Source organism: Streptomyces sp. NPDC020917 (genome assembly GCF_044333795.1).
Taxonomy (GTDB): Bacteria; Actinomycetota; Actinomycetes; order Streptomycetales; family Streptomycetaceae; genus Actinacidiphila.
Window position 1 is genome coordinate 403700 of record NZ_JBIRRR010000003.1, and the last position, 57671, is coordinate 461370.

The 57671-nt window shown below is 69.2% G+C and carries 34 protein-coding genes (2 of these 34 running past the window's edge); 9 read left to right on the forward strand and 25 right to left on the reverse strand.

Annotation, left to right across the window (positions count from 1 at the left end):
* Both ACH4TG_RS08875 and ACH4TG_RS08880 read left to right on the forward strand, forming a co-directional pair.
* A protein-coding gene (locus ACH4TG_RS08875) for a hypothetical protein (protein WP_398241476.1) crosses the window boundary here: on the forward strand, nt 1–442 show its 3' portion. It extends 296 nt beyond the left edge of the window; the window shows 442 of its 738 coding nt (coding positions 297–738); the start codon falls outside the window, past its left edge; its stop codon occupies nt 440–442.
* A gap of 106 nt (nt 443–548) precedes the next feature.
* Nucleotides 549–1508, forward strand: coding sequence for a LysR family transcriptional regulator (locus ACH4TG_RS08880; protein WP_398241687.1), 960 nt, complete (start codon nt 549–551; stop codon nt 1506–1508).
* 121 nt (nt 1509–1629) lie between these two features.
* Here ACH4TG_RS08880 and ACH4TG_RS08885 read toward each other — a convergent pair whose 3' ends face one another.
* A complete protein-coding gene (locus ACH4TG_RS08885; RefSeq protein WP_398241477.1) occupies nt 1630–3960 on the reverse strand; it encodes a M9 family metallopeptidase in 2331 nt (776 codons plus the stop codon).
* 279 nt (nt 3961–4239) lie between these two features.
* Between ACH4TG_RS08885 and ACH4TG_RS08890 the strand changes: the two genes are divergently transcribed.
* Together ACH4TG_RS08890 and ACH4TG_RS08895 are read left to right on the forward strand one after the other, a co-directional pair.
* Nucleotides 4240–4446, forward strand: a complete 207-nt coding sequence (locus ACH4TG_RS08890) for a hypothetical protein (RefSeq protein WP_398241478.1) — start codon at nt 4240–4242, stop codon at nt 4444–4446.
* 105 nt (nt 4447–4551) lie between these two features.
* Nucleotides 4552–5994, forward strand: a complete 1443-nt coding sequence (locus tag ACH4TG_RS08895; RefSeq protein ID WP_398241479.1) for an aminopeptidase P family protein — start codon at nt 4552–4554, stop codon at nt 5992–5994.
* A 59-nt stretch (nt 5995–6053) separates the two neighbouring features.
* Here ACH4TG_RS08895 and ACH4TG_RS08900 read toward each other — a convergent pair whose 3' ends face one another.
* The 3 genes from ACH4TG_RS08900 to ACH4TG_RS08910 form a co-directional block, all read right to left on the reverse strand.
* Nucleotides 6054–7412 (reverse strand): aminopeptidase P family protein, encoded by a 1359-nt coding sequence (locus ACH4TG_RS08900; RefSeq protein ID WP_398241688.1) that lies wholly within the window; start codon nt 7410–7412, stop codon nt 6054–6056.
* Nucleotides 7413–7791: 379 nt separating this feature from the next.
* On the reverse strand, nt 7792–8430 hold the full coding sequence (locus ACH4TG_RS08905) for a response regulator (RefSeq protein WP_398241480.1): 639 nt from the start codon (nt 8428–8430) through the stop codon (nt 7792–7794).
* Nucleotides 8427–9647, reverse strand: coding sequence for a sensor histidine kinase (locus ACH4TG_RS08910; protein WP_398241481.1), 1221 nt, complete (start codon nt 9645–9647; stop codon nt 8427–8429). Before ACH4TG_RS08910 ends, ACH4TG_RS08905 begins: the two co-directional genes overlap by 4 nt.
* Nucleotides 9648–9820: 173 nt before the next feature.
* On the opposite strand from ACH4TG_RS08910, the gene ACH4TG_RS08915 reads away from it, so the two are divergent.
* Nucleotides 9821–10909 carry an ABC transporter permease gene (locus ACH4TG_RS08915; protein WP_398241482.1) on the forward strand — a complete coding sequence of 363 codons (1089 nt, stop codon included), beginning with the start codon at nt 9821–9823 and terminating at the stop codon, nt 10907–10909.
* A complete protein-coding gene (locus ACH4TG_RS08920) occupies nt 10906–11589 on the forward strand; it encodes an ABC transporter ATP-binding protein (protein WP_398241483.1) in 684 nt (227 codons plus the stop codon). Before ACH4TG_RS08915 ends, ACH4TG_RS08920 begins: the two co-directional genes overlap by 4 nt.
* Before the next feature lie 113 nt (nt 11590–11702).
* On the opposite strand, the gene ACH4TG_RS08925 is transcribed toward ACH4TG_RS08920, so the two are convergent.
* The 11 genes from ACH4TG_RS08925 to ACH4TG_RS08975 form a co-directional block, all read right to left on the reverse strand.
* A complete protein-coding gene (locus tag ACH4TG_RS08925; protein WP_398241484.1) occupies nt 11703–12998 on the reverse strand; it encodes a glucarate dehydratase family protein in 1296 nt (431 codons plus the stop codon).
* Nucleotides 12999–13034: 36 nt separating this feature from the next.
* Nucleotides 13035–13766 carry a FadR/GntR family transcriptional regulator gene (locus tag ACH4TG_RS08930; RefSeq protein WP_398241485.1) on the reverse strand — a complete coding sequence of 244 codons (732 nt, stop codon included), beginning with the start codon at nt 13764–13766 and terminating at the stop codon, nt 13035–13037.
* Between the two features lie 53 nt (nt 13767–13819).
* A complete protein-coding gene (locus ACH4TG_RS08935) occupies nt 13820–14500 on the reverse strand; it encodes a GntR family transcriptional regulator (RefSeq protein ID WP_398241486.1) in 681 nt (226 codons plus the stop codon).
* A gap of 22 nt (nt 14501–14522) precedes the next feature.
* Nucleotides 14523–15374: an amidohydrolase family protein gene (locus ACH4TG_RS08940; protein ID WP_398241487.1), complete on the reverse strand. Its 852-nt coding sequence runs from the start codon at nt 15372–15374 to the stop codon at nt 14523–14525.
* On the reverse strand, nt 15371–16309 hold the full coding sequence (locus ACH4TG_RS08945) for an aldo/keto reductase (protein ID WP_398241488.1): 939 nt from the start codon (nt 16307–16309) through the stop codon (nt 15371–15373). Before ACH4TG_RS08945 ends, ACH4TG_RS08940 begins: the two co-directional genes overlap by 4 nt.
* On the reverse strand, nt 16306–17094 hold the full coding sequence (locus ACH4TG_RS08950) for a ribonuclease activity regulator RraA (protein ID WP_398241489.1): 789 nt from the start codon (nt 17092–17094) through the stop codon (nt 16306–16308). Before ACH4TG_RS08950 ends, ACH4TG_RS08945 begins: the two co-directional genes overlap by 4 nt.
* Nucleotides 17081–19033, reverse strand: coding sequence for a hypothetical protein (locus ACH4TG_RS08955; protein ID WP_398241689.1), 1953 nt, complete (start codon nt 19031–19033; stop codon nt 17081–17083). The genes ACH4TG_RS08950 and ACH4TG_RS08955 overlap by 14 nt, the downstream gene beginning before the upstream one ends.
* A 13-nt stretch (nt 19034–19046) precedes the next feature.
* A complete protein-coding gene (locus ACH4TG_RS08960) occupies nt 19047–19883 on the reverse strand; it encodes a carbohydrate ABC transporter permease (RefSeq protein WP_398241490.1) in 837 nt (278 codons plus the stop codon).
* Complete coding sequence (locus ACH4TG_RS08965) at nt 19880–20749, reverse strand: carbohydrate ABC transporter permease (RefSeq protein WP_398241491.1); 870 nt, start codon at nt 20747–20749, stop codon at nt 19880–19882. The genes ACH4TG_RS08960 and ACH4TG_RS08965 overlap by 4 nt, the downstream gene beginning before the upstream one ends.
* Before the next feature lie 100 nt (nt 20750–20849).
* Nucleotides 20850–22112 carry an ABC transporter substrate-binding protein gene (locus tag ACH4TG_RS08970; protein WP_398241492.1) on the reverse strand — a complete coding sequence of 421 codons (1263 nt, stop codon included), beginning with the start codon at nt 22110–22112 and terminating at the stop codon, nt 20850–20852.
* Nucleotides 22113–22610: 498 nt separating this feature from the next.
* Nucleotides 22611–23291: a GntR family transcriptional regulator gene (locus ACH4TG_RS08975; protein ID WP_398241493.1), complete on the reverse strand. Its 681-nt coding sequence runs from the start codon at nt 23289–23291 to the stop codon at nt 22611–22613.
* Between the two features lie 140 nt (nt 23292–23431).
* Between ACH4TG_RS08975 and ACH4TG_RS08980 the strand changes: the two genes are divergently transcribed.
* Nucleotides 23432–25591: a right-handed parallel beta-helix repeat-containing protein gene (locus ACH4TG_RS08980; RefSeq protein WP_398241494.1), complete on the forward strand. Its 2160-nt coding sequence runs from the start codon at nt 23432–23434 to the stop codon at nt 25589–25591.
* 105 nt (nt 25592–25696) lie between these two features.
* Here the strand turns inward: ACH4TG_RS08980 and ACH4TG_RS08985 are convergent, their stop codons facing one another.
* The 5 genes from ACH4TG_RS08985 to ACH4TG_RS09005 form a co-directional block, all read right to left on the reverse strand.
* On the reverse strand, nt 25697–28066 hold the full coding sequence (locus tag ACH4TG_RS08985; RefSeq protein ID WP_398241495.1) for a hypothetical protein: 2370 nt from the start codon (nt 28064–28066) through the stop codon (nt 25697–25699).
* A gap of 180 nt (nt 28067–28246) precedes the next feature.
* Entirely contained in the window at nt 28247–30697 is a 2451-nt protein-coding gene (locus ACH4TG_RS08990; protein WP_398241496.1) for an Ig domain-containing protein, read from the reverse strand.
* 58 nt (nt 30698–30755) lie between these two features.
* On the reverse strand, nt 30756–31583 hold the full coding sequence (locus ACH4TG_RS08995; protein ID WP_398241497.1) for a carbohydrate ABC transporter permease: 828 nt from the start codon (nt 31581–31583) through the stop codon (nt 30756–30758).
* Nucleotides 31580–32389, reverse strand: a complete 810-nt coding sequence (locus tag ACH4TG_RS09000; protein WP_398241690.1) for a carbohydrate ABC transporter permease — start codon at nt 32387–32389, stop codon at nt 31580–31582. Before ACH4TG_RS09000 ends, ACH4TG_RS08995 begins: the two co-directional genes overlap by 4 nt.
* Before the next feature lie 185 nt (nt 32390–32574).
* Nucleotides 32575–33861, reverse strand: coding sequence for an ABC transporter substrate-binding protein (locus tag ACH4TG_RS09005; protein ID WP_398241498.1), 1287 nt, complete (start codon nt 33859–33861; stop codon nt 32575–32577).
* A 118-nt stretch (nt 33862–33979) separates the two neighbouring features.
* Between ACH4TG_RS09005 and ACH4TG_RS09010 the strand changes: the two genes are divergently transcribed.
* Both ACH4TG_RS09010 and ACH4TG_RS09015 read left to right on the forward strand, forming a co-directional pair.
* Entirely contained in the window at nt 33980–35203 is a 1224-nt protein-coding gene (locus ACH4TG_RS09010) for an ROK family protein (RefSeq protein WP_398241499.1), read from the forward strand.
* A 33-nt stretch (nt 35204–35236) separates the two neighbouring features.
* A complete protein-coding gene (locus ACH4TG_RS09015; RefSeq protein WP_398241500.1) occupies nt 35237–37390 on the forward strand; it encodes an alpha-galactosidase in 2154 nt (717 codons plus the stop codon).
* Between the two features lie 172 nt (nt 37391–37562).
* Here the strand turns inward: ACH4TG_RS09015 and ACH4TG_RS09020 are convergent, their stop codons facing one another.
* The 5 genes from ACH4TG_RS09020 to ACH4TG_RS09040 all read right to left on the reverse strand — a co-directional run.
* Nucleotides 37563–41525: an endo-alpha-N-acetylgalactosaminidase family protein gene (locus ACH4TG_RS09020; protein ID WP_398241501.1), complete on the reverse strand. Its 3963-nt coding sequence runs from the start codon at nt 41523–41525 to the stop codon at nt 37563–37565.
* A gap of 829 nt (nt 41526–42354) precedes the next feature.
* Nucleotides 42355–46656: a polysaccharide lyase family protein gene (locus ACH4TG_RS09025; protein WP_398241502.1), complete on the reverse strand. Its 4302-nt coding sequence runs from the start codon at nt 46654–46656 to the stop codon at nt 42355–42357.
* Between the two features lie 258 nt (nt 46657–46914).
* Entirely contained in the window at nt 46915–51318 is a 4404-nt protein-coding gene (locus tag ACH4TG_RS09030; RefSeq protein WP_398241503.1) for a polysaccharide lyase family protein, read from the reverse strand.
* Between the two features lie 242 nt (nt 51319–51560).
* Nucleotides 51561–55550: a LamG domain-containing protein gene (locus ACH4TG_RS09035; RefSeq protein ID WP_398241504.1), complete on the reverse strand. Its 3990-nt coding sequence runs from the start codon at nt 55548–55550 to the stop codon at nt 51561–51563.
* A gap of 346 nt (nt 55551–55896) precedes the next feature.
* Nucleotides 55897–57671, reverse strand: partial view of a glycoside hydrolase domain-containing protein gene (locus ACH4TG_RS09040; RefSeq protein ID WP_398241505.1) — the 3' portion only. It continues 2095 nt past the right edge of the window; 1775 of the gene's 3870 nt are visible here — the last part of the coding sequence; the start codon falls outside the window, past its right edge — the gene reads right to left on this strand; it ends in the stop codon at nt 55897–55899.

The following is a 57671-nucleotide window of genomic DNA, read 5'->3' on the forward strand; positions in this document are numbered from 1 at the left end:
CGCCACGAAGGCTCCGACCCGGCGGAGGAAGACCAGCGTCGCGACGAGCACCGCCACCAAGGGCAGGTCTGCGAAGGGCGGTTCGGTGAAGGCCGGTTCGGTGAAGGCCGGTTCGGCGAAGGAGCTTTCAGCGAAGGCCGAACCCGCGAACACGGAGCCCGCGAAGGCCGAGTCCTCCCAGACCGGGTCTCCGAAGGCGGGATCTCCGAAGGCCGGCAAGTCCGCGAAGCCGACTCTCGTCTCCCTGGTCAGGGACTACCTCGCCACACAGTCCGAGCCCAAGTCCGCCACCGAGATCTCCGGCAACCTGGTGGCGAGCCACCCCGACCGGTCCATCAAGGCGACGGTGGTGCGCACCACCGTCGAGGCCCTCGTCGCCAAGGGTCACGCGTACCGGTCCAAGCAGGGCACGTCCGTCTTCTACGAGGCCGCCGGCGCCTGACGCGGTAGGCCGCGGGGCGCTGCCGAACGCCTGCGCCGGAACCTCCAAAAAGCCAAAGGCCGGACGTAACATGGGCACACTCCTGAAGGATCTGGGACGGGTGCGCATGGAACTCGAACTCCGGCATTTGCGGATGCTGTGCACGATCGCCGACACGATGAGCCTCGGCAGGACGGCCACGGTCCTGGGATGCTCGCAGCCGGCGGTGAGCAGCCAACTGAAGCGCATCGAGCGCTACATGGGTGAGGACCTGTTCGTCAGGGGCACCTCCGGCGTGACGCCGACCCGCTTCGGGGTCGAGGTGGTGGTGCAGGCGCGCGAGGTGGTGGCGCTGGCCAACGCGATCGGGCGCCGGTCGACCGCGGGTGGACGCGGCACCGGCCGGGTACTGCGGGTAGCCGCGACCAACACGCCCATTCTGCCGGGTCTCCTGCAACGGGCGCGCGCCGTCCTGCCGTTGCTCACCGCGCAGGTGAGCAGCGTGTACTCCTCGGCCGAGATCGTCGGGCTCCTGGAGGAGGACAAGCTGGACGCGGCCGTCGCCGTCGACTACCCGGGACGGGAGCTGAGGCACTCGTCGGCGGTGGTGCGCCGCGGCATCGTCACCGAGCCGAGCTTCGTGGCCATGCCCGCCGACCACCCGGCGAGCGGGCAGTTGGACGTACCACTGCTCGACCTGGCGGGTGATGCCTGGTTCCTGACGCCCGACGACGGTGCGGGCTGGCCCGGGGTCTGCTACGACGCCTTCCGGGCGGCGGGTTTCACCCCCGCCACGGTGCACGAATTCCTCGGTGACCGGGACCAGTTGCAGCGGATGATCGCGGACGGGCTGGGGATCTCCGTCGTCCAGGCCACCTGCAAGCCGAACCCCGGGGTGGTCGTCAAACCCTTGGCGGGCACTCCTTTGTGGTGCCGCTACGTGCTGGTGTGGCATAGCGAGCGCGTGTCCGGCGAGGTCGCGGAGACCCTCTTCGGTGCGGCGCTGTCCGCCTACGAGGAACTCATCGCCCGGGCCCCGCACTTCCAGTCGTGGGCCGCCCGTCACTACCGCACGCCGCGCACCTAGGCACGTGGCCGGGCGCGGCGGCGCCCGGCCGGCGGGTGCATGCCGACGGCCGCGGCACGGTCGACCGGAGTCGACCGTGCCGCGGCCGCGGTTCAGACAGGGACTGCCAGTGAGGGAGACCTCAGTAAGAGGTGGTGACAGTGACCCCGCTGAAGTCGGTCACCGCGTACAGGCTGATGTACCGGTAACCCGCTTCGGTGTTGGTGACGGTGATGCTCTCGGTGTTGTCGGAGTTGGTGGACTTCGCGGTGTAGGTGGACGGGGTCGCCCACGTCGTCGGGTCGTAGTAGAGGTCGGCGTTGCCGCTGCCGCCGCTGGTCGTGATCTTCAAGGTGGTGGTGCCGGCCGGCAGGTAGATCCAGAAGTAGTCGGTGTCGCCGGCGACCCGGGACTGGTCGGAGCGGAAGCAGTTCTGGTCCATGGCCTGCGTGTTGGTGTTCGTGCACGCCGTGGCCGAGCCGTTGCCGCCGCCACCGTTGCTGCCGCCCAGGGTGTCGAGCCAGGCGTCGAAGTCGGCGTCGTAGCCGGTGCCGATGCTGTTGTAGACGTCGTAGGCGCCCTGGTAGTCCCCGGTCCGCATCCTGGCCAGCATGGACTGGATGACGTCCGGGTGCTTCTCGGTCATGTAGCGGACGGCCAGGTAGCCCCACGGGTAGGTGCGGGTCTCGTCGTCGATGGCGTACGTGTTCTGGAAGAGCTGGCTGAGCTTGTAGGTGTGCTTGGCCGCCTCGGTGAGCGCGCCGTCGTCGGTGAGGTTGCGGTAGGTGTAGGAGACGTACTCGGCCTGGCCCTCGATCCACCACACGTCGGGGACGGTGATCTGGGTGCCGAAGTCGCCCTTCATGTCGTAGATGGACTGCTGGACGTGCGCGAACTCGTGGTTGAGGTTCCACGCGTTGGCCGTGAAGCCGTTGTCGGTCGGCCACTGGTAGAGGATGGAGTAGGCGATGTTGTTCGGGTCGGTCGGCGTGCCGGTCAGCGTCTCGCCGCCGTTGTTCGTGTCGTTGCCGAAGATCGCCCACGAGTAGGTGACGTAGTCGGCCCTGCTGCCGAAGATGACCATCTTCAGGTGGAAGTACTCGCCGGGGATCGGCGTGGTCGTCTTCACCTGGTTCTGGTAGAAGGCGACCTCGTTCGTCAGGCTCGTGCAGACGTCGGTCTGCTCGGTGGAGGTGAGCGCCTGCGCCATGATGGTGAAGTTGCTGCAGGAGTTGTTGATCGGCAGCGCTGCGGCGGTGAGCTGCTTGGCCAGGTCGCAGACGCCGTAGTAGGAGCACTGGGCCGCGTCGTCGACGCTGGCCTGGTAGGCGACGTGCACCCACAGGTTGTCGGTGGCGCCGGTGATGGACGAGCCGTCCAGCAGACCCTTGACGAGCGGGCGGACCTTGCTCTGCAGGGCGGGTATCTGGAGGAAGTTGGCGAGGTCGTTGCCCGCGTTGGAGTCGAGGACGTCGTTGTCCCCGCCGAGCAGGTCGCGGTGGTTGAGGGTGAAGGTGGAGAGGGTGTCGGCGATGCCGGGGTCGGCGGTGATCGCGGTGACGAAGTCCGTCATCCACGGGCCGCGCCACAGTGGCGTGTAGATGGCGTTGAGCGCCCGGTCCATCTCCGGGACGGCGTCCCAGGTGCTGCTGCTGTAAGCGTTGAGGTACCGGGAGTAGACGTTCAGGTAGTCGGCCTGCACCTGCGCGCTGTCGGTGAGGACGAACGCCTCCGCCAGCACGTTGCCGTTGCCCGCGCTGACGTCGCCGGCGTGGGTACTGGCGAACAGGGCGTTGAACCCGCTCTCGATCGCGCTGCGCAGCGAGGAGTCGTATGTGCCGACGTCCTGGGGGTCGCCGTACTGCACGTAGTAGCCGGCTTGCATGAAGTACATCAGCTCGAACAGGCCGGCGGAGTCGTCCCCGGTGTAGGAGCCTGCCTCGCTCGCGACGCCGTTCGCGACAGCGAGCATCTGGTTCTGGTTGAACACCGCGTGCGCGTCCGAGCCGGTCAGGCTGAACAGCGGGTTGATGCAGGAACTCCAGTCCACCGTCTTGATGTACGACACCAGATCACTGCCGGACCGGCCCGAGAAGTCGGACGTGGTGCACGACGTGACGGCGGCCGGCTGGGCGGCACCGGCGGCGTTCCGCGCCGCCTTTCCTGACCGGTGGGGCTTGGCCGGCTCGGCCGAGCCCAGGGCGACGGGCTCGCCGCGCAGTTTCGCGGGCACCGGCTTGGCGCTGGTGGCCGTGGCTTGGGACCGGCCGGTCTCGGGCCCGGACGGCGTCGCCTTTCCGTGCTGCCTGGCGGCCTGGACGGCCGCGACGGTTGCTGACACGGCCGGCGGTGAGGTGTGCCGCGTGGTGGTGCTGGACGCCGCTACGGCCTGGGTGGTCATCAGGCCGGCGACGAGCCCTCCGGCCGCCAGCCCGGCGGCCAGGATTCTGGGCAGGAGTGATCGAGAGTGCATCGCATCTCCAGTGGGGGGAGCGAGAGGGGAGCCGCCCGAGGAGGCGGGCAGCGGTATGTAACATTGCACTGAGGTGAAGTCATGGGCAATGCCCAGGGACCCAGCACCGTTTCCGCTCGACCCATAACACCGGCCCCGAGGCGTCGAGTTCACCCGGAGGTGACTGGTGGTCAGATGCGGACGACCACGACATAGCCGATCCAGACGATCGACTGGCACACCGGCGGCGAGCCGTTCCGGAGCGTCACGGACAGCCCGGTGAAAGGTGACGGGTGACGGGTGACGGGCTGGACCGTCGTCGAGCGCCGGATGGCCGCGATCGGCGGCGAGGAAGCGCAGTGGGTGCGGGCGCTGGTGCGCGGCGAGCCGCGCGGCCGTTCCGGGATGTACGGTGCGGCCGCCTGGTACGGCGGCGGAAAGTCGCACCTCCGGGATGGGCCGACAGAACCGGTGGTCGCCGTCGCGGTGTACCGGCAGCTGGCGTAGCCGCGGCGCGAGCGCCCGCATCGGCACCCCGGCCGACACCCTGGCTACGTACTATGTGAAATGGTACCGTCGCCCGCAAAGTTTTCCCGACGGACGGAGCGTACGGTGGGGCGAGACGAGATACTGCCGCACGAGGGTGCGAGCCACGACCGCGCGGCGCCGCCGACACTGGCGGAGTGCTTCACGCAGGGGTGGGCCGAGTCGGCCCGGCCGGCGCCGGTACTGCCCGGAGCGGCATACGCGGCCAAGCGCCGCGCGCTGCTGTCGGCGCGCTTCCCCGGCGAGCGGATCGTGGTCCCGGCCGGCGGCCTGAAGGTCCGGAGCAACGACTTCGACTACGCCTTCCGGCCGCACTCCGCGTTCCTCCACCTCACCGCGGACGAGGGCGCGAGCGCCGTCCCGGACAGCGTCCTCGTCCTCGAACCGACGGGCACCGGCCACGAGGCCACCGTGTTCACCCGGCCGCGCTCCCCGCGCGACGGCGGCCCGAACGGCACCGAGTTCTACCGCGACCGCCGCTACGGCGAGTTCTGGGTCGGCCGGCGCCGCACCCTCGCGGAGACCTCCGACGCCCTCGGTCTCGCGGCCCACCCCCGCGACGACCTCGCACGCGCCCTCGCTCCGCACGTGCCGACCCGGGTGGTGCGCGGGCAGGACCCGGTGGTCGACGCGGCGGCGCCGCCCACCGCCGAGGCCGAGTCCGAACTCCTCGCGTTCCTGTCGGAGTTGCGGCTGGTCAAGGACGCGTGGGAGGTCGAGCAGATGCGCGCGGCCGTGGGGCACACCGTGGCCGCCTTCCACGACGTCGCGTGCGAGCTGCCGGCGGCGACGCGGCTGGCGCGCGGCGAACGCTGGATCGAGGGCACGTTCAACCGGCGGGCCCGGCTGGAGGGTTACGGCCTCGGATTCGAGACGATCGCGGCGGCCGGCGCGCACGCGTGCGTCCTGCACTGGATGCGCAACGACGGTCCCGTCCGCGACGGCGAACTCCTGCTGCTGGACGCCGGGGTGGAGACCGACGCCTGCTACACCGGCGACGTCACCCGCACCCTGCCGGTCGGCGGGCGTTTCAGCGACGCGCAACGGCAGGTGTACGACCTGGTGTACGCGGCCCAGTCCGCGGGCATCGCCGCGCTGCGGCCCGGCGCGCGGTTCGGCGACTTCCACGACGCCGCGACGCGGGTCATCGCCGAGGGCCTGGACGCCTGGGGCCTGCGCCCGGCCGGCACCGGCCCCCACGACCCTTCCCTGTACGGCCGTTACACCGTCTGCGGCACCGGGCACATGCTCGGCCTGGACTGCCACGACTGCGCGGACGCCCGCAGCAGCGCCTACCATGACGGCGTCCTGGAGCCGGGCCACGTCCTGACCGTCGAGCCCGGCCTGTACTTCCAGCCGGACGACCTGACCGTCCCCGCGCACATGCGCGGCATCGGCGTGCGCATCGAGGACGACTTCCTCGTCACCGCCGACGGCGCCGAATGCCTGTCGTCGGCCCTGCCGCGCGCCGCCGACGACGTCGAGGCGTGGGTGACCGCCGCCCGCTGACCTCACCCGACCCGGGACAGCAGGGGTGGGGCCGCCGGCGGCGGCCCCACCCCGTCGCGTCAGCCGCGCAGGCCGGCCATCCACGCCTCCACCTCGGCGGCCGACCGGGGCAGGCCGGCCGACAGGTTCGCGTTGCCGTCCGCCGTGACCAGGATGTCGTCCTCGATCCGCACACCGATGCCGCGGTACTCCGGCGGGACCGTCAGGTCGTCGGACTGGAAGTACAGGCCGGGCTCCACGGTCAGCACCATCCCCGTCTCCAGCGTGCCGTCCACGTACGCCTCGGTGGGGGCGAGCGCGCAGTCGTGGACGTCGAGGCCGAGCATGTGGCCGGTGCCGGCGAGCGTCCAGCGCCGGTGCAGGCCGAGGGCGAAGACCTCCTCCACCGGCCGGTCGCCGAGCAGGCCCCATGCCACCAGGTGCTCCGCCAGCGTGCGCTGGGCGGCGACATGGAAGTCCACGAACCTCGCCCCGGGCCTGACCGCCGCGATGCCGGCCTCCTGCGCCGCGAACACCGCGTCGTAGACCTTGCGCTGGATCGCGGTGAAGCGGCCGCTGACCGGCAGCGTGCGGGTGACGTCCGCGGTGTAGAGGTGCGTGGTCTCCACCCCGGCGTCCAGCAGGAGCAGGTCGCCGGGCTCGGCGTAGCCGGTGTTGCGAACCCAGTGCAGGGTGGTGGCGTGGTCGCCCGCCGCGCAGATCGACCTGTAGCCGACGTCGTTGCCCTCGATCCGCGCCCTCATGAAGAACGTGCCCTCGACGACGCGTTCCGCCGTGGCCGTGTCGGGGGCCAGCGTGCGCACCACGTCCTCGAAGCCGCGGGCGGTGGCCGCGCAGGCGAGGCGCAGCTCGTCGATCTCGAACTCGTCCTTGACCAGCCGCAGTTCGGCGAGGAAGACACGCAGCTCCTCGTCCCGCGCGGGGTCGGTCCTGCCGTGCAGGGCTGCCTCGACCCCGGCGTCGTGGCCGCGCAGCACCCGGATGCGTCCCGCGGCCTCCTCCAGGTGCGCGGGCAGGGTGCGCCGGTCCCGGCACTCCAGGCCGAGCAGCCGGTGGTTCTCCGCCAGGCTGTTGCGCCGCCCGTCCCACAGCTCGCCGTGCAGGTCGAGCCAGAACTCCCCACTGCTGCGGTCGGACCGGGGGCGCAGGTACGCGACGGCCCGGTGCCCCCCGCCTGCCCGGGGCTCCATCACGAGTGCGGCGTCCTCGGACTGGTCGCCGGACAGGTGGACGTACTCCGAGGAGGGGCGGAAGGGGTAGTCGCTGTCGTTGGAGCGCACCTTCGGGTTCCCGGCGGGGACGACCAGCAGTTCGCCCGGGTAGCGGGCGGACAGCGCGGCACGGCGGCGCGCGCAGTACGGGGCCTGCCCGATCGGCTCCAGGTCCCGGCGTTCGGTGTCGGCCCAGCCCTGGGCCATGTGCGCGGCGAGTTCGGGACCGGGGGCGGGCAGCAGGCCGTTCTTCCGCCTGGTGCGCTCGCTCGTGACCGCCCGGTCGGTGCCGGGGCTGGCGTGGGTCGGCTGGGTCACGACTGTCTCCTGACGGTGAGGGGTCGGGGGTGGGTGCTGCCCGGACGCCGGTTCGCGGTCGCTCTCGCCGTTCCGCTACCCCCACACCCGGTGGCATGTGACATATTACGTGCCGCTTCGGTCCACCACCCTCCTCTTGAAGGGACCTTTGGACGCCCGCTTCGAACTGCTCGCCGGCCTCCCGGTCAGCCGCCTCTCCGGGACCACGAGTTGACGGTCACGCGCACCGGCGCGCGGGTATGCGGCGGGCCGGCTCTTGGAGCGGCCGTCAGCGCCGGATGAGCCCGAGGTCGGTGGCGGTCGCGACAGCGGACGTCCGCGAGTCGACGCCGAGCTTGGTGTAGATGCGGGCGAGGTGGGACTTGACCGTTCCCTTGGTGAGGTGGAGACGGTGGCCGATGGCCTGATTGGACAGGCCGTCGGCGACCAGGGTGAGGACTTCGGTCTCGCGGCGGGTCAGGGCGGAGCCCGGCGTGCGCAGCCGGTTCATCAGCCGCTCGGCGACTGTGGGCGCGAGCGTGGTGTGGCCGGCGGCAGCGGTGCGCACGGCGGCGGCCAGCTCTTCGGGGGGAGCGTCCTTGAGGAGGTAGCCGGTGGCGCCGGCTTCGATGGCGGGAAGGGTGTCGGCGTCGGAGGCGTAGGTGGTGACGATCAGAACGCGGGGGGCCTGAGGCCGGGCCGTGATCCGGACGGTGGCTTCGGCGCCGCCCATGCCCTTGCCGAACTGCAGGTCCATGAGGACGACGTCGATGCCGCCCTCGGCGGCGCGGGTGACGGCGTCCTCGGCGGTGGCCGCCTCGGCCACGACGACGATGCCGGGCTCGGTCTCCAGTACGGCGCGCAGTCCGGCGCGGACGACGGGGTGGTCGTCGGCCAGGAGGAGGCGGATGGGGGTGTCGTGGGTCACGGGCGGACCTCGGGCGTGGTGTCGGCGGGCAGGGCGAGAGGGAGTCTGACGGCCACGGCGGTGCCGCGGGCGTCCGCGGAATCGATGGTCAGGGTGCCACCGAGTGCCGTGACGCGGGCCCGCATGGCCGCGAGGCCGAAGCCGCCGTTCTCGGGGTCGGAGGCGGGCAGCCGTCCGGGATCGAATCCGGTGCCGTCGTCGACGATGTCGAGAGTGACGTCGTCGGCGAGGTAGCCGAGGGTGACGTCGGCGGTTGCGGCCTGGGCGTGCCGGACGGTGTTGCCCAGCGCTGACTGGGCGATGCGCAGGAGGGCGACTTCGTGCGCGACGGCCAGCGGGACAGGGTCCCCGGTGAGGTGGAATCGCGCGGAGATCCGGTGGCGGGCGGTGGTGGTGCCGCACAGCCGTTCCAGAGCGCCGGCCAGGGTGGTGCCGTCCAGGGCCGGTGGGCTCAGGGCGGCGACGAAGCGGCGGGCCTCGGCCAGGTTGTCGACCGCGGCCTGCCGGGCCGCCTCCACGTGTCCGGCGGCGGCGACGGGCCGGTCGGGCAGGGCGCGTTCAGCGGCGCGCAGCAGCAATTGGATGCTGGACAGGCCCTGCGCGAGGGTGTCGTGGATCTCGCGTGCGAGGCGTTCGCGTTCGGTCAGGACCCCGGCGGCGTGCTGGGCCTCGGCCAGGTCGGCGCGGGTGGCGGTGAGCTCCTCGATCAGGCGCCTGCGCTGTTCGCTCTCGCGGTACAGGGCCTGATAGCCCCGGACCACCGCGACCGCCACGGCGGCGCCGAGAGCGGGGCCGATCACCATCGCCGCGCTGAAGGAGTCCTGATGGGCGGCGAAGCCGGCGATGGCCGCCGCCGCGGTGGCGGCCACGGCGATGAGCCCGGCGCGGCGCGGCAGCAGGTGGAGCTGGAGGAAGTACAGCGGGAACGCCAGCCAGACGGCGTCGGCGGACAGGGCCAGCAGCGCCAGCCACACGACTCCCTCAGCGGCCAGCCAGAGTGCGGCGCCCCGCCGGGAACCGCGGACGCCGGGTAGAAGCGGTCCGGCCGCGTAGACCGCGGCGCACGCCAGGGCGCAGGCCACGATCGCCCCGGCATGAGGGTCGCGGCCGGCCACCGCCCGCCCGGCGGCCAGGGCCAGCAGGCCGATGACCAGCAGGTGCAGGCACCAGGCAAGAGCCCGGGTGGTCGGCGTCAGGGTAGGGGCATCGGCGTTCACAGTGCCTCCAAGGCTACGAAACCCTGCGGCCCGGACGCCTCCATCGAAAGTGAGAACCCGCGTGGCGCCTTTCGGCCCGCGAGGTGCCGTCGTGCGCCAGACGCGCGCATGGGGGGCCGGAGGCGAGGGTGGGGGCATACCGCTTCTGCCACCGGAAAGGACAGGTCAAGGCCGTGTTCGTCGCCTGGAGAGACCTGAAGTTCGCCAAAGGGCGCTTCGCCCTGGTGGGGACCGTCATCGTGCTGATCACCCTGCTGGTCGGGCTGCTGTCCGGGCTGACGGCCGGACTGGGCCGGCAGAACATCTCCGCGATCACGGGACTGCCTGCCGGCAAGATCGCCTTCCAGGCTCCCGGCGGCGGCCAGGACCTGTCGTACTCCAACTCCACGGTCACCCGGCAGCAGTGGCAGCGGTGGGCCGAGGCTCCTGGCGTCGAAAGCGCCGAGCCGCTGGGCATCACCACCACCAAGGCCGCCGCCGGCGACCACAGCACCGCCGTCTCCGTCTTCGGCGTGCAGCCGGGCTCTCCCCTTGCCCCTGACAGCAGCAGGATCGACGACGTGTCGGTGGTGCTGTCCGCAGCGGCGGCCGACGATCTCGCGGCGAAAGCCGGCGACCGCCTCACCCTGGCCGGACAGCGGCTGACGGTGGCCGCGGTGCGGGGCGACGCCTATTTCAGCCACACCCCGGTCGTCTGGACCAGCCTGGCCACCTGGCAGAGGGCCGCGCCGCCCACCGGCGCCGGTGCCGGGCCGACGGCCACGGTCATCGCATTGAACACCACCCCGGAGGCGGATGTGGCGGCCACCGACCGGCAGGCCGGCACCAGGACGGTCTCCACCGGCGCCTCACTCTCCGCGATCGGTTCCTACACCTCCGAGAACGGCTCCCTGCAGCTGATGCGCGGCTTCCTGTTCGCCATCTCGGCCCTGGTCGTCGGCGCCTTCTTCACGGTGTGGACCATCCAGCGCAGCGGCGACATCGCCGTCCTGAAGGCCCTGGGGGCCTCCACGGCCGACCTGCTCAAGGACGCCCTCGGCCAGGCAGCCGTGCTGCTCACCGGCGGCACCCTGGTCGGTACGGGCATCGCCGCCGGCCTGGGCGAACTCGTCGCCGGCTCGGCCGTACCGTTCCTGCTCACTCCGGCCACCATGCTGGTCCCGGCCGCGGTGATGATCCTCCTCGGCGCCCTCGGGGCCGCCCTGTCCCTCCGCCGTATCACCTCCGTCGACCCGCTGACCGCCCTGGGGAGCGCCCGATGAGCCTGAACCTGACGGACGTCACCCTCACCTACCCCGACGGCGACAACCGCCTGACCGCCCTCGACAAGGTCGGTCTGGACGTGGCCAAGGGCAGCCTGACCGCGGTGGTCGGCCCCTCGGGCTCCGGGAAGTCCAGCCTGCTGGCCGTCGCCGCCACCCTCATCACGCCGGACGCCGGCACCGTCACCGTCGACGGGACCGTCACCACCGGCCTGAGCCGGGGCGAGCTGACCGAGCTGCGCCGCCACAAGATCGGCATCGTCTTTCAGCAGCCCAACCTGCTGCCCTCCCTGACCGCCGCCGAACAGCTCCAGGTCATGGCGAAGATCGCCGGCGGGCCTCCCCGCAAGGCCCGTGGCCGGGCCATGGAGCTCCTGGACGCGGTCGGGCTCGCGGACCAGGCCGGCCGGCGGCCCCACCAGCTGTCCGGCGGACAGCGCCAGCGCGTGAACATCGCGCGGGCCCTGATGAACGACCCCACCGTCCTCCTGGTCGACGAGCCCACGAGCGCCCTCGACCACGAACGCGGCGCCGCCGTGATCGAGTTGATCACTCGCCTCACCCGCCAGCGGGCCACCGCCACCATCCTGGTCACCCACGACCGCACCCATCTCACCGCCGTCGACCAGATCGCCGAAGTCCACGACGGACGGCTCGCCCTCGTGGCAGCCGCCCGCTGATGATCACTCCGGGTGAAGGGGAGCTCGACGGTGCCGGCCTGGGCGGCCAGCCCGCGCCTTCATGCCGATGCGGTCCGCACGTGGGCAGCGGGCAGACGGCGCGCCGACCCCGATCACCACCGCGGCTTGGTCGGATCGAAGTCGGGGTGGAAGCGGCGCATGTATCCCGAGTCGTCGCGCCCGACGATGCCCTGCCGCAGGTAGTTCTCGTGCAGTCGCGCCAGCGCATCACGGTCGAGTCGGACCCCCAGCCCGGGTGACATCGGCACCGGGACAGCGCCGTCGACGAAAGTCAGCGGGTGCTCGACCACGTCGACTCCCAACTGCCACGGAGTGTGCGTGTCAGCGGCGTAGGTCAACTGCGGGAGTGCCGCGCCGAGATGGGTCATCGCGGCGAGACTGATACCGAGATGGCTGTTGGAATGCATCGACAGGCCCAGGCCCCACGTCTCACAGATGCCCGCCAGGCGCACCGACTGCCGCAGCCCGCCCCAGTAGTGGTGATCGGAGAGGATGACCTGGACCGAACCGCGCTCGACGGCCTCGGGGATGTGGTCGAAGGAGACCACGCACATGTTCGTGGCCAGGGGCATTCCCGCGGTCTCCGCGACGGCGGCCATGCCGGCCAGGCCCTCCGTCGGGTCCTCGAGATACTCCAGCAGCCCCTGTGTCTCGGCGGCGACCCTGCGCGAAGTCTCCACGCTCCACGCGGCGTTGGGATCTATCCGCAGCGGCAGCGCGGGGAACTCATCGCGCAGCGCGCGCACTGCGGCAATCTCCTCGTCCGGGTGGAAGACGCCGCCCTTCACCTTGATCGACTGGAATCCGTACGTCCGCACCATCGTCCGGGCCTGCTCCACGATCCCGGCGGGGTCCAGCGCTGCGCCGAAGGGGTCTTCGCGTCCGTCCGGATGCTGGGCCCACTTGTAGAACAGGTACGCCGAGAACGGCACCGCGTCGCGTACCCGCCCACCGAGCAGGTCGTGGACCGGCCGGCCGATCACCTGTCCCTGCACGTCCAGGCAGGCCACCTCGAACGCGGAGAACACCCGCAACGCCGCCATCTCCCGGCTGATCCCACCTCCCGGGCCAAGCTTCGGCGACGGCTCCTCCGTGGCGCCGAGGACGCCCTCCACCACCGACTTGAGGTATTCGGTCTGGAACGGGTCCAGCCCGATCAGCAGCGGCGCGACCGCGCGCAGCACCGCCAGGTGCGGGGCGTCGCCGTAGGTCTCACCGAGCCCGACGAGGCCGTCCCCGCAGTCCACCTCGATGATCGCGCGCAGTGCCCATGGCTCGTGACAGCCCACGGCGTTGAGCAGCGGCGGATCGGGGAAGGCGATCGGCGTCACCCGGACATCGTTGATCGTGACGGCTCCGCTCGGCCGTTGCATACGGTGGTTACTCATGGTGTGCGTCCTCCACTCGGCGGACATGTCTCCACATCAGTAGTGAGTCATCATCGGGTGGGCCTGCTCGCCGCGAGCATGCGGCTTCACAGCGTCGTGGCGTGCCATGGCGGGCAGTGTCCGCATGGCCAGTGCGGACTGTTCGGGGTCACGCCGCCGGATCGCGTTGACAACGGCCCGCAGGAGGGGAACAAGGTCGCCGGCAGCGTGCACGGGGTGCATCGCCGGGTCCCATTCGGCCAGACAGGTCTCGATGACGACGTCCATCCGAGCCAGCAGCTCGTTGTGGGAGGCGGCGAGCAGCGCGCGGAGGAAGCCGATGGCGGAGGCGAACGCCGCGGGGGCATCGGCACCGGCAGTGGCCACTCCTGCCAGCGCCGCCTCGAGGGACACCAGATCGTCCTCGGTGGCGCGGGCCGCGGCGAGGGTCGCCGCGCCCGGTGCGATGATGGAGCAGAGCTCGCTCAGGTCGTCGAAGAGGCCCGGCTGGGCATGGTGGACGGACTGCCAGCGCAAGAGATCGCTGTCGAAGAGGTTCCAGTCCGCGCGGGACCGTACGAACGTGCCTCGTTTCGGCCGGGCGTCGACGAGGCCCTTGGCGGCGAGGACCCTCAGTGCCTCACGTATCGTGGTCCGGCTCACCCCGAACTCGCGCTGCAGCGCGAGGAGATCCAGAGTGGCCCCCTCGGCCAGCTCTCCTGTCAGAATCCGCTCAGCCATGAGCTGCACCATGCGACCGTGCACACCGCGCGCCGCATACTGTGCCATCGTTGATTCCCTCCGGTCCTCTTGCGTCGGGTGCGGGCAAAGGGCCCGTGGTCCTACCCGTCGCGCTTCGCCAGCTGGGCCGCGCCGATGGCATGCCGGCGAAACGCCGGCCCGGCGTCCTCCACCCGGCCCTCGACGAGCATGGTGAGCAGCCGCTCGTGCTCGGCGACCAACGTGTTGCGGCTGCCGGTGTAGAACGGATCGGAGACCACCCGAAGCGACCACAAACTGGGCTCCATCACCTTCCACAACCGCGGCAGCAGATAGTTCCCGCTGGCGTCACACACCAGCCGGTGGAAGGCCATGTCACTGCCGCGGAAACTCACCGGATCGTCGTTCCGAGCCGCCCGCCGCATGTCGTCGACCACCACGCTCAGCCGGTCGACGAACCCCTCGGCACGACGCTCCGCCGCAGCACGAGCCGCGAACTCCTCAAGATTGCCCCGCAGTTCACGCGCCTGCTCCGCCTCCTCGACCGAGATGCTCGCCACCCGGCTGCCCAGCCGCGGCACATGAGTCACCAGACTCTCGTACACCAGCCGCTTGACCGCCTCACGCACCGGCGCCTGGCTGATGCCCAAACGCTTGGCGATGTCCGACTCCACGATCCGCTGTTCCGGCACCATCTCACCGCTCAAGATGGCCGACCGCAGCAACCGGTACACCTGCTCGGACAGCAGCCCACCCGACAGATTGCCCCGGTTCCGCTCAAGCAACTCGTTCAGCCCGGCCATCAGCGCTCCGACTCCTGGATCGTCATACACGTTTGTCTTTGGGTGATTTCGCCGGATCGAGTCCGTACGCTCCGGCCGCCGTGCCACCCCAGACCGCGACGGCTTCGTCCGCGGTCAGCCCACCCAGCGCACGGGTCACGGCGGCGACGACGTCCTCGTAGGGCGACCACTGGGTGCTGACCGGCCAATCGGAACCGAACATCAGCCGGTGGGGCCCGAACACGTCGAGCACCACCTGGACCACTTCGTCCAGGCCCACACCGCCCGGTGCGGCAGTGGCCTTGCCGAGTCCGGACAGCTTGCACACCACGTTGGGCAGGCCGCCCAACGGCGCCAGTTGTGCGGCCAATTCGCCAAGTCCCCCGCTGCGCACGTCGACGGCAGAGATGGCGGCGTGGTCGACGACGAACCGTACCTGCGGCAGGTCCCTGGCCGCCTGGTAGGCAAGGCCCAAGGTGGCCTGGCCCAGCAGCAGGTCGACAGCCAGGCCCCGCTCCCCCAGAGCCGCCAGTGACCGCCGCACCTGGGGCCGGCCGAGGCGGGTCCCGCCGCCGATCGGGTCTCGCACTCCGACCAGCGCATGCCCCCCGTCCTCCGTGCGGAGTGCGTCGATCACGTCGACGGCGGCGGCGTCCCCGAGATCCCCGTGGACGACGACGCCGGCGATGTGCGGCGAGCAGGCCGCCAGGCCCAGCAGCCAGCGGGCCTCGGCGGCCGATTGCCCCGCCTGCACGGCGACGGCGGTCACCGTTCCTGCGGCCGCCACGAGATCGTCGAGGCCGAAGCGACGATTCAGCCCTTCTGTTGACCGCAGCCAGGCGTGGTCGTGGAGGCCGGGGTCCCACAGGTGTACGTGTGCGTCGACTCTCGTCACGGCGTCGGCACCTCCTGCGGGAGCAGTCCCGCAGCGCGCAGCTCCGTCCAGAACTCGCAGGGAACGGCGGCCTCCGCCATGGCCAGGTTCTCCCGCACCTCTTCCGCGGTCCTGGCCCCGACGACCAGGGTGGAGACAGCAGGGTGCGCCAGGGCGAACCGCAGGGCCGCGGCTTTCATGGGCACCCCGTGGCGAGCGCAGATCTCCTGGATGGCCAGCGCGGTCGCGAGCCGGTCCGGCGGCACCGTCCGGTAGTCGTACTTCGCGCCGGGGTGCGGATCGGCCAGCAGGCCGGAGTTATACACCCCGCCGAGGATGACCCCGACGCCGCGGGCCTCGCATGCGGGCAGCAGGCCGGCCAGTGCGCCCTGGTCAAGGAGGGTGTACCGGCCGGCGAGCAGCACGCAGTCCACGTCGACACGGGCGACGATTCGCTCGAGCATCTCGCTCTGGTTCATGCCCGCGCCCACGGCCGACACCACGCCCTGCTCCCGCAGGTCGACCAGGGCGCGGAAGGCCCCGGTGAGGGCCTCCTGCTCGTGGTCGTCGGGATCGTGCACATGCGCGATGTCCACACGGTCCACTCCGAGCCGGGCCATGCTCCGTTCCAGGCACCGCATGGTGCCGTCATAGGAGAAGTCCGGCTCGACGCTGCTCTCCGTGACGTGGTATCCCACCTTGGTCGCGACGACGAACTGCGACCTGGGGACGCCGGCCAGCAACCGGCCGAGGCGCGCTTCGGACACGCCGTTGCCGTACCTGGGAGCGGTGTCGAACTGGCGCATCCCACCCGTCAGGGCGGCACGCACGGTGCCTTCTGCGTCCTGTTCGGACACCGGCTCGTAGAGGTTGCCCAGCGGCGCGCAGCCCAGACCGAGCCGACCGACCGCCAGACCGGTGCGGCCCAGGACCCCCTCGCCCACGGCACGGTTCATCGCTCGGACTCACGGGTCCGGTCGCGCCACTGCTCGTACTCCGCACGCGACTCCGACGTCAGCGGGTAGTAGCTGTCGAGCCGGGCGCCCTGGTCGAGGCGCATCCGGCTGAACACCTCCCAGTCCTGGTGGTCCTGGGCGTCCGCCACCACTTGCGGTGCCGTGCCCTGCGGGACCACGACGGCCCCGTCGTCGTCGGCGACCACGATGTCACCGGGCAGGCAGAGCACTCCACCGGCGGCAACGGGAACGTCGTACGCCCAGGGGAACAGCTCCGACTGGGAGGCGTAGTGCGGGGTGGTGCCGGTGCACCAGATCGGCACGCCGAGTTCCCGGACCCGTGCCGCGTCCCGGATCCGGCCGTCGACAACGATTCCGGCGCCGCCTTTGCGCTTGAAGTAGCGGACGAGCATGTCGCCGACGCAGCCGCTGAACGCCGACCCGTACGCCTGGATGACGAGGACGTCGCCGGGCTGTACCGCCTCGAGGACCGCCCACAGGGCGGTGCGCCGTTCGACGGCTTCCTGTCCCAGGCCGCTCGCGATGTCCTCACGCTGCGGCATGAACTGGAGCGTCAGTGCCGATCCGGCGATCTTCTGCCCCCTGTCCAAGGGCTGCGGCCCGTGCATCCAGGTACGCCTGATCCCCAGGCCGTGGAGCTTCGCGCACGCGGTGGCGCTGCTGACCTGGCCGAACTGCTCCACCATCTGGGCCTCGGCTCGCTGGTACGCGGCGCCGCGCACCGGAAGGGCCATCACCGGCTGCGTCTGCTCAACGTGCGTCATTCTGCTTCTCCTGATATCGGTCGAACGTCGGGTGGCTCGGGGTGAACTGGCGGCGGCTGATCGACATGGCCAGCTGGAGCCGGGTGCCGGGCGGCAGGACCACCAGCAGGCGGTTGTCCGACACCTCGATGCGCCGGAGGCTCGTTGCGGGCTCGTCGGACCGGTAGGCGCGGCCCGCGCCCGGGTAGCCGCCGTCGAGCTGATCCGCGACGACGTGGTCGATACGGTCCTCGGCGAACGCACCGGCCTGCACCACCACGCGCCGTTCAGCGGTGTTGCTCAGGTTGACCAACTGGACGGTGACACCGGCATCGTCGACGCTCTCGACAAGCGCGGCGACGTCGGCCGGCAGGCCGGGCCTGCGCCGGTCGGCGTCCCAGTAGCGCACCCGCGCCTGCTGGAGTCCCCCGTTGTAGAGGGCCGCGGGAGCCCCGGTCGTCAACTGCACCAGGATCTCGGTCACCACCGGGTTGAGCCGCTGCCACCAGTGGATGTCATCGGTGCGGACCGTCGAGTCGTCCTCGCGGATCAGCGCCATCCTGCGGGCGACCTGCCCGAGCGCCATGGCCAGGGCCCGGGCCGGGTAGTCGGGGTTGCGTCCGGCGAGATAGGAGAGCCACGGCGCCTCGTGTCCGGCCTCCTCCTTGTCACGGAAGCCCTGCACGGTCGTCCAGTCGTAACCGCATTCGGCCTCCACCCGGGCCAGCCGGCGCCCGTCCTGCGGGTCGCCGGAGCACCACCAGATCCAGGCCGGGAACGCGACCTGCAGGGGCTGGCGGTCGAACCAGCCGTGGACGCCGTGCCGGTGGGGCACCAGTTGCAGGTCGCCGTCGGCTTCGCCGCCTAGGCGCTGGCGCCAGGTCGCGGTCATGCTGGAGTCACCGTCACGGATCGGGCCGCGCGTCGCCTCGGCCAGTACCCGGTCCAGCGGTGTCCGGGCCAGATCGAACCAGGCGGTGTCACCGGTGACCAGTGCGGCGTTGACGGCGGCGACGACCGCCGCCGCACCGACGCTGTGCAGGCCGTGGGGCCAGGTCCAGCCGTACGGCCCGCCGTACCAACGGCCGTCGTGCAGCTCACCCACCTGCCCCGACGGACCCACGTTGTCGGGGATGAGCCCGCCGCAGCCGGCGGCCCGTTCCCGCCATGCCTGCACGTAGTCCACGATCCAGTCGCGGTAGCGGGCCTCGTGCGAGTAGAGCCACGCGTTGGCGATCAGTGAGGTCGAGGCGAGGTTCACCGCCACGTCGCCGTCGCCGAGCCGACGGTCCATCGCCTCGCCCATCCGCAGCGCGTTGGCGGGATCGCCCAGGTCGTCCCATGTTTCGATGCCGGGCAGATCCTCCAGCGGCAGGCCGTAGGGCTTCATGTTGAACAGCTCGGCGCCGTACCCGGCCGCCCACTCCTCGTTCACACCCCGGCGCGGGCCGCCGGCCCCGGTGTGCGGTGCCCGGATCATCCGCCGCGGTCCGTCGACGTTGCCGGCGGGTGATTCCGGCAGGTAGAGGTCGGCGAAGCGCAGGGCGCGCTGCCGGAACGTCTCGTCCGACGGATCGGCCGCGCAGATCCCGTAGAACAGCAGCAGCGCCTCGCCCTGGTGGAACCAGTCGTATCCGCGCTCGTACTCGTCGACCAGGAAACCGGCGTCGGTCAGCTGCCGGGTGACCTCGTTCCAGTGCGTCTTGCACGCGTCGAGCAGGTCATCGGCGCCGCCGAGCATGTAGAGCATCGGCCAGTTGAAGAAGGGTTCGTAGAAGTCGTCCGCGCCGTCGCGGCAGGGCGGGAACCCGTCGAAGTCGAAGCGGAGGCCGCCCTGCTCGTCGCAGTACCGGTCTTCGAACGCCCGCCATGCGTCGTCCAGTACGGCGAACAGGTGCCGCTGCAGCACCGCCCAGGGCGGCGGTTCGCAGGTCGGAACAGATGCGGTCACAGCCGCCATGTCATCGGTCATCTCAGCCCTTCGTCGCGCCGGCGGTCAGGCCGCCGACGATCTTGCGCTGCATGATCACGAAGAAGATCAGCACGGGTGCGATGGCCAGCAGCAGCGTGGGATACAGCACGGACAGGTCGGTCGTGTGCAGTCCGATCGCGGCGTACACACCGGTCATGACGGTGTAGAGGCCCGACGACGGTCCGAGCACGATCTGCGGGTTGACGAAGTCGGTCCACACGCCGATGGTGTGCAGGATGACCGCGGTGACCACGATCGGCCGCATCAGGGGGAAGACGATCTGCCAGAACGTGCGCAGCCGGCCGGCGCCGTCGATCTGCGCGGCCTCGTCGAGTTCCCGGGGGATCGACCTGATGTAGCCGACGTAGAGGAACATCGACAGCGGCAGCGTCAGCGTCGTCTCGTACAGCACGAATCCCGGGATCGTGCCCATCAGCCCGAGGTAGCGCAGCACGTAGATCACCGGGATGACCAGCACCTGCCCCGGGATGAACAACCCCGCGAGGAAGACCAGCAGCAGCACCTTGTGCCAGGCGCGGGTGCCCCGGGCGATGACGTAGGCGGCCGGGCCGGCCAGCAGCAACGACAGCGCGTTGACCAGGACGACGAACAGCACGGTCACGCCGAACGCCCTGACGACGTTGTAGTCCGGCGAGGACATTGCCGCCCTGAGATACGCGGTGGACAACCCGCCCAGGTCGAGGGCGAAGGGGTGCTGGCGGATCGCCGACGCGGGCTTGAACGCGTTCACCACGACGAGGTAGAGCGGCACCAGCATGACCACGGCGAACAGGGCGAGCAGCCCCGCACCGGACCAGCGGAAGATCCTTCGGCTCATGCCTCCACCGCCTTCTCACTGCGCCGGCGGAGCGCCACGACCGCGATGGCGAGCGTGGTGGTAACCAGCATGAGCACGAGGCTCTGGGCCGAGGCGTATCCGATCTTGCCGCTCTTGAACGACGACGCGAGCACCAGGTACGCGTACGTCTGGGTGCGGCCGGCCGGGCCGCCGTCGGTCAGCGCGAGCACGAGGTCGTAGACCCGCAGCAGTTGTACGAGCACGAGCAGGACGTTGACCGTCACCGTGGGGGCCAGCATCGGCAGCACCACTGAACGGAAGGTCTGCCAGCGCGACGCGCCGTCGATGCGGGCCGCCTCCAGCAGGGCTTCGGGCACGGTCTGGAGGCCGGCGAGGTACAGCACGACGTTGACCCCGAACGAGGACCAGATCACCACGAAAACGACCGCGCCCAACGCCCAGTGGGGGTTGGCGAGGAACGGGACGGTGTGGTGCTTCGACGCGCTGAGGATGGCGTTGATCGCCCCGTCGGTGCTCAGCACGGCTGACCAGAGGAAGCCGATGATCACCGCGCCCAGCACGTGCGGGTAGAAGAACAGCCCGCGCATCATCGCCTTGAGCCGCCCGCCGCCGTTGAGGATCAGGGCCAGGCCCAGGCCGAGGACGTTGCAGGCCACGGTGCCGACGACGGCGATGACGAGCGTGACGTACACGGCCCTTGCCACGTCTGGGTCGTCGAAGAGCTGCCGGTAGTTGGCCAGGCCCACGAACGAGGGATGTGCCGAGAAGCCGTCCCAGTCGGTGAAGCTGAGCCGGGCGGACACCCCGATGGGGATGAGGACGAACGCGACGACTGCCAGCAGCGCAGGACCCACCATCACCAGGTCGGTCAGGCCGGCGGTCACGCGCTTTCGGAGCAGCCGGGAGCGGCCCGGCGCATCGGTGCGACGGGAAGACCCTGGGGTCGGCAGCCGGCCTGCCGACCCAGGAGCAGCAACCGTCAGGTCACTTCGGGGCATTCGAGGTCCACCACTTGTCCATCGCGCCCACGACCGACGCGGGCGACTCACCGAGGTACAGACTCTGGATCTGCTTGTTGAGCTCGTCCGAGAACCCGTTCGGCGCGGAGTTGTCGCCCAGGCCCGGGCCGATGACGACGACCTTGCCTGCGGCGGCTTCCAGGATCTTGCCGACGTCCTCCGTCAACGGCGAGGCGTCGTAGGTGTACCCGGTGCGGAAGTTGCCCTCGGCCTTCAGCTCGGCGGTGACCGCCGTCTTGTCGCTGACCAGGTACTTCACCAGGTCGATCGCCTCGGCCTGCTTGCTGGAGGACTTGAGCACGGAGTACGGGATGGACGGGTTGCCCGCCTGCGGCGGCGTGGAACCGTCGAACGTGGGGACGGGGAAGACGCCCACGTCGAAGCCGGGCTTGGCGGTGTCGATCGACGGCACCAGCCAGTTGCCCATCACCATGGTCGCCGACTTGCCGGCGGTGAAGTTGGCGATCATGTCGTTGTACTTCACGCCGTTGGCGTCCTTGGGGACCAGGCCGTCCTTGATCCAGGACTGGTACACGCCGAGGTACTTCTCGTAGTTGCTGCCGGCGAAGGTGACGGCGTTCTTGTCGCGCTGCGCGTACCAGTCCGGTACGGCGTTCATCACGTTCGGGTTGGCCATCATGAGGAACTGCGCCCCGGTGGTCCACTCGCCCCCGGTCTGCAGCGGCGTGTACCCCGCGCCCTTCAGCTTGCGCAGGTCCGCGGTGAAGTCGTCGATGGTCTTGGGAAGGTCGGTGATGCCGGCCTTCTGGAAGGCGGCCTTGTTGTAGAAGACCAGCGACTGGATCTGGGTGCCGCTGCCGACCATCCAGACCTTGCCCTTGAGCTTGGACGCCTGCGAGAAGGGCGCGTCCTTGACCCACTGCGCGTCGGGCAGTGGGGCCATCTGGTCGGCCAGCGCGGTGTTCTGCCCGCCGCTGACGATGTCCGGCGGGTCGCCCGCCGCCAGCTGCTGCTGGAGCGTGTCGGCGGTGCCCGAGCCGGTGGGGGCCTCGATCGTCACCTTGACGCCGGGGTGGGCGGCGACGTAGGGGGCCACCAGGTTCTCGTAGAACGACTTGGTCAGCACCGGCGTGATGTTGACCAGCATGCGGATGTTCTTGTCGTGCGTGCCGCCGCTGCCGCCACCCGAACATGCGGCGAGCAGCGCAGTGGACAGGGTCACGGCGCCCAGGACGGCAGGCAGCCTGTGGCGAGAACTCGAGCTCATCGAACCCTCCTCGTGGCTATCGCTCATCGATAGTGCCCACACTTGATCGGCTGCCAGGAGGAAAGTCAAGCGCCGGAAGCACCAGCGTTACCTGTTTGAAACCTCCGCACTGCGCGTCGAGTCGACGACCATAACCTTCGAATCGGCGGAATACCGCCAGGTCAGCGCCGTCTTCAGATCCAACAAGGGCCTCGCCTGGCGTCGGGTACGCGACACTCCGCCGCACCTCGAACGCACCGACCTCTTGACGACATCCGACGACTATGGGCATCCTCCCGCTAATCGATAACGCCCGGTCGACTGGGCAGGGCACGCACCCCGCAGGAGGCGGGCGTGCTCTGCGGTCGCCCCGGTCCTCGACGGGAAGGAGGGCCCAGCATGTCGGGTTACACGGAGTAGCGCGCACCACCGTTTGTGTCGAACCGCCCGTGCGGTGCCGGCTGGACGTCGAGCGTCACATGCTTCGGTCCGTTGGTCCCACGCGTCGCGCTGTTGGTCCTACTCGTCGCGCTCGGCCAGGTGGGCTGCGCCGATGGCGTGCCGGCGAAACGCCCGCCCGGCATCCTCCACCCGGCCCTCGACCAGCAGATTCAGCAGCCGCTCGTGCTCGGCGACCAACGTGTTGCGGCTCCCGGTGTAGAACGGATCGGAGACCACCCGCAACGTCCACAAACTGGGCTCCATCACCTCCCACAACCGCGGCAGCAGATAGTTCCCACTGGCATCACACACCAGCCGGTGAAAGGCCATGTCACTACCGCGGAAACTCACCGGATCATCGTTCCGAGCCGCCCGCCGCATGTCGTCGACCACCGCCTTCAGCCGGTCGACGAACCCCTCGGCACGACGCTCCGCCGCAGCACGAGCCGCGAACTCCTCAAGATTCCCCCGCAACTCACGCGCCTGCTCCGCCTCCTCGACCGAGATGCTCGCCACCCGGCTCCCCAGCCGCGGCACATGAGTCACCAGACTCTCGTACACCAACCGCTTGACCGCCTCACGCACCGGCGCCTGGCTGATACCCAAACGCTTGGCGATGTCCGACTCCACGATCCGCTGATCCGGCACCATCTCACCGCTCAAGATGGCCGACCGCAGCAACCGGTACACCTGCTCGGACAACAACCCACCCGACAGATTGCCCCGGTTCCGCTCAAGCAACTCATTCAGCCCGGCCATCAGCGCTCCCACTCCATCCCGCACAGACCCCGACACCCCATCCTATCGATCAGCCGGGACCGGGGACTCGCCGGAGAAAGGCGCGCTGCGCGGGAACACACCGGGGCTCCCCTCCAGTAGCTACCTACGAAGGGCTCGACATGTCTCCATTCTCACGACGCGATCTACTCAAGGCCGCCGGGGCCGCCGCGGCGGCCGCCTCGACGACGATCGTCACCGGGCCGGCCGCGCATGCCGACACAGGCGGCCCCGAGGACAGCAACGACTCGCCCGGCCGGCAGTTCTTCGTGGCGACGGACGGGAACGATGCCAACCCGGGCACGCTGGCCAAACCGCTCGCGACGCTCGAAGGAGCACGCGACGCGATTCGGGCGTGGCGGCAGAGAACGTCGGATCACGCGAAGGCACCGGTCACCGTCCAGCTCCGCGGCGGCGCGTACCGGCGGGCGCAGAGCTTCGCCCTCGACGCGCGAGACTCCGGATCACCGGGTCGGCCGGTCACCTACACCGCCTACAACGGCGAAGAGGTCCGGCTCGTCGGCGGTGTGGACCTGCCGGGTGCCAGCTTCACGCCGGTCACCGACCAGGCGATCCGCGACCGCCTTCCGGCCGCGGCACGGGACATCGTCCAGGAGGTCGATCTGGCGGCGCTCGGGATCAGCGACTACGGGGAGATCGTCCAGACCGGATACGGCCTGCCCGCCGCGGTGAGCCCGCCGGAACTGTTCATCAACGGCACGTCGATGACCCTGGCCCGCTACCCGAACACCGGATTCCTCAAGACCGGAAAGGTCGTCAACCCGGGCGGCAACCCCCGCAGCGTCCTCGGTGACCCCGCGAAGATGGCCGCGGAGTTCGCGAAGGGCGCCACCTTCACGTACACCGACCCACGGCCGTCGACGTGGACGGACACCAGCGACGTCTGGATGTACGGCTACTGGTACTACGACTGGGCGGACGGCAACCTGCAGGTCAAGTCGATCGATCCGGCCTCGCAGCAGATCTCCACCAGGACCGCGAGCATGTACAGCCTGCGAGCCGGACAGCGGTACTACTACTACAACGTCCTCGAGGAACTCGACACACCGGGTGAGTGGTACCTCGACCGCGCCACCGGGAAGCTGTACCTGTACCCGCCCAGCTCCCTGTCCGGCGCCACGGTTCTGCTGTCGCTGCTCGCCGATCCGATGGCCGTGCTCGACGGCTGCTCGCACGTGACGTTCTCCCAGCTGATCTTCGAGGGGTCGCGAGGCGACGGCATCAGTGTCACCGAAGGCACCTCCAACGTCGTCCGCGACTGCACGCTGCAGCTCCTGGGCGGCCGCGCGGTCACCTTCGGCGACGTGACCACGGCGGACGGTCCCCACGGCGGATCGCGCAACGAGGTCCGCGGCTGCCACATCCAGGCCACCGGCCGGGGCGGCATCTCCCTCGCCGGCGGCGACCGTGCCACCCTCACGCCCGCTCGCAACCAGGCGATCGGCAACGAAATCCACAACTACAGCCGCCTGCAGGCGACATACAGCCCCGCGGTCGAGATCGCCGGTGTCGGGAACCGCGCGGCCAACAACCACATCTACGACGCGCCGCACGTCGCGATCCTCTTCCGTGGCAACGACCACCTGATCGAGTACAACGAGATCAACGACGTGGTGCAGCAGACCAGTGACGCCGGCGCCATCTACGCGGGGCGTGACTGGACCGGTCGCGGCACGGTCGTCCGCTACAACTTCCTGCACGACATCGTGGGCATCGGGGGCCTCGGGGCCTATGGCGTGTACCTCGACGACTGCTTCTCCGGGACGACCGTCACCGGCAACATCTTCTTCGACGTCAGCAAGGACTTCCTGATCGGCGGCGGGCGCGACAACACCATCACCAACAACGTGATGCTGTCGGCCTCCTCCTCCATCACTCTCGACGATCGAGGAATCGGCTGGGCAGCGGGGAACGTGGCACCCGGTGGCTCCTGGGGGATGTACGCGATGCTCGCTGCCGTTCCGTACCAGGAAGAGCCCTGGCTGTCGCGCTACCCGCACCTCGCGACCATCACCGGGGACGGTCCGGGGTACCCGAAGTACAACGTGGTCGAGTACAACGCGCTCTACCGCGTCCCCTCGCCCAGCATCGCCAAGTCCGCGATCACCTATGGAACCGTCGGCCAGAACCTGGCACTCGTCACCGATCCAGGCGTGGTGACGGTCGTCGACGGGACTCCGCGGCTGGGAAGCGACGACCAGATCGTGGCACAGCTCCCCGGCTACCAGCCCATTCCCCTGGACAGGATCGGGCTGCGGTGACCCGCTGAAGGGTGGCGCGGCCCGTTGGGTCGGGCTGCAAAGCGTGAGCGCTCTCGTGCGGCGTGCAGGTGCACGCCGCACGAGATCGCCGAACGGATGTGCTGGTCAGCGGGACCCGGAGGTCGGCAGCGCGGCGGGCTTGGCCGGCGGGGACACCGGTGTGACGGCGTGGGGGGTCACGATGTACCAGGTGAAGGTCATCGGCGGCAGGGTCACCTCGAGTTGGAGGTTGCCGTTGGAGTCGATGGTGAGGTTGCGGGGCGTACCCTCGCCTTCGCGGTAGACGTCGACGCTGGTGCCGGTGGGTGTCGCGCTGGGGTAGCTGCCCGACCAGCTCGGCTTCGGGTAGTGCTCGGCGACCGCGTTGGAGCCGAAGACAGGGATGTCCGTGGTGTCGAGGTACGACCCCGGGACCGGCTGAGGCGCCTGGGCCAGGTCGGTCATGCCGGTGTAGTACAGCGGCACGGTCAGGCTCTCGGTGTGCTCCTCGTCCGTCTGGTTGAACACGGCGACAAGAGCCCGCTCGTCGCCTTCGGAGCGTGCGTGCATGAACGCGTCGATGCCCGTGCCGCGGGCCAGGTTGCCGGGCTCCTGCCGGGGTGGGATCAGATGCACGATGTCGGCGGTGACGAGGCCGCGGTAGGTCTTGTACACATCCACCCAGTACTTCACCACTGACCGGACGTCGGGATCGCCGTCGTCCAGTGTCGTGCCGCGGAAGGTCGGGTTGACGCCGGCCAGGAAGCTCTGGCCGGTGGCCCAGCTGTAGTCGAACAGGTTCTGCTTGAGCGGCTTGAACGCGGCTGCGCTGCCGCCGCTGTGGTAGACGTCGATCGGCATGAACGTCCAGCACGCCGAGGGACACTTCTCGTACGTGCCGTTGTAGATGTACTGCCGGCCGAGCATCAGCTGCTGCTGGCGCGGTTGGCTCCAGCCGTTCTCCTGGTAGCCGATGGCGTTCTTGTTGGTGCCGTTGAAGTAGTGCCAGTCGGGCGCGTTGATGTAGGTGTCGCGCTCGCGCATCATCCTGTAGAGGTCGTTGCTGAACGTCCACTGCTTGTAGACCGTGTCCGCGCCGCCGTCGGCGTAGGCATGGTTGGTCTCATCGCAACGGAACATGGGCCACGGCCCGTCGAGTTCGACACAGCCGAGACCGGTGGTGTCGAGAGTGTTCTGGATCCGGCTCTCGAACTCCGCGAAGCCCTTGGTGCCCAGGCCCATCACGGTCCCCCACGGCGTGCCCGCACAGGTGCTCTCCGCTGAGTCGAAGATCGTCCCTGTGGTGAGCAGCACGTACCCGCCCGGTTCGATGCCCAGAGCGCGCAGGGCGTCGAAGTCGGCCTTCTTCCGGGCGAGATAGGCCGGATCGGTGCTCAGCATGCTGAACCCGCTGCCGAACGATTGGATCATCAGCTCGAAGCCCAAGGCGGCGGAGTCGGCGGCCGAGTCCCGCAGGGCGTTCGGGTTGTCCGAGATCAGATGGTAGAAGAGCGGGTTCTCGGTGATCTGAGGCGCGAGCGTGCGGTACATCGCCTTGATCTCCATCTGCTGCGCCTCGTAGTGATCGGTGCTGTGCAGCAGCTGGAAGCTGCGGAACCCGTCGAAGTGCCCGCCCCAGTGCGGCACCTCGGTTCCGATACGGTACGCCGGCCCCTCCTTGTAGAGGACGGTGTACGTCGTGTAGTCGCCCTGGTCGGTGACCGTGTAGGTGCGGTCCTTGTCGTTGTTCCGGTACACGTTGTCGGTGCCACCGTGGTAGTCGGTGTCCAGGTAGAGCCGTCCGGCCAGCTGGGAGCGCACGTGCAGCCGGTCGACGGTGAGTTCGTCGATCATGACCGGCGTCGCGCTGGTGTTGTCCACCGAGACCTTTTTCATGACGGTGGCGATGCCGTCGTAGATCTCGTAGCGCGCGGTGACGGTGACGCCGTCCAGCTTCTCCGCGAGGCTCGGGTGGGGCAGGAAGGTGACCACGAGAGCCTTGCCCGCGGCGGGCCACGGCCGCTGCTCCGCGTACGGCTTGAGGGTCACACCATCTTTTTCGTAAGGGGTCCACTCGTACGGTTTCTGCGTGCTCTCCTCGATCCGGTACGAGGCGTGGACGAAACCACCGGACGCGTTCGTGCCGCCGACGTCGTACGTGGCGCCGTCCAGGACGATGGTGGCCTCCGGCTCGCCGACGTGGTCGAGCATCTCCTGACCAGTGCCCAGGTTCTTCAGCGAGGTGGTCGTGAAGTTCGGTGCGATGTCGAAGGAGCGCTGCACGATCCCGTTGGCCATCGTGACGGTGCGGCCGTGCCGGGAGATGGTCGACGGCGTGGTCACCGGATGGACGACCCAGTCCGCGCCCGGCGCCGGGCTCGTCGTCGCGGCGCTCGCGCTTGCCCGCATGGCAAGGGGGGCGACGCTGGCGACAAGACCGGTCGCGGCCATGGCGCGCAATACCTTGCGACGCGTCAGTTGCTGATCACTGTCCATGAGATTCCCTTCGACGAGAGCAACGCCCGGAGGTCGCGCTCTCTTTGGGTCGATGAGCGGATGGATGGCACAGGATGTTGCGGGCACCAGCACGTGGGCGTTCGCCTCTCGGCGTACGCCCACGTGCAGGTCTTCTTCAGCGTGACGGTGATCGTCCGCGCGGCTAACGGCCGGACCGGGCTAACCGGCGACCGCGATCCGGTAGTCGCGGTGGGCCTGCGGCTGGCCGGAGCTCTGGTAGGCCGTGACTGTGAACCGCGCCGTTCCCGGGGTGGCCGGGGTTCCGACGATCCCGCCGGTGTCGGCGTTGAGCACGAGCCCGCGGGGCAGGGCTCCCGAGGTCACCGCGTACCGCGTGGTCGCGGGCGTGTTGGTCTTCACGGTCGCCTCGTACAGGTGTCCCTTGGCCGCGGCGGGCAGCGCGGCGGCGTCGAGTTCCGGGGTCGGAGCGACGACGGCCTGGGGGGCGCCGATCGGCTTGCCGTCGGCGTCCAGCTGCTGCAAGGACCAGCGCTTGCCCGGCTCGACCACGGTCAGGTGCCAGTTCGTCGACTGGTCGCGGAACTGCGCCCGCTGCTGCTCGGTGAACGCACCGAGGTTGCGTGCCGTCTCCCACTGCCGGATGGCCTCGAGCAGCCGCGTGGTGTTCTCCCCGCCCGCCTGGAGGCTGGAGACCGTGGTCTGGAAACCTGCCCCGGCGTTCAGACCGGCGCCCCGGGCCAGCTTCCATTCCATGGTGAGCAGGCTGTCGGTGCCCTTGAGGCTGATCCAGCCGAGCATTCCGGGAAGGTAGTTCGCCTGGAGGTAGGTGTTGTTCTTGAACACCTGGTCCATGGAGGTGCTGCCGACCTCACCCCAACTGGCCCGGGTCAGCGCGTCCCAGGTGTTCGAGGTCATCCGGCTGGTCTCGGAGATGAAGCCGTCCTTGGCGTTGATCCGCCGGAAGGTGCTGTTCACCAGGTGAGCCATGCCGTAGGCGCCCCAGCCGGAGTCCGATGCCGACTCCAGGCCGTCCCAGGACATGCCGGAGATGCCGGTGTCGTTCCACGCGGTGGTCAGCCTGTCGCTGATCTCACCGAGGATGGCGTGGTTGCCGAGCGCGCCGCCGTACTCGTTGGCCACGACTCGCGCGGCGCGGTCGCCCGCGGCGTGGGAGACCGCGACCGATCCCCATCGCCCGCGCTGCACGCCGGTCAGCTTCCACTCGTTCCCGACCTGCTCGGCCGCTCCGTAGCTGACGAACTCGTCGCCGATGCGCAGGTAGTTGTAGTTCACTCCGCTGGCCAGCAGCGCGCCGGAGTCGAGGTAGAGGGTGGTGTCGCCGGCCGCCAGCGGGCGGCTGAGCGAGGCGGTGCCGCCCGTCACGAGCCGGTCGTCCGCGGGTGCCGTGACGTAGGGGTCCTGCGGGATAAGGGCCCAGTCGTAGGGCTCGTCGCCGGTGCCGATGAAGTCCGACAGGGTGTGCACGCCGAGCTGCACGCCGTTGGCCTTGGCGAGGTCCACGGCTGCGGCGGCCCCGGCGTCGCTACCGCCCAGGCTGGAGTCGAACTGGTAGTGGCCGCTCGACTTCCACGGCCCGTAGTTGGTGGTCAGCGAGTAGATGCGGCCCATGCCGGCCGCCTTGGCGAATCGGGCGGCCGCCGGGATGTTGCCGGTGTCCAGGTCGCCGAGCACCAGCCACGACTGGCTGCTCGCCTGGGACGCCTTCTGCCACTGGCCGTTCAGCGTCGGGTAGGGCAGCTTCTCGCCCGCCGCGATGTCGGACAGGACCGTCGGCGTCGCCTCGGGCGAGGCCCCGAACAGCGCGATCTTGGAGCCGGCGATCTCGCCCTCGCGGCCGGGCAGCGACCCGACCGGGATCGGGTAACCGCTCACCACTCGGCTGCGGTTCTTGGTGTAGTCGAAGGTGAAGGCCCGCAGCACTGAACCCCACGGGGTCACACCCGCCGCGCTCCACTGCTCCAGAGAACCCACGCTCACGTGGTCCGGGTCGTGGTCGACCTCGTTCTCCCAGCCCAGGGCCTGGTCCTCCTGCGGCCAGGCACCTTCGGTACGGTCGGTCAGCGGATGGATCCCGATGGCGAAGTTCCCGTCGCGGACCACGCCCGCCGAGGTGCCGACCGTCTGGGAGATGTTCGTGGCCAGCGGGCCCCAGAGCAGGGTCTGCACGTCGACGTTCTTGGGTGCGTCGACGGAGACTGCCTCGAACGTGGTGTAGTCGCCCTTGCCGACCAGCTTCACCTGGATCGTCCAGTGCGCGGAGTTGTTGCGGAAGGTGAGCATCTGGCCGCCGGGGCCGGAACGGACCACCGAGGTCGGCCGCTCCTGCTTGCCGTCGACGACCAGGCTGACCAGGGACGCCGCATGACCGGACGCGAGGTGGTCGGTACCGGTCCTGATGTCGTCCAACCCTACGACCGTGCCGGCCTTGTCGAGCTGGATGTCCAGGTAGCCGGCCTGGATGTCGATCGACGGGGTCTTTCCGCCGGCCTGTGCTCCCGCCGACTGTGCGCCGATCGCGGGCAGGGCGCAGACGGTCATCACGACTGCCGCCGCGATGGCCGTCCGCTGGCGCCGATCTGGTCTTGTCGGGGTGATCTGGGATCTGGTGAGGGGGTTCGAGAACCGCATGGTGGTGCTCCTGTTCAGCTTTCCGTGGATACTGCGCTGCACCGGCCGCTCGTGCCGGTCATCCCTTCGTGGCACCGCCGGTCAGGCCGCGGACGAAGTGCTTCTGGAACGCGAGGTAGAAGGCCAGGACGGGAATCGTGGCCAGCAGCATGAAGGCGAACACCGCCCCGAAGTCCTGCTGGTAGGGGCCGATGGAACGGAAGATCCCGACGGTGACGGTGTTTCCGGATCCCGGGCCCAGGACGAGCAGCGGCGTGAGGAAGTCGTTCCACACCCAGACCCCGAGGAAGATCAGCACGCTGGCCGAGGCCGGCCGCAGGAGGGGGAAGACCACCTGCCAGAAGATCCGGAACCGCCCGGCACCGTCGACGGACGCGGCCTCTTCGAGCTCGCGCGGGATCGAGCGGACGAACCCCATGAAGACGAGCACCGCGAACGGCAGGTAGTAGCCGACGTCGACCAGCACCGCGCCCGGCATCGTGTGCATCAGCCCGATGGAGTTGAGGATCCGGGTGATCGGAAGCATGATCACCGCGGGCGGGATCATCAGGCCGGTCAGCATCACGCCGATGACGGCACGGCTCCACCAGCGGCCCGAACGGACCAGATAGTAGGCCGACATCGCGGCCAGCACGGTGGTGATGACGATCGACAGGGCGGTGAGGATGACGGAGTTGGCGAGGCCGTACCAGAACAGCCCGTCGGGCCGCTTCAGCACCTGCTCGATGTTGCCGAGGGTCGGCGGAAGCGGGAGCGCGAGCGGCGACGACACCACCTTGGAACTGGGTTTGAAGGCGTTGACCAGCGCCACGTAGAGCGGGAGGCAGAAGACGGCCGCCACGCCGGTGGCCAGCAGAGGGCGGACCCATGGGGCTCGGGTGTTCACAGGTTCACCTCTCGTCGTTGCAGCAGCTTGAGCGTGGTGACGCTGGCGATCGCGACGACGACGAGCATGATCCCTGCCATCGCGGACGCGATTCCCGGGCGTTGCTCGGAGAACGCGGTGCGGATCACCTCGAAGGCGACGGTGGCCGTGCCGTTGGTGCCGGGGCCGCCGTTGGTGAGCACGGCGATCTGGTCGTAGACCTTGAAGGTGCTGATCATCAGCATGACGGTGGTGATCGTCAGCGCGGGGGCGAGCATCGGCCAGGTGATCGCGCGGAACTGCTGCCAGGGGCCGGCCCCGTCGAGGCTCGCCGCTTCCTCGAGTTCCGTGGGGATCCCCGCCAGACCGGCGAGGTAGATGACGACCGCGAAGCCGAGCATCTGCCAGACCATGATTCCGGAGACGGAGTAGATCGCGTAGGACGGATCGGTCAGCCAGCCCGGCGGGTTCTTGACGCCCATGGAGACGAGGGTGCTGTTGAGCAGGCCGTCGTCGGCCAGGATCGAGCGCCCGATCACCGACACCACCACGGCGGAGAGGATCACCGGGGTGAAGTAGACGCCGCGCAGCAGGCTGTAGAGCCGGCCCTGCTTGCGCAGCAGCAGGGCGATCGCGAGGCCGAGCACGTTCGTCAGCAGCACCACGATCACCGTGATCACCACGGTGTTCCACAGGGAGTGCCGGAACTCCTGGTCGCCGAGGAGGAACGTGTAGTTGTCCAGGCCGACGAACGAGGTCTTCGGGCGAGTGGCGCGCTCGTCGGTCATCCCGATGTACAGGGTCCACAAGATGGGTGCCAGGACCATCGCGGTGAAGACCGTGAGGGTCGGCAGCACGAAGACGGCGAAGGCTCCTACCGAGGGCCACTGCACGGTGCGGCGCCGGTGCGGCCCACCCGTGCGCCCGGACGGGACCGCGGCGGGCTGCGGCGTACCGGGCCGCGGGACTCCTCCGTCGGCATCGGTTCCCGTCCGGGAGCGCAGGGGATGCGTCACTTCGAGAACTCCTTGAACTGCTTGTTCAGCGTCGCCACGAACCCGCTCACGTCCGTGCGACCGTTGAGGAGATCGTTCAGTGCCGCGTCGACCTTGGGCATGAAGCCCGACGGCAGGGCCGGAATGCCGCCCTCGTTGCCGAAGCTCGGTGTCACGGTTCCGCTGGACTGGGCCTTGTTGTAGAGATCGAGCGTCTCGTTGTACAGGGGCGGCAGACCGGTCGGCGGCTTGTAGCCCTTGAGGGCGACGAACAGGCCGTCGTACCGCGCCCCGCCGTCGGCGTTCAGCTTGGAGAACTCGATGGCCCACTTCTTGGCCTTGGCGACGTCGGGGGCCTTGGCGCTCACCGACAGACCGCCGCCGGTGTAGACCGGCAGGACGAGCGAGCCGTCCTGCGTGGGCATGGGGAAGACGCCGATCTGGTTCTGCTGCGTCTTGTTGGGGGCGGCCGGGAACCACGAGCCCATCGGGTACATGGCGCCCTTGCCGTCGAGGAACGCCTGCTGCGCCTGCGCGTAGGTGGCCGAGAGGTTGTCGACGTTGTCCTTGCTCGCCAGCGCCTTCATCTTGGTCGCGGCGTTGACGAACAGCGGGTTGCTGAAGTCGGTCTTGCCGTTGACGAGCTTGCCCAGCCACTGCGGGTCCTTGGCGTAGACCTCGTTCGCCATCACCTGGGCGAAGGTCCATCGCGGGCCCAGGCCGTCCGGTGCGCCGCCGCCGATGACGAACGGCTTGATCCCCGCCGCCTTCAGCTTGCCGACGTCGGCCAGCAGGTCGTCCCACTTCTTCGGAGCAGTGGTGATGCCCGCCTTCTGGAACGCCGCCTTCTGGTAATAGATCTGCCAGGTCTGCGAGTTGGTGGGCAGCTGGTAGATCTTGCCGTTGAAGCTGTTCGCGCCCGGGTCGGTCCAGTCCGCCACCTCCGACTTGCTGAACTCGGCGAGCTTGCCCGCCTCCGCCAGTCCCGAAGGGTCGATCGCGACCATGATGTCGGGCAGCGCGCCGGTCGAGTCGAGTTGGCGGACGTACTCGTCGCGTTGCTCGGAACTCGGCGCGACAAGCTTCTTGATCTTCACCCCCGGCACCTCGGCGCTTGTCCTGGCGATGATGTCGTCCCAGTACTTGGCGGTGAGGTTGGGGGTCTCGAAGGTGAGCAGGCTCAGCGTTACGTCGCCGCTCCCCGTCCCACCCCCGCTCCCGCTCCCGCCGCCGACTGAACAGCCGGTCAGTGCGACGAGGCCCAGCACCGCGGCCATCGCGACGCAGGTAGTCCGCTTACCCATCGAGACCCTCCTTCACCTGGTCGAACCCGCTGGCGGGATGCTGCTTGACCAGAGGTTAGATAAAACAACTTTCTTTTCAATATTGCTGCTGGGGCGCCAATGTAGATAGCGTGAGGCTGTGAGTCAAGACACCCGTGAAACCCAGCGCAGCGCGGCCCCTTCGGGCCGTGCCGGCGATGCCCACCTGCTGCGGAGGCTCAACCTCGTGGCCACGGTGCGGGCGTTCCTCGATGCAACGGCGCTGACGGTCAGCGATGTGCGTGCGACCGTCGGCGTCTCCCGCCCCACCGCCGAGGATCTGGTGGCGACGCTGCTGCACCAGGGCTTCGTCCGTGAGGCGCCCGGCCGCCCGAACGGCGAGCGGTCCGCGGGGCGGCCGGCCCGGCACTACGAGGTGGTGGCCGAGGACTTCGCGGTCGTCGGAGTCGACATCGGCGCCCACAAGGTGGCCGTGGTCGTCTGCGACCTGCGAGGGAACGTCGTGGCGGTGCGCAGGCGCAGTGTCGACTCCCGCCTCGGGCCGGCCGGCCGCATCGGGGCGGCGGCACGCCTGGTGGAGACGACCGTCCGGCAGACCGGGACGAGTTGGGAGCACATCCGCTCGATCGCCTGCGGCATCACGGGGGTGGCGGCCAACGGCTCGGTGGTCAAGGATGTCCGCTCCGTTCCCGCGGGCCATGACCTGGACGTCTACTCCCTACCGGGGTTCGACACCATCGACGTGGTGTCGGAGGTGTCGGCGCGCTTCAAGCGCGACGTGCTGGTCTCGAACGACATCCACCTCGCGGCGGCGGCCGAGCAGTGGCGGGGCGCCGCCTCCGAGGCACGTGACCTCGTCTACATGCACGCCGGCCGCCGCCTCGGGGCCGCGATCGTCATCAACGGGCAGATCCACAACGGACGCCGCGGTCTGGCGGCGTCCGTCGGCTCCATGAAGATCCTGGGGTGGGCCGACGTGATGGCACAGCTCGACCGCGAGAGCCGCAGGCTCTCGGGCTCGACGGCCTCGGAGTCCACCAGCGGCGACGTCCGGGCGCTCTTCCAGGCGGCCGCGGCCGGCGACCGCACGGCGATGCTCACCGTCGACCGCGTCGCGGAGGCCCTCGCTCTGGGGGCCTCCACCCTGGTCCATGCCGTCGACCCCGACCTCGTCGTACTGGGCGGCGGTCTGTCCCGCGCGGGGGACGTCCTCGCCGCTCCGTTCGAGCGGCACCTCGCCGAGACCTCGCTCGATTCGCCGGAGTTCCGCGTGTCCCTACTCGGCGACGAGTCCGTCGCCCTCGGCGCCGCCCGGCTGGCCCTCGACGACCTCAGGGCGAGCCTGCTCGCCGTGCAGGACTGATCCGCCTTTCTCACCGCACCAAGGAGTCACCGAATGATCGAGCCCGGACGCGTCGCCGTGCCCGTGCCCACCGCCCCCGTGTCCCTCTCCGGTCTCGGCGGGGACGAGGCCACGACGTTGGTCCTGCTGCCACGAGCCGACGGCCTGCCGGACATCGGGTGGGTGGGGCTCCCCCTGGCGGCGACGGACGTCCGATCCCTGACGATCCCCGCCTCCGTCGAGACCACAGCCTGGAACTCCTGGCTGATCGGTTCGCCGGTCAGCGTGCTCCCGGAGCACGCGCGCGGCTACCTCGGACGGCCGGCGCTGCTCGGACACCGAATCGGCTCCCAGGGCCCCGGGAGCGACTGGTCCACCGCCTTCGGTCCCGGCGCTGTGCGGTCCGACGGCGCCTCACTCGTCGTGGAGGCCACCGACGAGGCGGCGGGGCTCGAACTGCGCTTCGAGGCCGAAGCCGTCCACGGAGGGGGACTGCGCCTGCGGCACGTGCTGGCCAATGTCGGTGCCGGTCCCTATGTGGTCGACGCGCTCGACGTGGTCATACCCCTTCCCACCAGCGCGGGCGAGATCCTCGACTTCACCGGGCGTTGGGCCCGCGAGCGGCAGCCCCAGCGGCATGCCCTCGCGGATGGGCAGTGGGTCCGGGAGCACCGCCGCGGCATGCGCGTCCTCGACGGCACCGGGCTGATCGTGGTCGGCACCCCTGGCTTCGGCTACGGTGACGGTGAGGTGCTCGGTGTCCACCTGGCCTGGAGCGGCAACCACCGCTATGCCGTGGAGCAGTTGAGCTCCGGCGCCGCCGTCGTCCGGGCCGGCGAGCTGCTGCACCCGGGCGAGCTGGTCCTCGCCGAGGGCGAGACGTACGCGACGCCGTGGGTGCACGTGACCGCCTCGAAGCGCGGGCTCGACGGCCTGGCGGACGCGACCCATCGGTACGTCCGGTCGCTCGCGGCCCACCCGGCGTCGCCCGCACCCGTCATGTTCAATCCGTGGGAGGCGGTGTACCTCGACCACGACCTCGACACGCTGACCGCGCTGGCCGACCTCTCGGCCAAGCTGGGCGCCGAGCGTTTCGTGCTCGACGACGGGTGGTTCACGGGTCGCACCTCCCTCGACGACGGCCTGGGCGACTGGACCCCGGACCCGGCCGTGTGGCCGCACGGACTGGCACCGCTGGTGGACCGGGTGCGTGCGAACGGGATGGAGTTCGGGATCTGGTGGGAGCCCGAGGCGGTCAACCCGAACTCCGCGGTCTACCGCGACCACCCCGAGTGGATCCTGCGCACGGGCGACCGGACACCCGTGCGCGAACGCAACTGCTACCTGCTCGATCTCAGCCGCGACGACGTGCGGGCGCACCTGGTCGACGCATTCGACCGCCTCGCGGCGGCGCACCGGATCGACTTCGTCAAGTGGGACCACAACCGCGACCACATCGACGGCGGTGACTCACGTGGCTCCGGCCGGCCCGCGTCACGGCGGCAGACTCTCGCCTTCCGCGAGCTCCTCGACGAGCTGGCCCGCCGGCATCCCGGCGTCTCGTGGGAGAGCTGTGCCTCGGGAGGCGGCAGGATCGACCTGGACGTGCTCGAACGGGTCCAGAGCACCTGGACCTCCGACGTCACCGATCCGCTGTCCCGCCAGCCGATCCAGCACTGGACCGCCCAGCTCGCCCCGTTGGAGTACCTGGGCGCCCATGTCGCCGCGCCGGTCTCCCACCAGACGGGCCGAACGAGCTCCCTGGACCTCCGGGCGGCCACCGCGTTCTTCGGCCAGTTCGGAATCCAGTGGGACCTCACGAAGGTGCCCGCCCGCGAGCTGGACCGCCTCGCCTGCTGGATCGACCTCTACAAGCGCCACCGCGCCCTCCTGCACACGGGGCGGCTGACCCGCGTCGCACTGCCCGACGGTCTGCTCGCGCATGGAGTGGTCGCTCGCGACCGCTCGGAGGCGCTCTTCTCCTACGCCCAGCTCGAGGAGATCGTGCCCGTGCCACCGCGGCTCCGCATCCCGGGACTCGATCCGGACCGGACCTACCGTGCCTCGCTCCTCACTCCCCCGGACCCGTCGGTGAGCTGGGACGTCACGGGTATCCAGGCCTCGGGTGCGGCGCTGGGAACACTGGGGCTGCCGGGTCCCGCACGGGCGCCCCAGAGCGCGGCGCTCGTCCACCTGCGGGCCCTCTGAGCCTGTCCTGGCACTCCGGGACCGTGGCTACGGGTGGATCTCCCTGATCACGGTTGGGGCCCGTGGGTCTGTCGGTCAGGCGGCCCTCGTGCCTGGCAGGTGCTGGCGCAGGCGGTCGGTGAGCAGGCCGAGGCCGGCCCCGGGTGGGGCCGGCCTCTGGTCGTTCGTCGGGTCAGCGGCGTGGGGCCAGGTCGAGGATGTGGAGTGTGGACTGGGACGGGAGGGTCAGCGAGTGGAGCTCCTTGTCGGGGTTCACGGGCACGGTGTTGACGTAGAGGCGGTAGTCGAGGCCGAAGTTGGCGGGGCCGGACGGGGTGACCCGGTGGTCGGTGGTGACGGCGATGCGGGCCCCGTTCGCCGTGGGGGCGTCCGTCAGCCAGTTGGGCAGATACAGGTTCGCCGAGTCGGTGGTGCCGTCCGTGTAGTGGACGGTGACCTGGCCGGTGACGCCGCCTACCGAGGCGCCGAGGAAGCCGATCTCGCGGGCACGGCCGCTCAACGCGATCTCTGAGCCGCCACCCGCGACGTTGTCCCAGCGGCCCGGACCGTAGTCGGGGAGCGTGAAGGACAGTCCGTCGACCATCAGTTGGGCGCCCGGTGCGGCGCCGGCCGCCGTCAGTGCCTCGGCGGAGTAGCTGTTGCCACTGTCGAACGAGCCCTCCGCCGGATGGGCGTCCCGGGCGATCATGGTGCTGTTGTACGCATCGGAGAGGCGCGCCAGCGGCAGGGACGCCGGGACGGCCGCGGTGGTGACGGCGGTGCCCGAGGCGAGCGGGTACTCGGCCCGGGCCCGTACGGAGCCCGCGGACTCCCCGAGGTCGGCGGCGGGCGGGATGACCGTGAACTCGGCGGTGGCGGTGGCCCCGTCGGCCACGGTGCCCAGGGACTGCCGGTCCGGGGTGACCTGCCAGCCCTCGGGGGCGTCCATGGTGAGAACCACGTCGGAGAGTGAGGTGCCGGTGCTGTTGGTGAAGCTCGCCTTCACCGTGCCGGGGGCGCCGCGCGTGTAGAGGGCCGGGGCGACGGCGACCCGCGCGGGCGGTGCGGTGGGGCAGAGCGCGCCCGTGTCGGCCGGGCCCAGGTCGTCGATGGCCAGGTCGTCCAGGACGAACGCGGCGCCCACGTTGCGCTTGATGCCGAGCCACATCTCACCGCAGCCGGCCCCACCGGTGATCACGGTCTGTTCGTACACCCGGTGCGTGGCCGAGTGCTGCGGCGGCAGGCTGTCGTTCCAACCAGCGGGAGTGGTAAGCGTGTTGGGCGGTGCGGTGTCGAGGGCGCGGGTGGTGGTGGGCGGCAGCAGGTCCTCGGTGACGGCGGAGCCGCCGTCCCGGGCGATGACGGCGCGGTAGTCCGATCCGGGGTCCGCCTGGTACGAGAAGCGGATGCGGTAGGCACGGCTCGGTGCGAAGCGCAGGGTCTGCGGCATGGTGCGGTAGACGACCCCCGTGCTGTCGGAGAGGGTCTTGAGGGAGAAGCGGCCGCTGATGGTGTCACGGGTGTAGTTCTCGTGGGTCTCGGAGAGGTGGGTGCGGTCGCCTCCTCCCCCGCCCGCGTAGACGAACGGGCCCCAGCCCTCGTCCACGTGCTCGAAGTCTTCGGCGAACCAGTGGCCGCCGTACTGCGGATCGGCGCCCTCGTTGGCGACCACGCGTACGTCGGCGAAGTCCACCTGCGTGCCCTCGGCGCCCGCCTCGGCGGACAGGGTGAGCACAGCCGTGCCCCTGGCGTCGCCGGGAACAGTGAACAGCACCTTCATCCGCTGGAACGAAGTGCGGTACCGGCGGGCGTTGTTGACCTTGTTGGTCAGCGGTGAGGAGGTGGCCCAGACGGTGGTCTCGGATCCGCTGTGGCCGCTGACGGTGAGGGCGGCTTTGCGGGTGCCCGTGATGCGTACCCACACCGAGGCGGAGTAGGTGCCAGGAGTCAGGCCGGTCACCCGCTGGCCGACGGTGCGCGCGCCGGTCGCCGCGATCCGCAGGTACGGGAGGCCGTTTCCGTCGTCGGTGACGGTGACCTGGCCGGAATCGGGCACCGTCCAGCCGTCGGTGGTGCGGCTGGTGAAGGAGGGGTTGGCGAGGAGGCCGCCCCTGCCGTAGTCGGGGTCGCGCAGCGAAGACGGTGCGGTGCGGTAGAGAACGTATGCGGTGGCCGCGTCGGCGGTCACGGTGACGGTGCCGCGGGTGACGGGAAGGTCGCCGATGTGGGTGCGGCCGTCCTCGCCGAGCCGGTAGAGGCCGACGCTCCCGCACTGCGCCCACTTCGCCGGAAGCTGCCAACTGGTGGCGCCGCCCGAGGGGTTCCAGTGGTAGATCTTCCTCGGATCGGCCTCGTCGGTGGGCTCCCAGGGGAGGAAGACGGTCGAGCCGTCCGCTATCAGGCGTCCGTTCCAGGTGATCCTGGCTGTGCCGGTCGTGTCGCTGACGGAGACCCCGCTTGTCAGGTCGACCTGGTGGGTGGTCATCCGCTGGATCTCGAAGTGCTGGAGGAACTTGGTCGGCAGATTGACGGTGAAGGTGGCCTTCAGCCAGTTCTTCAGGTTCTGCTGGCCCTGCCAGCCCATGTAGTGGGTGTTGTCCGAGCCAAGCAGCAGTGAGGTGCGGTTCCAGGCGTCTCGCTGGTGGTTGCGGACGAACCGGATGATCTTCGACTTGAGGCCGCTGCCGGTCTGTCCCGCGTATGTGAAGACGCTGTCCCGCTCGAACTGGGCGTCCGCCTCGCCGCCGAGCGGCAGTCCCGCGCCGGTGATCACCTGCCCCTGGCGGGCCGGGGCCCACCCGCCGGTCCAGTAGGTGTCGGAGTAGACGAAGCCGAGGTGCGGCAGATCGTCGGTGAGTTCGGCGAACCGCTCGGCGAACGCCCCGGTCGCCTGGTCCTTGACCGTGTCGGTGTGCCACGACTGGTCCATCCACCGCCAGCCGAGGTCGGCCGCGCCGTTGCTGCGGTCCCAGCGGAAGTTGTGTGACTCCGGGTACTCCTCCCAGGCGTTGATGTGCACGCCCACCGCCGCGTTGTAGCGGCGGGACTCCTTGGTGAGTGTGCGCAGCGCCTCAAGGCCGCCGGCCCTGGTGTTGTAGTGACCCCCGTAGTCCATGTGACCGCTGTCGTGCCCCTCGGACTGATAGCCCTTGAGGAGGATCGCCTGCGGCAGCCCGTCCGTGTACAGGTAGGTGCGGCGGATCTCGTCGAGCGTGGTGAGGAAGGGCTGGTCCGCGTTGCTGGCGATGTTGATCGCGATGCCCTGCACCACGCGGGTGCGGCTCCAGTCGTCCGCGTACGGGTTGCGCATGATCGCACGGAAGGCGATGGCGGCGTCCTGCCAGTCGGCGACGCCGTCGCCGTTGCGGTCGGCGGTGACGACGACTGCGGCCTCGGGCAGGCCGAACACCTTGCCGTCCGCGCCCCGGTAGACCCATTCACCACTTGCGATCTCCGTGTGGTGGACCCCGGCGACACTGCTGGTGCGGTACATCAGCCGGTCCTGAGCGCAGGTGAACGACTCGACGGCGGCGGCCAGTCGGCCGGTGTCGAGCAGGGCGTAGGAGGTGCGCCGCCAGGTGGCGTCGGCGGTCGCGTCGGCTGACGCGACGAACACGTCGGCGGCCTCGGGCCCGCCGAGTCCGTACGTCAGGGGGCAGTGCGAGAGGGTGGCCTGCTGGGAGGCGGAGGCGGAGACCAGGCCCAGGCCGGGGATTCCGAAGGTGGAGACGCGGGTGGCGCCGCGCTCCGTGATGCGCACGGCCGTGAAGCGCAGGACGTCGCCCCTGAGGGTCAGTTCGACGTCCACGGATACGTCCAGTTCGGGGACGGAGAGCCGGTAGGCGGCCCGGTCCGCGGAGAGCTGCGAGGTGACGGCCGGGGTGTAGTCGCTGCCGTTGATGCGCACGGTGCGGACCGATTCGACGGCGCCGCCCAGGGTGTCCCCCGTGGCCGTCCAGCGGTAGCCGACGACCCGGGGGAAGTCGGGATCCACGGTCACCGTCAGGGTTTCGGAGACCAGTTCGCCGCGGGCGTCGGACGCCCATGCGGGCAGTACCCCGGATGCCCAGATTCCGGTGGCGGCGCCTGCGGCCGCGGTGGTTCGCAGGACGGTGCGGCGGCTGGGGCCCGGGGCGGTGGATTCCTGCTGGCCCATGGGGTGATTCCCTCCTGAGGTGTGTCGCTTTGACGGCTGATCATGGTTGTTGAGGCGTCAGTTGTTGCTCGGGTCGGGCGGACCTCGAAGGCGAGCTGGGACGCGGCATGCCTTCTTGATCATCAGATCCGCCGTTGATCAGACACTCCCCATGAATGATGGGCGGTGAGTGAAAGAGCATGAGCGCGCTTGGACGAAACTCCACCTAACCGAACGGAATCAATCAACTTCACTCAGCAGCCAGAGCGTAGGCACGGACCTCCACTGCGTCAAGACGTCGCACCGGGCGACGTGCCCAGCGCGGGATGAGCAGGCACACGACCCCTCAGCACGACACCTGACGACGTACCAGCCGATCCGGCGCGGACCCATGGAACATTGCCGTTCGGATCTGATTGTTTAGAGCACAACTACGCAACATTGTGAGGTCAGCGCACAAACTCGATCACTCACCCCGCGACCGAGACGAGGTCCGAGCTGCGGTCCTGGGCTGTTCGCTCAGCGCTGGTCCTCTCGCGCCCCCGGCACCTCGCGATCAACGAGGTCCTTCTCCGCCCTGCGGACCAGCTCGGCTGAGGCCCGTGGGCGACCGGCCCGGCTGCAGCAAGCGGCCGCTTCTCTCCGTAGTCGTCACAATGTGCAGGAGGAGCCGGCCACTCGCCTTGGGTGGCGGCGCCGATGGCTTTCTGGCCACATCACCGACGCCACGCCAAGGAGCAATGGGCGGTGGCCGTCGGCCATCAGGGCACCGGATCGACTTCGTCAACTGGGACCACAATCACGTGCCGGGGGCGGGATCGGTCCCCGCCCCCGGCGCTTGGTCAGGTGGTCAGCCGACGGCCAGGCCCTCGTAGACCAGCCAGGACCCGGTCAGGGTGGTCAGGGACAGGCTGTTGCTCCCGGCGGCGAGTTGCGACGCGGGCAGGGTGAAGTTCACCTCCTGTGGCGCGATCTTGTAGGTGTTGTTGGTGTCGTTGCCGTCACCCCAGCGGTAGCCGTCGCCGCCTCCGGCGGACAGTTGCTGCTGTTGTGCGGTGTTGTGGTTGAGCGACAGGCTGAGTGTGGGCGGGGCCGTGTTGCTCGTGTCGAGCAGCCACAGCGTGAGCGTGAGGCCCTTGTCGGGGGCTTTGGGCAGGGTGAAGTTGAGCGTGAACGTGTGCTGCTTCGATCCCGCCCAGCTGTCCTTCGGCCCCGGCTGGATGTAGCTCCACTGCGGTGCGGCGACGCCGGTGCCGGTGTATGGCACGTACGGGGTGCTGGTCGCCGGATAGGTGGCGTCCGGGGTGCCGGAGGCGGTCTGCTTGGCCGTGTAGTCGACGTCGTTGGGGAACGCGGCCTGGTAGTCCTTGTAGCCGGCGGGTGCCAGGCTGAACTCGGACATGCACGCGATCGGTGCGCTGGGGTTGTAGGCGGCGGGGCGGATGCCTACCGACACGATCTGATGGCCGGTGTACGGCACGGTGATCTCCGAGCCTGTCCCCCAGTCGGTCACCGTCAGTGCCGGTTGGGAGTCGGGCTTGTCGTTCAGGTTGAGCAACTGCGCGGAGTCGACCTTGAACGGGACCTTCAGGTAGACCGTCCCGGACTTGCCGGCGACCTCCAGAAGCCGCATGGTCATCGGGAACTCCGCGGAGACATCGGTCGGCGAGGCCTGCCGGATCGTCTGGAGCACGACGTTGGACGCGTCCAGCGAAGCCAGCGACAGGCTGGGCTCCTTGTACGTGCCGGACTGGTGGGCCGGCAGCGGCTGCGACACCAGCGGCGACTGGACACCCCAGCCGTACCGGGTCGCGTTGGCGGCGTCGAACCCTCCGGTGTGGTCGGTGATCGAGTAGTGGAACGACATCGGGCCGGGGTAAGCCTCGTTGTAGTTGGTCGTCCACAGGTTGTTGAACGCCCAGGAGAACATGGAGCCGTTTGCCGGCAGTACGCTGCTCAGGTCGGTGTCGGTGGCGGTGGGGCCGTCGATCGTGCCGGGGCGGGCGATGAGATTCATCGTCTTGATGCCGCCGAATTCGACCAGGGGTGCGTCGGTGGAGTTTAGTGTCACGCCGCCGGTGGAGTTCGAGGCGTCGGCGTAGCTGTGCATGGACTGCCAGTCCATGGACGAGCCGGGGAACTGGCCCTTGCCCAACTGGACGGGAGTGCCGGTGCCCTCGTAGGTGACGGTGGGGTCGTCCACCTTGAACGGGAACGCGAAGTAGCCCTCCTCCGGGGAGGTCACCGCCGTCTTGTTGAGCGTGTCGGCGACGTCCACGTGGGGGCTGTTCGCGAGCAGCGTGATCGTGGCGCCGGCGGACTCCACACCCGTCGCCTTGCCGGCGGAGTCCTTGCCGCCGGGGGTGTCCGGGTAGGTCACGCCGATGGTGATGCCGGTCTTCCCGGAAGACTTCACGGACAGCGTGGCGCTGGATGGCGACCACTGGCGGGCGCCGCTCGTCGGAGATCCTCCAAAGGTCGAGTTGGAGCGTCCGTTGTTGGGCCGGTAGACGTACTGGTTGAGTGCGAACGAGGACGTGGAATCGACGAGTTCGCGGTTGGTCGCCCGGTTGATGACCGAGGTGATGGTCCCACTGGGCGAGATCGTCACGGTGTAGTACTTGTTCTGCAGGACGCCCGTGGTGGGGTTCCAGCTCAGCGACGGGTCCGGTGCCGCGCTGGTGTCCTGACCCGGCAGGAGCCGGTAGACCGCATACCCGACCGCCGGCACGTTCGCGGCGAGGAACTGGATATGCGTGTCGTCGACCGCCTGATACGGCACGTCCGCATCGGTGGTGGCGTCGAGCAGTTGGCCGGCCCAGCCCGTGGGAACAGTCGCCGTGACCATACCCGTGCGCGCCCACGACAGGGAGTTGAACACGCTGATCGCCGGGTGGGCACTGGGGTTGGCGATCTGCTGTGCCAGATCCGTCGTCGCCGAGGACATCGCATTCGTACTGTCCTGAACGGCCCGGTCGGAGTAGACCTTCTTGTGTGGCCACTGCTGCGACGGATAGGTCAGGCCTTCTGTGCCCCAGGTGTGCTCGGTGAACATGCTTTCCTGCTGATACGCCGAGTCGACCATGCAGGCGTTGGTCGGGTTCGGGGTGTTCAGGGACGCCAGTGATCCGAGGGTTTCGGCGTCCGTGGTGCGCGCCTGGGCCACCGCGTTGGTGCCGGTCTCCACCGGGGAGGAGCCCGCGCCGTCCGACCACCAGCCGGTGAAGTCACCGGTGACGGTCGGCAGCTCGCTCACCGACTTCGAGGTCGAATCCGGCGTGTAGCCGGAGACCGACGTCGCGCCCTGGGGCGTGGTCGCGTCGGCGTAGTACCGCGACGGGGTCGACATCACGAACCGCGGATAGTCGTATTGCTGGTCGTACTGCTTCAGCACATCGGAGATCGCGTTCATCGGCGGGGTGGTGTCCGCGAAAGCCTGCAGCGGATACACCGACTGCGGGTACTGGTCGACCTGCAGTGCCGCGAGCCGGGCGCCCAGGCCGGAGGACAGGCCGTTGACGATCGGGGTGAGGTCGGCCGGCTTCGGGGCGGGCGTGTACGGCAGCGGCGGCGAGTGGCGGCCGCAGTTGTCCATCTTGGGCGCCAGCGCGCAACTCAGGCCGCCCCAAATGTTCCATATCCCCTCGTAGTAGCCGTACTGATTGTAGGCCGTCAGTACTTTGCTGCCGTCCGGCGCCTGCCAGTTGAACAGCGTCGGGGCGTCCTGGCCGGTGTACGCGGGGTTGTTGTTCGCGGTGTGACCGGGGTTGGCACCGTTGAGGAGCACCTTCACGCCCGAGCGCGCCAGAATCTGGATGTACTGCTCCGAGACACCCGTGACGTCGTCCTGGATGGCGGACGTGATGGGCTTGTGGAACTGCGTCGCCATGTCCCGCGTGGCTGTCTGGACACCGCGGATCAACTGCTCGGTGCTTGCCAGGTCCTGGAGGTTGTTGTTGTAGTTGCCGGTCACCTCGATCTGACCGCTGCGGATGCAGGTGCCCAATGCCGCGATCTGCGCCGCTGAACGGTCCTGCAGGTAGTTGTTGATCACCCATGACGACTCGGCAGTCCACCGGAACTTCTCACCGTCGGTGTAGCCGTTGGCCGGATCGGCGGTCTGGTTGCACTGATCCACCGCCTGGTCGACGTATGCGTCGAGGAGCTGCCGGGTGACCGTCTGATCGTAGTCGTAGCCGTTGTCGAAGTGCGGACCGTCCATCAGGTCGACCTGCCACCGACGCTGGTAGGGCAGGTTCAGGGCATACGTACCCGACTGCCCGTTCAGCGAGGCGTTGATGTCCACTTCGGATGGGCCTCCCGGCGGCGCCGGTGGCACCATGATCCGCTGTGTGGAGCGGCCCGCCGGAACTGACAGGCTCGTCGATTCGGTGCTGGAACCCATGGTCCCGGTGAAGGTGACCGTCCCGGCAGCACCGGATGTGTTGTTCACGCCGACGTCGACGAGTTGACCGTCCACACCCTGGGCGTCCTTCTTGATGAACACCGTGGGATTGAGCGACAGGATCTGGACCGGTCCGGGCGTGGCGGGCGCCGGGAGCATCGTCACCGCGTCGTACACCGCCCAGGAGCCCGCGGTCGTCGTGATCTGCAGCGTGTTGGCACCCTCGACCAGCGTCGATGCCGGAATCAGGATACCGACCTGGCTGGGCTTGGTGACGACTGGGGTAGTACCCGAGACCCGTCCGCGACCGAAGGCTCCCACACCACCACCGGCAGGCGCGGTCAGGGTGTCGGCGACCTTCCCGTTCGACGTGATCCGCATGGTCGGCGGCTTGGGGTTGGTGTCGGTGAAGGCGAGTTGTAGCAGCTTGCCGTCGGCGGCCTGGGCCGCGGTCAGGGTGTAGTCGATGGTGAAGGTGTGCACGTTACCGCCAGCCCAGCCGTCCGATGGACCGGGCTGGATGTAGGACCAATCCGCGGCCGGGGCGCTGCTGCCGACCGTGTAGCTCACGTCGTTCGGGAACTTCGCCGGATAGTCCGCGTACCCATGGGGGGCCAGCGCGAACTCGTTCGCCGAGTGGTCCGGCGTCCCGATCTGGAACACCGGAGTGACCGCCGACGGCGCGGCTCCCGCTTGGGCGGCCTGGCTCTGCGCCGTGACAAAGAGCCCGCCAATCAGGGCGAGCACGACGGCCAGTGCCCTGCCCGCCCCTAAGCGTCGTCGATGCAGGGGAACGGGCGCATTTGGCCTAGGGATCACCGAAAACCTCCATGTCTCGTTCCGACAGTCCTGTGTGCGTCGGTGCTGACGCCGGGCGGGGGCCCGTCGCCTGCAACCCGCCGCAAAGCACCGCAGTCAGGCGCCCGCGACGCAGACCGGGCCCGCAGCCCTGAACTCCCTGAAATGGCGGGGTGCAGGGCTGCGGGTGTGGAACACCCCCTGGAGTCAGCCTCCGATGGCGAATCCGTCGTAGGCCAGCCAGGAGCCGGCTGTGGTGGTGATGGCCACGGTGTTCTGTCCCTTCTTGAGTTCCGTGGCGGGCAGGGTGATCGTCTGGGTGGAGGGCTTGATGACCTCACCTGACGCACCGTCCCCGAAGCGGTAGCCGTCACCGCCGCCGGCGGGCAGTTGGATCGACTGACCGGTGCCCGCGTTGAGCGCGACCCTGATGGTGGGCGGCGTCAGATCTTGGGTGTCCAGCAGCCACAGGCTCAGGGTCAAGTCCTTGGTGGGTGCGTCAGCGAGGTCGAAGTTCAGCTTGAAGGTGTGCTGCTTGGAACCGGCCCAGATGTCCGTCGGACCCGGCTGGATGTAGCTCCATTGCGGCGCGGCCACACCGGTACCCGTGGCGGAGACGTAGGGGGTGGTGTCCGAGGGGTAGGAGACCCCGGTGGTGAAACCGGTGTCCTGCTGGGCGGTGTAGTCGACGTCGTTCGGGAAGGCCGAGCTGTAGCTCGCGTAGCCGTTGGGGGCGAGTGCGAACTCGGTGGCGCACACGAGGGGAGCTTGGGTGGTGTAGTTGGCCGGCTGGAGTCCCACCGTGATGATCTCGTGTCCGGTGTAGTGGATCTGGATGTCCGAGCCGGTTCCGGAGTCCGTCACCTTCAGCGCGGCTCCGCTGGGGTCTTCGGTCAGGTTCTCCAGTTGCGCCTTGGTGACCTTGAACGGCAGGTGCAGGCGGGCGGTACCGGACTTGCCGGCCACCTCCAGCAGGCGTGCGGTGAGTGGGAGCCCGGAAGGACTGGCAGTCTGCTGAGTCGCGTTGGCCTGCTTGAAGGTCTGCACCACCAGGTTGCCGACCGGATGGCGAACGCCGTTCACCACGGACATGAGCGAGGTCGCCCCTGCCGGGTAGGTGCCCGCCTGCGAAGCCGGTACGGCGGCGGGCTGCAGCGGTGTCTGGACGCCCCAGCCGTACCGGGTCGCCGCCGTGGCGTCGAAGGCCCCGGTGTGGTCGGTGATCGAGTAGTTGTAGGTGATCGGCCCGGACTGGTACAGCCGGTAGTTGGTCTGCCACAGGCTGTTGAAGGCGTAGGAGAATGCCGAGCCGTTGGTGGGCCGCACCGAGGTCAGGTCGGGGGTTGCGGTGTCGTCCAGGCGCCCGGGACGGGGCTGGAGCTCCATGCTGCGGATGTGGCCGAACTCCATGAGCGGCGCATTGGGCGTGGACAGGGTGACCCCGCTCGTGGTGTCGCCTACGGTGCTGGACAGGTCGGCGTAGCTGCGCACCGACTGCCAGTCCATGGCCGCGCCGGGCATCTGGCCGTCCGCCAGCTGCACCGATGTGCCGGGCGCCTCGTAGGTGACAGTGGGGTTGTCCTGCTTGAAGGGGAAGGCGAAGTAGCCCTCCTCAGGGGTGGTCACCTTGGTCTTGTCGATGCTGTCGGCGATGTCGAGGCGGTCGACGCCGGCGTAGAGCGTGAGGGTGGCGCCGGCGGAGTTGACGCCGGTTGCCTTGCCGCTCGCGTCCTTGCCGTTGGCCGTGTCCGGGTAGGTGATCGCGATGGTGGTGCTGACCGGTCCGCTCGACTTCAGGGTGACGGTGGCGTGGGCCGGGGACCACTGCTGCGCGTCCGTCGTGTGCCCGTCCCTCCTGGGGTTGGGCCGGTACACGTACTGGTTGAGCTTGAAGGCCGACTTCTGGTCGACGAGTTCACGCCCGGTGGCCTTGTTGATGATCGAGGTGACCACGCCGGTGTTCGCGTCGACACTGACCTTGTAGTACTGGTTCTGCAGGATGCCCGGGGCGGAGTCGGTGCCCGGGGTCCAGCCGAGGGAAGGATCTGCGCTGGTGGCGGTGCCGGTCCCGGCGCGCAGTTCGTACGTCCGGTAGCCCAGCGCCGGCACGTCGGCCGCGAGGAACCTGATCTCAGCGCTGCTCACCGACTCGTACGGCACCGCGGTGTTGCTGCCCACGTCCCACAACTGCCCGGCCCAGCCCGCAGGCACGGTCGCCGTCACCACGTCGCTGCGCTGCCAGGACAGCGAGTTGAACACTGCCAGCCCCGGGCTGGTCGACGTGTTGGCCACCTGCTTGCCCAGGGAGGTGACCGCGGAGCCCATGGCGTCCTGACTCAGACGTCCCGCCTTGTCAGCGTGGGTCTTCTTCACCGCCCACTGCGGGTCGGGGTCGAGCAGCGACGGGCTGGCCCACGTGTGTTCGGTGTAGAGCTCTTCCTCCTGGTAGGCGGAGTCCACCAGGCACTGGGAATTGGGATCGGGTGCCTGCACGCTGGCCAGGGCGCCGAGGGTCTCCGCGCTGGTGGTGCGGGACTGCGCCTGCATGTTCTCGCCGGTCTCGTACGCGGAGGAGCCGGCGCCGTCGGACCACCATCCGGTGTAGTCGCCGTGTTTGACCGGCAGCTGGGAGGCGTCCAGTGACGTGGGGTCGGGCCGGTAGCCGTCAGGGGAGGTCGCGCCGGGATGGGTGGAAGCGTCCTGGGCGTACATCGAGGAGGTGGAAATGACGAGCTTGGGCCAGGAATACTGCTGGTCGTAGGCCTTCACCACGTCGGACAGGCCCACCATCGGGGGGTTGCTGTCCTCGAAGAACATCAGCGGGTACACCGACTGCGGGTACTTGGAGACCTGCAGGCCCTGGATGTTGGGATTGAGGATGGTGCTGGCCAGGTACGGAATGGTCGTGCTCGTGATGGGCGGAGCGGTGATGGGGGTGTAGGGCAGGGGGTGGGTCGAACTGTCGTTGTTCGACCAGGGTGCCAGCTTCTTGAAGAACTTGTTGTTCAGGCCGGGGGTCGGGTCCCACTGGTAGCCCTCGTCGTAGACGTGGGCGCCGAAGAAGGTGAGCACCTTGCTGCCGTCGGGCGCCTGCCAGTTGAACAGGGCCGGCGAGTCCTGGGAGGTGTGCGGAGTGGTCCAGCGGCCGGTGTGATCGGGGTTGCTGCCGTTGATCAGCAGTTTGACGCCCTGCCGGGCGAGCATCTGGATGTTCTGGGCGGTCACGCCGGTCGGGTCGTCCTCGATGGCGGTGGTGGCGCTCACTCCGAACTTCTTCGCGAGCGCGGCCCCCTTGCCCATGGAGCGGATCAGCTGCTCGTTGCTGGCCAGATCCTGCAGGTTGTTGTCCCAACTGGCTGGGACGTCCAGGTGTCCGGACTTCACGCACGCGCCCAGGGCGTTGACTTGGGCGGGGGTGCGATCCTGGATGTAGTTGTCGAGCATCCAGGAGTGCTCGATACTCCAGCGGTACTGCTCGTTGGGCGCGTAGTCGCTGGTGGCCTGGCACTGGGCGACGGCCTGGTCGAGGAAGGAGTCCTGCAGTTGCCGGGTGGTCGCCTGGTCGTAGTGGTAGCCGATGTCCAGGTGGCTGCCGTTGAGCATGTCGATCTGCCAGCGTCGCTGGTAGGGCAGCATGGTGGTGAAGTCACCCGCGGTGAAGCCGCTGTCCTGGCTGGCCGTGGTGATCTCCAGCGGGATGGGCGAGCCTGCAGGGGCAGGCGGTACTTCGACCCGCTGGGTGGATACTCCGGCGGGGACCGACACCGGCCCGGTCGGGATCTGCTGGTGGTTCGCCGACGCGGTGAAGGTCACGTTGGACGGCGTCGAGGAGGTGTTGTCGACCTGGAGGTCGACGAGTTGTCCCTGCTGGGCATCATTCTTGAACAACACCGTGGGGTTGGTCGCCAGGATCTGCACCGAGCCCACGTCCTTGGCGGCCGGGGCCAGGCTGACGGAGTCGTACGTCGTCCAGTAGGAGTTGGTGTTCTTGATGACCAGCTTGTTGGCCCCTGCCTTGAGGCTGGAAGCGGGGATCAGGAAGCCAATCTGCTGGGGCTTGTTCCCCGAGCTGGTGGTCCCGGAGGCGTACCCGACGCCGAACGCACCGGTGTTGCCGCCGGGCGGGAGACTCGCCGACTGGGCAACGCCGTTGGAGTCGACCTCGACCGTGGTGCTCGCGCTTGAGCTGTCGGTGTACGAAAGCTGGAGCAGCAGATCGGTCGCGGGTACGGCTGCCAGGTCGTAGTTGATCGTGAACGGATGGACCTTCTTCCCGGCCCAGGCGTCGCCCGGGCCGGGCTGGATGTAGGACCAGTCGTGGGCCTCCGTGCTGGTGCCCACGGTGAAGTTCACATCGTCGGGGAACGTGGCGGAGTAGTCCTCATAGTGGGAGGGCGCGAGGGCGAACTCGGCGTCGGACTGGTCCGGCGTCCCGATCGTGAAGATCGGCGTCGGGGGCGACGCGGGTGCCCCGGGAGGCAGGGCTGCCGCCGCCGGACTTGCGTCTACGCCGACCAGCATGACGGCGGCGCAACTCATCGCGGCCAGCGCGGCTGTGAACCACTTGCCGATCTTGCTCCGGCGCCGTTGCGCCAGGGGGTGGGCTCTCATGGATACCTTGCCTTCCTGTCATGGACGAAAGGTGGTGAAACCTCGACGGAACCTTGCTGGGTTCGCCCTCCCTTCGGTCCGGGCGCGGGTGGACCTACGGTTCGAGCCGACTCCCGGTGTACGCGTGAGCTGGCATCGCTCACTGCAGTACCTGACCGGCACGCACCTCTGACCGCCTGTGGCTGTGGTAGCGATACCACTCAGGCGGGGAGGGTGCAGTCCGTCCCCGCCTGAGGGCACGTTCAGCCCAGCGTCAGTCCGGACGAGGAGCTGGTGATCGTGTGGCTAACGCCGTTCAGTGTCACTCCGGACAAGGTGGCTGTGAGCCCTCTCGGCACCGAGGCGTCCTTGAGGTTCGGCTTGATGCCGTCGGGCGTGTAGCCGAACAGGTCGCTGATGATGACGTCGGCGAACTTGCCCCCGCCGACCAGGACGTAGGTCATCACGTCTCCCGCGATGACACCGATGTCGGTCGAGGGGACGTTCCAGGCACTGCCGAAGCCGGGCCGGCCGGAGGTCCAACTGGTCGGATCGACTGCCACGACGGCGGTGGTGATTGCCTCGGTGGCAGTCGTGCCGGACCCCTCGTCGAACGGGAAGCGGAGCACCAGAGCGGGGTCGACGTCGCCGCCGCCTGCCAGCCCGACGGCGTGGGTGTTCGCGATCTCGGCGGGTGTGAGCGCACGGTTGTGGACGCGGGCCTCGTCAATGCTTCCGGAGAAGACACGTGTGCCGTCGGCCGGGGAGTTGCCGACGACCAACGGCACACCGGTCGCCGGAGTCAGCGCACGCCTCGGTGCGCGCGTCGTCGCCACCCCCTCGCCGTCGATGTAGACGGTCACCGCAGACCCGTCATACACCCCCGCCACGTGGTGCCAACCACCCGCCGCCACCGTCGCGGACGGCGGCGACTGCACCTCCACCCACTGACTGCCGACCGCCACGCCGAACATGATCCGTCCACCCGCGCCGCCGCGCAGTACGTACCCCGCTTCCTTGCCGGATGTACCCGACCTGCCTTCCTTCGACACGATGGCCGCCCGCCCGACCTTCGTCGGCCAGCTCGTCGCGTTCACCCACGCCGACACCGAGACTGCTTCCGACGGGTTCAACGCCGCCCGGTCCTCGACCGAGTTCACCGACCCGCCACTGAACGGCAGGCGCATCAGCAGCGAGGCGTCACCAAGGCCGGGAGCGCCCCCTCGATGGATGTTCCTGATCTCGGCGGGGGTGAGAGCACGGCCGTGAACGCGGGCCTCATCGATGCTTCCGGAGAAGGTACGGGTGCTGTCTGCCGAGGAGTTGCCGACGACCAATGGCACACCGGTGGCCGGAGTCAGCGCACCCGTCTGCACCCGGGTCACCACCGCCACGCCGTCGATGTAGACGGTCACCGCAGACCCGTCATACACCCCAGCCACGTGGTGCCATCCCCCCGTCGCCACCGTCGCAGACGGCGGCGACTGCACCTCCACCCACTGATTGCCGACCGCCACGCCGAACGTGATCCTTCCGCCCGCACCACCGCGCAGGAGGTATCCGACGTTCCTGCCAGAGTCACTCGAACGGTCGTCCTTCGACAGGATGGTGGCCTGCGCGTTGTCCGCCGGCCAGCTCGTCGCGTTCACCCACGCCGACACCGACACGGCTGCCGGCGGGTTCAACGCCGCCCGGTCCTCGACCGAGTTCACCGACCCGCCACTGAACGGCAGGCGCATCAGCAACGAGGCGTCGCTGACACCGGTCCGGTCGTCGCTGGCCTTGGCCGCGTCGGAGATTTCCGAGGCGGTGAGGGACCGGGCGTAGACGCGAGGCTCGTCGATGGCGCCGGAGAACCTCCGGGAGTGGTCCGCTGGGGAGTTGCCGATCACGATCGGGACCGCGGTGGCGGCATCGACCGTGCCGGTCTGGGCCTTGGTGGCCTGCGGTTCTCCGTCGACGTAGATGGTCATGACCGAGCCGTCATAGACGGCGGCGACGTGGTGCCAGGATCCGGTCGGCACGGTTGTGGGGGTGACCAGTTCGCTCCACTGTCCACCGTCAAGGCTGAGGGCGAAGGACAGCTTCCCACCGGCGCCGCCGCGCAGTACGTACCCGGCGCTGCCCGAGTCCCAGGTGTCCTTCGCGATGACGCTCGCCTGCCACACCTGGTCCGGCCAGCTTGTGGCGTTGACCCAGGCCATGACGGTCAGGGCCGAGCCGGGGTTGAGCGCAGACCGGTCCGCGACGGCCAGCGGGGACGCGGGAGCCAGGGCACCGGCCTGGGACAGCGGTCCCTCGTGGGTGATACCGGAGAAGGTGGCGAGCATCTTCAGGAACGTCGGGTAGTCGCCGAATCGGGCGAAGGTCTGAGCGGCCAGCGCGGGCCAGCTCGCGTAGGCGCCAAGGGTGCCGTGGTCCGGACGGGGAACCGGGGCCTCGGAGTCCTTCATCGACAGCGCGCGCATCCAGTCGGCGTCCAGCAGTTCGGTGGAGACGAAGTTCTTCATCTCCGTCCGCTGCGTGCCGGTCAGCTTGTCGGCCAGGAGGTTGGAGGCGATGTCGAAGTCCACCACGGTACGCACGGTGACCAGGGACCCGTCGGCGTGCCGGCAGTTCCACACGCCCTCTCCTGGCACGTAGAGGTCCAGGACGTGCGGCAGGAGATTCACCGCGGCGGCGGAGAGCGCGGCGGCCTCCGCGCTGTTTCCGGCGTTTCTCTGCAGGACGCTGGCCTGGTTCATCATCCACACGTTGGCGGCGTTCATCGAGGCGACCTGGTTGGTGTACTTCGGCAGCACCTCCAGAAGGTTGCCGTTCTCCCCGTAGTCCGCGAGGTTCTGGCCGGCCGCGACCAGGCCCTGCCAATGCGTGGCACTGTCGGTCAGATGCTGGAGCACCGTCGCGCCCGCGACCGAGGCGTCGAGATAGGCGGTATCGCCGCTGTAGTTGACGTAGTTGAGGATGGTGCTGAAAACCGTCAGATCGTTGGCGGAGTACCAGGGGCCGACCCCGTTGCCCTGGACGATGTCCACGGCGTAGCAGTGGTAGATGTCCTTCCCGAGCCAGTGCTCCGTCAGCGCCCGCATGATCACCGGGTCGAGCAGCGCGAGGATCACGGAACCGTAGGAGGTGTCCCAGAAGTAGGTCGTCGTGTTGGAGTACTCGGGGGCGCCGGTGACGTAGACCCGGTCGAAGCCGCTGTAGGTTCCGGTGCGCCCGAGGAGGGTGTTGAACGTCGGGCCGAGGTTCGTCCGCTCGCAGCACAGCACCGACAGGATGCTCATGTAGTACAGGCGGGCTATGGCGTCACCGTTGGCGGAGCCGTCAGTGGACAGCACGGGAAGCGAGCCGGAGTAGTGGGCGTTGCCCGGGGTGAAGGCGTGCGTCCAGCGCGTGGACCAGGCGTTGGCCACTTCTGCGAACACCGCGGCGAAGTTCGCCGACGCGCTGCCGGCCTGGGAGATGACGCCGGTCGCGTCCGACACCGCCGCGAGCGGCTTGCCGGTGGAGGTGTCGCCGACGGCCATGACGAGGTGCACGGTCTCGGTCGCACCGGGTGCGACGGTGAGGGCCCACTGGACTGTGCCGGCGGTACCGGACGCGGTCCACTCGGCACCGGCGTCGGCTGCGAAAGCCACCACGGCAGGGCTGGAGTTGTCGGAGACGAGCACGTTTGTGGGTGGCGAGCCCACGGAGGTGGCGGTGAAGTGCGTGTCCCCGGGGCGCGGCGCGCCCCAGGCCCAACCGCTCGTGGCCTTGCGGATGCGCGGGTTCAGACTCACCTTCAGCGTGGTGGCGACCGGGGAACCGGTGGGGTTGGTCACCGAGATCTGCCAGAGCACCTGGTTGGCCTCGAACCCCAGCCGCGTCGCGGTCTGGACCGTCAGCCCGGACTGCGTCGTTGCCTTGCGCAGGATTTCGTAAGCGGACCAGCGCGACGATTCCGTGGTCAGGGTCGTTCCGTCGACCGCGAGGTCACCGCACGAACCGCCCTGCACGTAGGGCGCCAAGGTGAAGTTCGTGATGCCCATGGCGTTGGCATCGGCATTGACTCCCCCGTAGAAGTTGAACACGGCAGGCAGGTGCTGCAGGGCTGACTGTGGGAGCCAGTCGCCGGTCAGCGAGTCCAGAGGCGGCGGTGACCCGACCGGCGTGGCGGCGAGGGCAGCGGGGAGCAAAGGAGCCGCCCATGCGGCCAGGGCGGCGGCCCCGGTCCAGGCAAGGAAACTGCGGCGGCTGGGTGAGCTCATGGAGTCCTCCGGAAGGGTTTGCCGGGTATGCGTGCACATTGCATGGGTCTTGGACGAGTGACGGTTCAGGCTCGCTGGGTCGGGACGTGGTGCAGGCCCGGGAAGCTGTTGCGTGTCAGGACCGCGGTCCGCTTTTGCTCCACCCGGGATGCCGGCCTGGCTCATGGGCACGGTCGCCCACCGTCGCGGCGATCGTGCCCGCGTCTCCCCCGGCGCCCGGGGCCGCCGGATCAGTCTCTGGCGCCCACAACCACGTCAGGGATCGCCGGTACCGGACCCCGTTCATCCGCCGCAGGCGCACCGTGCCGGTCCTCGTTCCGTGCGCCGACCGGCGTGTGCGTGCTGGTCAGGAGGCGGTATCGCGGACGGCGATGGCGTCGTAGACGAGCCATGAACCGGTCTGGGTGGTGAGGGTGATGACGTTCTGACCGGTGCGGAGTTGGCCGGCGGGCAGGGCGAAGTCGACGGTGGTGGGGACGATGGCGGCGCTCTTTCCGTCACCCCAGTGGTAGCCGCCCCCGCCGCCCGCGGGGAGTTGGACGGTAGTGGCGGTCTGTCCGTTCAGACTCAAGGCGAGCGCGGGGGGATTGGCCTGTTGGGTGTCGATCAGCCATGCGGTGAGAGCGAGATCGCTCGTGGGGGTTTGGGCCAGGTCGAGGCGCAGGGTGAAGGTGTGGGATCGGCTTCCGGCCCAGGCGTCCCCGGGGCCGGGGTGGATGTAACTCCACGTGGTTGCGGGGTCGCTGCTGCCCACGGTGACGTCGACGTCGTCGGGAAAGGTGCTGGGGTAGCTGCTGTAGTGGTCGGGGCCGAGGGCGAATCCCGAGGTCGCCATGTCGATGGCCCCGACCAGAGCGATCGCGTGGTGGACCGTGGCGGAGGTGTCGTGGAGGAACGTGCCTGCCTCGCTCGTAACCGCCAACGAGAAGGGCTGGGTTCCGGTCGCGTTGGCCGGCGGGGTGAGGGTGAAGGTCGTGGTGGCGGTTGCGGAGCTGCCGAGCTGCACCGTTCGGGTGGCGGGGTCGACCTGCCAGCCCTGAGGGGCTTGCAGGGAGACTGCGGCAGTGTGGGTTTGGGTGTCGTTGTTGACGAGCGTGACCTGGAACGTGGCAGGGGTGTTCTGCAGCAGGCGCAGCTCGGCAGGTGCGGTCGTCACCGAGATGGCCGGCACGTCGCGGACGTAGAGGATGCCTTCGGGGAGTTCGGTTCCGTCGGCGGCGCTGGCGGTGAACGTGATCCGGCGCAGCTCTTCCGGGGTACCTTCGGCGACCGACAGGGTGAGTTGCTGGTCGGTGGTGCCGTTGGCCGGGACGCTGAGCGTGCCGCTGGCCGGTTCGGTACGAAGACCCGCGGGGGCGTTGGTCCGCCACTTCACCGTGACTGCTTGGTCGGTGATGTTCTGCGCCGTCAACGTGACGGAGCTCGTCTCGCCGGGGCCCACCCGGACCTGGTCGGGTGTGGTGTAGAGGGCCGCGGGCGCCTGTGGCGAGTGGGAGAACGGCAGTTGCCTGACGCCCCACGCCGTGTTCGGCTGGTCGCCCAGCCACAGCTCCAGCGCTCCGCCTTGGGTCAGCTGGTCGTGGTAGAACCAGGCCTGGTCCAGTTCCTTCCCGTTGAGGGTGGCGCGCTGGATGTAGATGTTGGCCGCGGAATTGTTGTGGGTGATGATGCGGAACTGCCGACCCTTGTAGTAGTCGGTGTCGAGATTGATCGTGACCTTGTCGAAGATCGGCGAGGTGATGTCGTAGAACGGCCGCGACAAGCTCCCGCCGGTGACCTCGAACAGGCCCATCGACATCAGGGCACTCAGCGAGCCCATCTGGCCCTGGTCCTCGTCGTGGTGACCGTACCCATCAGTCGTGGAGGTGGCCGAGTAGACCTGTTCCTTCACCTGCCGTACCCAGTACTGGCTCAGCCACGGATAGCCCACGTAGTTGAACAGGTGCGCCAGTTCCAGACCGGGCTGGTTGCCGTAGTTGACGTAGGCGCCCGCGTCGCCGTTCTGTCCTTCGCCGATGAAACCGGCACTCTTGGACTGCTCGAAAGCGTAGTTGAGCTTGTCGGCGTAGGCGGACGTGCCGCCCAGCCGGTTGGCCAGACCCATCACATCGTGCGGGGTGT

Bases quoted from the DNA above. Each gene is read 5' to 3' on its own strand.
- ACH4TG_RS08880 (WP_398241687.1), top strand. From the start codon at position 549: ATGGAACTCGAACTCCGGCATTTGCGGATGCTGTGCACGATCGCCGAC.
- ACH4TG_RS08885 (WP_398241477.1), bottom strand. From the start codon at position 3,960: ATGCACTCTCGATCACTCCTGCCCAGAATCCTGGCCGCCGGGCTGGCG.
- ACH4TG_RS08900 (WP_398241688.1), bottom strand. From the start codon at position 7,412: ATGGCCCAGGGCTGGGCCGACACCGAACGCCGGGACCTGGAGCCGATC.
- ACH4TG_RS08920 (WP_398241483.1), top strand. From the start codon at position 10,906: ATGAGCCTGAACCTGACGGACGTCACCCTCACCTACCCCGACGGCGAC.
- ACH4TG_RS08925 (WP_398241484.1), bottom strand. From the start codon at position 12,998: ATGAGTAACCACCGTATGCAACGGCCGAGCGGAGCCGTCACGATCAAC.
- ACH4TG_RS08930 (WP_398241485.1), bottom strand. From the start codon at position 13,766: ATGGCACAGTATGCGGCGCGCGGTGTGCACGGTCGCATGGTGCAGCTC.
- ACH4TG_RS08935 (WP_398241486.1), bottom strand. From the start codon at position 14,500: ATGGCCGGGCTGAACGAGTTGCTTGAGCGGAACCGGGGCAATCTGTCG.
- ACH4TG_RS08945 (WP_398241488.1), bottom strand. From the start codon at position 16,309: ATGAACCGTGCCGTGGGCGAGGGGGTCCTGGGCCGCACCGGTCTGGCG.
- ACH4TG_RS08950 (WP_398241489.1), bottom strand. From the start codon at position 17,094: ATGACGCACGTTGAGCAGACGCAGCCGGTGATGGCCCTTCCGGTGCGC.
- ACH4TG_RS08955 (WP_398241689.1), bottom strand. From the start codon at position 19,033: ATGGCGGCTGTGACCGCATCTGTTCCGACCTGCGAACCGCCGCCCTGG.
- ACH4TG_RS08960 (WP_398241490.1), bottom strand. From the start codon at position 19,883: ATGAGCCGAAGGATCTTCCGCTGGTCCGGTGCGGGGCTGCTCGCCCTG.
- ACH4TG_RS08970 (WP_398241492.1), bottom strand. From the start codon at position 22,112: ATGAGCTCGAGTTCTCGCCACAGGCTGCCTGCCGTCCTGGGCGCCGTG.
- ACH4TG_RS08975 (WP_398241493.1), bottom strand. From the start codon at position 23,291: ATGGCCGGGCTGAATGAGTTGCTTGAGCGGAACCGGGGCAATCTGTCG.
- ACH4TG_RS08980 (WP_398241494.1), top strand. From the start codon at position 23,432: ATGTCTCCATTCTCACGACGCGATCTACTCAAGGCCGCCGGGGCCGCC.
- ACH4TG_RS08985 (WP_398241495.1), bottom strand. From the start codon at position 28,066: ATGGACAGTGATCAGCAACTGACGCGTCGCAAGGTATTGCGCGCCATG.
- ACH4TG_RS08990 (WP_398241496.1), bottom strand. From the start codon at position 30,697: ATGCGGTTCTCGAACCCCCTCACCAGATCCCAGATCACCCCGACAAGA.
- ACH4TG_RS09000 (WP_398241690.1), bottom strand. From the start codon at position 32,389: ATGGTCCTGGCACCCATCTTGTGGACCCTGTACATCGGGATGACCGAC.
- ACH4TG_RS09005 (WP_398241498.1), bottom strand. From the start codon at position 33,861: ATGGGTAAGCGGACTACCTGCGTCGCGATGGCCGCGGTGCTGGGCCTC.
- ACH4TG_RS09015 (WP_398241500.1), top strand. From the start codon at position 35,237: ATGATCGAGCCCGGACGCGTCGCCGTGCCCGTGCCCACCGCCCCCGTG.
- ACH4TG_RS09020 (WP_398241501.1), bottom strand. From the start codon at position 41,525: ATGGGCCAGCAGGAATCCACCGCCCCGGGCCCCAGCCGCCGCACCGTC.
- ACH4TG_RS09030 (WP_398241503.1), bottom strand. From the start codon at position 51,318: ATGAGAGCCCACCCCCTGGCGCAACGGCGCCGGAGCAAGATCGGCAAG.
- ACH4TG_RS09035 (WP_398241504.1), bottom strand. From the start codon at position 55,550: ATGAGCTCACCCAGCCGCCGCAGTTTCCTTGCCTGGACCGGGGCCGCC.